41 protein-coding genes (1 of these 41 running past the window's edge) are annotated in these 57,671 nt (G+C 67.4%); 22 read left to right on the top strand and 19 right to left on the bottom strand.

From position 1 onward, the window contains the following. From xylB to LQ564_RS22125, 8 genes are all read left to right on the top strand, one after another. Positions 1-1,125, top strand: the 3' portion of a protein-coding gene (gene xylB / locus LQ564_RS22160; RefSeq protein ID WP_231060285.1) for a xylulokinase. It extends 372 nt beyond the left edge of the window; only the last 1,125 of its 1,497 coding nucleotides appear in the window; its start codon lies off the left edge, out of view; it ends in the stop codon at positions 1,123-1,125. Between the two features lie 35 nt (positions 1,126-1,160). Then, positions 1,161-2,483: a xylose isomerase gene (gene xylA / locus LQ564_RS22155; RefSeq protein ID WP_231060284.1), complete on the top strand. Its 1,323-nt coding sequence runs from the start codon at positions 1,161-1,163 to the stop codon at positions 2,481-2,483. Positions 2,484-2,558: 75 nt separating this feature from the next. Then, a complete protein-coding gene (locus LQ564_RS22150; RefSeq protein ID WP_231060283.1) occupies positions 2,559-3,305 on the top strand; it encodes a FadR/GntR family transcriptional regulator in 747 nt (248 codons plus the stop codon). 66 nt (positions 3,306-3,371) lie between these two features. Continuing rightward, on the top strand, positions 3,372-5,735 hold the full coding sequence (locus LQ564_RS22145; protein WP_231060282.1) for a pectinesterase family protein: 2,364 nt from the start codon (positions 3,372-3,374) through the stop codon (positions 5,733-5,735). 29 nt (positions 5,736-5,764) lie between these two features. Continuing rightward, positions 5,765-7,390 carry a glycoside hydrolase family 43 protein gene (locus tag LQ564_RS22140; protein ID WP_231060281.1) on the top strand — a complete coding sequence of 542 codons (1,626 nt, stop codon included), beginning with the start codon at positions 5,765-5,767 and terminating at the stop codon, positions 7,388-7,390. Between the two features lie 12 nt (positions 7,391-7,402). Further along, positions 7,403-8,782, top strand: coding sequence for a glycoside hydrolase family 88/105 protein (locus LQ564_RS22135; protein ID WP_231060280.1), 1,380 nt, complete (start codon positions 7,403-7,405; stop codon positions 8,780-8,782). Further along, positions 8,779-10,584 carry a glycoside hydrolase family 28 protein gene (locus tag LQ564_RS22130; protein WP_231060279.1) on the top strand — a complete coding sequence of 602 codons (1,806 nt, stop codon included), beginning with the start codon at positions 8,779-8,781 and terminating at the stop codon, positions 10,582-10,584. The genes LQ564_RS22135 and LQ564_RS22130 overlap by 4 nt, the downstream gene beginning before the upstream one ends. 273 nt (positions 10,585-10,857) lie before the next feature. Further along, positions 10,858-14,655, top strand: a complete 3,798-nt coding sequence (locus tag LQ564_RS22125; protein WP_231060278.1) for a TonB-dependent receptor — start codon at positions 10,858-10,860, stop codon at positions 14,653-14,655. Between the two features lie 441 nt (positions 14,656-15,096). On the opposite strand, the gene LQ564_RS22120 is transcribed toward LQ564_RS22125, so the two are convergent. Continuing rightward, a complete protein-coding gene (locus LQ564_RS22120; RefSeq protein ID WP_231060277.1) occupies positions 15,097-16,053 on the bottom strand; it encodes an IS1595 family transposase in 957 nt (318 codons plus the stop codon). Positions 16,054-16,136: 83 nt separating this feature from the next. Beyond that, complete coding sequence (locus LQ564_RS25870; RefSeq protein ID WP_269143646.1) at positions 16,137-18,758, bottom strand: glycoside hydrolase family 3 C-terminal domain-containing protein; 2,622 nt, start codon at positions 18,756-18,758, stop codon at positions 16,137-16,139. Positions 18,759-19,022: 264 nt separating this feature from the next. Here LQ564_RS25870 and LQ564_RS22105 point away from each other — a divergent pair, with 264 nt between their 5' ends. Beyond that, positions 19,023-20,273 carry a DUF4382 domain-containing protein gene (locus tag LQ564_RS22105; protein ID WP_231060276.1) on the top strand — a complete coding sequence of 417 codons (1,251 nt, stop codon included), beginning with the start codon at positions 19,023-19,025 and terminating at the stop codon, positions 20,271-20,273. Continuing rightward, positions 20,273-20,524 carry a hypothetical protein gene (locus tag LQ564_RS22100; RefSeq protein WP_231060275.1) on the top strand — a complete coding sequence of 84 codons (252 nt, stop codon included), beginning with the start codon at positions 20,273-20,275 and terminating at the stop codon, positions 20,522-20,524. The genes LQ564_RS22105 and LQ564_RS22100 overlap by 1 nt, the downstream gene beginning before the upstream one ends. Before the next feature lie 197 nt (positions 20,525-20,721). On the opposite strand, the gene pelA is transcribed toward LQ564_RS22100, so the two are convergent. After that, on the bottom strand, positions 20,722-21,900 hold the full coding sequence (gene pelA, locus LQ564_RS22095) for a pectate lyase (protein ID WP_231060274.1): 1,179 nt from the start codon (positions 21,898-21,900) through the stop codon (positions 20,722-20,724). 191 nt (positions 21,901-22,091) lie between these two features. On the opposite strand from pelA, the gene LQ564_RS22090 reads away from it, so the two are divergent. Then, positions 22,092-23,117, top strand: coding sequence for a hypothetical protein (locus LQ564_RS22090; RefSeq protein ID WP_231060273.1), 1,026 nt, complete (start codon positions 22,092-22,094; stop codon positions 23,115-23,117). Here LQ564_RS22090 and LQ564_RS22085 read toward each other — a convergent pair. After that, positions 23,107-25,302, bottom strand: coding sequence for an OsmC domain/YcaO domain-containing protein (locus LQ564_RS22085; RefSeq protein ID WP_231060272.1), 2,196 nt, complete (start codon positions 25,300-25,302; stop codon positions 23,107-23,109). The two genes, LQ564_RS22090 and LQ564_RS22085, sit on opposite strands and share 11 nt — an antisense overlap. A gap of 268 nt (positions 25,303-25,570) precedes the next feature. Here LQ564_RS22085 and LQ564_RS22080 point away from each other — a divergent pair, with 268 nt between their 5' ends. Together LQ564_RS22080 and LQ564_RS22075 are read left to right on the top strand one after the other, a co-directional pair. Next, the gene (locus LQ564_RS22080) at positions 25,571-27,784 is read left to right on the top strand and encodes a serine/threonine-protein kinase (protein ID WP_231060271.1); all 2,214 of its coding nucleotides are present in this window, start codon (positions 25,571-25,573) and stop codon (positions 27,782-27,784) included. A 13-nt stretch (positions 27,785-27,797) separates the two neighbouring features. Next, positions 27,798-28,166, top strand: coding sequence for a hypothetical protein (locus LQ564_RS22075; protein ID WP_231060270.1), 369 nt, complete (start codon positions 27,798-27,800; stop codon positions 28,164-28,166). A 9-nt stretch (positions 28,167-28,175) separates the two neighbouring features. On the opposite strand, the gene LQ564_RS22070 is transcribed toward LQ564_RS22075, so the two are convergent. Continuing rightward, a complete protein-coding gene (locus LQ564_RS22070) occupies positions 28,176-29,675 on the bottom strand; it encodes a sigma-54-dependent transcriptional regulator (protein ID WP_231060269.1) in 1,500 nt (499 codons plus the stop codon). A 114-nt stretch (positions 29,676-29,789) separates the two neighbouring features. Further along, a complete protein-coding gene (locus LQ564_RS22065) occupies positions 29,790-30,581 on the bottom strand; it encodes a hypothetical protein (RefSeq protein ID WP_231060268.1) in 792 nt (263 codons plus the stop codon). A 506-nt stretch (positions 30,582-31,087) separates the two neighbouring features. Between LQ564_RS22065 and LQ564_RS22060 the strand changes: the two genes are divergently transcribed. Both LQ564_RS22060 and LQ564_RS22055 read left to right on the top strand, forming a co-directional pair. Then, positions 31,088-31,603: a hypothetical protein gene (locus LQ564_RS22060; RefSeq protein ID WP_231060267.1), complete on the top strand. Its 516-nt coding sequence runs from the start codon at positions 31,088-31,090 to the stop codon at positions 31,601-31,603. After that, positions 31,600-32,949, top strand: coding sequence for a hypothetical protein (locus tag LQ564_RS22055; protein WP_231060266.1), 1,350 nt, complete (start codon positions 31,600-31,602; stop codon positions 32,947-32,949). Before LQ564_RS22060 ends, LQ564_RS22055 begins: the two co-directional genes overlap by 4 nt. Before the next feature lie 4 nt (positions 32,950-32,953). Here the strand turns inward: LQ564_RS22055 and LQ564_RS22050 are convergent, their stop codons facing one another. Continuing rightward, positions 32,954-35,509, bottom strand: coding sequence for a family 20 glycosylhydrolase (locus tag LQ564_RS22050; RefSeq protein ID WP_231060265.1), 2,556 nt, complete (start codon positions 35,507-35,509; stop codon positions 32,954-32,956). A gap of 16 nt (positions 35,510-35,525) precedes the next feature. Next, a complete protein-coding gene (locus tag LQ564_RS22045; RefSeq protein ID WP_231060264.1) occupies positions 35,526-37,388 on the bottom strand; it encodes an MFS transporter in 1,863 nt (620 codons plus the stop codon). A 401-nt stretch (positions 37,389-37,789) separates the two neighbouring features. On the opposite strand from LQ564_RS22045, the gene LQ564_RS22040 reads away from it, so the two are divergent. Continuing rightward, positions 37,790-38,995 (top strand): sterol desaturase family protein, encoded by a 1,206-nt coding sequence (locus tag LQ564_RS22040; RefSeq protein ID WP_231060263.1) that lies wholly within the window; start codon positions 37,790-37,792, stop codon positions 38,993-38,995. A 175-nt stretch (positions 38,996-39,170) separates the two neighbouring features. On the opposite strand, the gene LQ564_RS22035 is transcribed toward LQ564_RS22040, so the two are convergent. Next, positions 39,171-40,499 (bottom strand): VWA domain-containing protein, encoded by a 1,329-nt coding sequence (locus LQ564_RS22035; protein ID WP_231060262.1) that lies wholly within the window; start codon positions 40,497-40,499, stop codon positions 39,171-39,173. A 283-nt stretch (positions 40,500-40,782) separates the two neighbouring features. On the opposite strand from LQ564_RS22035, the gene LQ564_RS22030 reads away from it, so the two are divergent. From LQ564_RS22030 to LQ564_RS22020, 3 genes are all read left to right on the top strand, one after another. After that, positions 40,783-41,718: a hypothetical protein gene (locus LQ564_RS22030; protein ID WP_231060261.1), complete on the top strand. Its 936-nt coding sequence runs from the start codon at positions 40,783-40,785 to the stop codon at positions 41,716-41,718. Positions 41,719-41,821: 103 nt separating this feature from the next. Further along, complete coding sequence (locus LQ564_RS22025; protein WP_231060260.1) at positions 41,822-43,399, top strand: carboxylesterase/lipase family protein; 1,578 nt, start codon at positions 41,822-41,824, stop codon at positions 43,397-43,399. Between the two features lie 45 nt (positions 43,400-43,444). Further along, positions 43,445-44,779, top strand: coding sequence for a pectate lyase family protein (locus LQ564_RS22020; RefSeq protein ID WP_231060259.1), 1,335 nt, complete (start codon positions 43,445-43,447; stop codon positions 44,777-44,779). A 16-nt stretch (positions 44,780-44,795) separates the two neighbouring features. Here the strand turns inward: LQ564_RS22020 and LQ564_RS22015 are convergent, their stop codons facing one another. Next, on the bottom strand, positions 44,796-45,662 hold the full coding sequence (locus LQ564_RS22015) for an ADP-polyphosphate phosphotransferase (RefSeq protein WP_231060258.1): 867 nt from the start codon (positions 45,660-45,662) through the stop codon (positions 44,796-44,798). Between the two features lie 202 nt (positions 45,663-45,864). Between LQ564_RS22015 and LQ564_RS22010 the strand changes: the two genes are divergently transcribed. Next, positions 45,865-47,292 carry an MFS transporter gene (locus LQ564_RS22010; protein WP_231060257.1) on the top strand — a complete coding sequence of 476 codons (1,428 nt, stop codon included), beginning with the start codon at positions 45,865-45,867 and terminating at the stop codon, positions 47,290-47,292. A gap of 52 nt (positions 47,293-47,344) precedes the next feature. Here LQ564_RS22010 and LQ564_RS22005 read toward each other — a convergent pair whose 3' ends face one another. The 3 genes from LQ564_RS22005 to guaB all read right to left on the bottom strand — a co-directional run bounded on the left by LQ564_RS22005 (position 47,345) and on the right by guaB (position 51,236). Next, the gene (locus LQ564_RS22005; protein ID WP_231060256.1) at positions 47,345-47,842 is read right to left on the bottom strand and encodes a hypothetical protein; all 498 of its coding nucleotides are present in this window, start codon (positions 47,840-47,842) and stop codon (positions 47,345-47,347) included. Positions 47,843-48,088: 246 nt separating this feature from the next. Next, positions 48,089-49,699 carry a glutamine-hydrolyzing GMP synthase gene (gene guaA / locus LQ564_RS22000; RefSeq protein WP_231060255.1) on the bottom strand — a complete coding sequence of 537 codons (1,611 nt, stop codon included), beginning with the start codon at positions 49,697-49,699 and terminating at the stop codon, positions 48,089-48,091. A 76-nt stretch (positions 49,700-49,775) separates the two neighbouring features. Further along, positions 49,776-51,236, bottom strand: a complete 1,461-nt coding sequence (gene guaB / locus LQ564_RS21995; RefSeq protein ID WP_231060254.1) for an IMP dehydrogenase — start codon at positions 51,234-51,236, stop codon at positions 49,776-49,778. Between the two features lie 148 nt (positions 51,237-51,384). Here guaB and LQ564_RS21990 point away from each other — a divergent pair, with 148 nt between their 5' ends. Beyond that, on the top strand, positions 51,385-51,879 hold the full coding sequence (locus tag LQ564_RS21990; RefSeq protein ID WP_231060253.1) for a DUF4124 domain-containing protein: 495 nt from the start codon (positions 51,385-51,387) through the stop codon (positions 51,877-51,879). Between the two features lie 12 nt (positions 51,880-51,891). Here the strand turns inward: LQ564_RS21990 and LQ564_RS21985 are convergent, their stop codons facing one another. The 3 genes from LQ564_RS21985 to LQ564_RS21975 form a co-directional block, all read right to left on the bottom strand. Beyond that, positions 51,892-53,013: a GGDEF domain-containing protein gene (locus LQ564_RS21985; RefSeq protein ID WP_231060252.1), complete on the bottom strand. Its 1,122-nt coding sequence runs from the start codon at positions 53,011-53,013 to the stop codon at positions 51,892-51,894. Between the two features lie 247 nt (positions 53,014-53,260). After that, a complete protein-coding gene (locus LQ564_RS21980; protein ID WP_231060251.1) occupies positions 53,261-53,566 on the bottom strand; it encodes an RnfH family protein in 306 nt (101 codons plus the stop codon). Next, the gene (locus tag LQ564_RS21975) at positions 53,559-53,990 is read right to left on the bottom strand and encodes a type II toxin-antitoxin system RatA family toxin (RefSeq protein WP_231060250.1); all 432 of its coding nucleotides are present in this window, start codon (positions 53,988-53,990) and stop codon (positions 53,559-53,561) included. Before LQ564_RS21975 ends, LQ564_RS21980 begins: the two co-directional genes overlap by 8 nt. A gap of 118 nt (positions 53,991-54,108) precedes the next feature. Between LQ564_RS21975 and smpB the strand changes: the two genes are divergently transcribed. Further along, on the top strand, positions 54,109-54,558 hold the full coding sequence (gene smpB, locus LQ564_RS21970) for an SsrA-binding protein SmpB (RefSeq protein ID WP_231060249.1): 450 nt from the start codon (positions 54,109-54,111) through the stop codon (positions 54,556-54,558). Here smpB and LQ564_RS21965 read toward each other — a convergent pair. From LQ564_RS21965 to LQ564_RS21955, 3 genes are read right to left on the bottom strand one after another with little or no spacing between them, the layout of a single operon-like run. Continuing rightward, positions 54,555-55,169 (bottom strand): ABC transporter ATP-binding protein, encoded by a 615-nt coding sequence (locus LQ564_RS21965; RefSeq protein WP_231060248.1) that lies wholly within the window; start codon positions 55,167-55,169, stop codon positions 54,555-54,557. The two genes, smpB and LQ564_RS21965, sit on opposite strands and share 4 nt — an antisense overlap. 15 nt (positions 55,170-55,184) lie before the next feature. Further along, the gene (locus LQ564_RS21960) at positions 55,185-56,246 is read right to left on the bottom strand and encodes a hypothetical protein (protein WP_231060247.1); all 1,062 of its coding nucleotides are present in this window, start codon (positions 56,244-56,246) and stop codon (positions 55,185-55,187) included. A 12-nt stretch (positions 56,247-56,258) separates the two neighbouring features. Further along, positions 56,259-57,440 carry a multidrug effflux MFS transporter gene (locus tag LQ564_RS21955; protein ID WP_231060246.1) on the bottom strand — a complete coding sequence of 394 codons (1,182 nt, stop codon included), beginning with the start codon at positions 57,438-57,440 and terminating at the stop codon, positions 56,259-56,261. Positions 57,441-57,671 lie beyond the last annotated feature (231 nt).

Raw genomic sequence — 57,671 nt, 5'->3', positions numbered from 1 at the left:
GCCATGCCGGGATTCACGGCGCCCAAGCTGGCGTGGGTGCGCAAGCACGAACCCGAGATCTTTGCGCGGACCGCGAGCGTGCTGCTGCCCAAGGATTACCTGCGCTTCAAGCTCACCGGCGAAAAAGTGTCCGAGATGTCGGACGCCGCCGGCACCCTGTGGCTGGACGTCGGGCAGCGCGACTGGTCGGACGCCATGCTGGAAGCGACCGGCTTGAGCCGCGCGCACATGCCGCGCCTGGTCGAGGGCAGCGCATCGTCCGGCCTGCTGCGCAGCGAGATCGCCCAGGAATGGGGAATGCGTGAAGACGTGATCGTGGCCGGCGGCGGCGGCGACAATGCCGCCAGCGCGGTCGGCATCGGCGCCACCCGCCCCGGCGACGGCTTCCTCTCGCTCGGCACCTCGGGCGTGCTGTTCGTCGTCACCGACCGGCTGCGCGCCAATCCGGAATCGGCGGTGCACGCCTTCTGCCACGCCCTGCCGGGACGCTGGCACCAGATGTCGGTGATGCTGTCGGCGGCCAGCTGCCTGGCCTGGGTTACCCGCGCCACCGGCGCCGTCAGCGAAGCGGCGCTGCTGCCCGAGGTCGAGAGCCTGCCGGCGGAAGCGCTGGACGCCGCGCCGCTGTTCCTGCCCTACCTGTCGGGCGAACGCACGCCGCACAACGACCCGCATGCGCAAGGCGTGTTCTTCGGCCTCGGCCACGATACGAGCCGCGCCGCGCTGACCTACGCTGTGCTGGAAGGCGTCGCCTTCGGCCTGCTCGACGGCCTGGACGCGCTGCGCGCCGCCGGCACCGACGTGACGACGCTGTCGCTGGTCGGTGGCGGCGCCAGGAGTACCTACTGGTCGCAGCTGCTGGCCGACGTGCTGGACGTCGCCATCGTCACCCACCACGAGAGCAGCGCCGGCGCGGCGCTCGGCGCGGCGCGCCTGGCGGCGCTGGCCGACGGCCGGATCGAAGAACAGGTGTGCCCGCGCCTGGCCGTCGCCCATCGCCTCGGACCGAATCGCGAGCGGCATGCCGCCCTGAAGACCCGGCACGCACGCTTCCAGGCCCTTTATCGCCACTTGCGGCCGGTCTTCGGACACGGCGCACAGGGCGCCAACGAACAACGGGGCTGATCGCCCCGGCACCACACATCGACACAGGAGACATCATGCAGCAACAAGCCACCATTTTCGACGACATCGCCCCGGTACGCTTCGAAGGCGTCGACAGCGACAACGCCCTCGCCTTCCGCTTCTATGAAAAGGACCGCATGGTCCTCGGCAAGCGCATGGAAGACCAGTTGCGCATCGCCGCCTGCTACTGGCACAACTTCTGCTGGACCGGCCTCGACCCCTTCGGCGGCCAGACCTTCATGCGGCCCTGGTTCGAAGGCGGCGCCCCGCTCGCGCTGGCCGAGCAGAAGGCGGTGCAGGCCTTCGAATTCCTGAAGCGCATCGACGTGCCCTACTACTGCTTTCACGACCGCGACGTCGCACCGGAAGGCGCGACACCACGCGAGAGCCGCGAGAACTTCCTGCACATGGTCGAGCAGCTGGCCGGCCACCAGGAACGCACCGGCATCAAGCTGCTGTGGGGCACCGCCAACCTGTTCAGCCACCGCCGCTACATGTCGGGCGCCGGCAGCAATCCGGATCCGGAAATCTTCGCGCTCGGCGCGCTGCAGGTGCGCGACGCCATGAACGCGACCAAGCAGCTGGGCGGCGAGAACTACGTGCTGTGGGGCGGCCGCGAAGGCTACGAGACCCTGCTCAACACGAACATGGGCCAGGAACTGGACCAGCTGGGCCGCTTCCTCAACCTGGCGGTCGAGCACAAGCACAAGATCGGCTTCAAGGGCGCGATCCTGATCGAGCCGAAGCCGCGCGAGCCGAGCAAGCACCAGTACGACTTCGACACCGCCACCGTGTACGGCTTCCTGAAGCGCTACGGCCTGGAGAATGAAGTCAAGGTCAACATCGAAGCCAACCACGCGACCCTGTCCGGCCACAGTTTCGAGCACGAAATCGCGACCGCCTCCGCGCTCGGCATCTTCGGCAGCCTGGATATCAACCGCGGCGACGCCCAGCTGGGCTGGGACACCGACCAGTTCCCGAACAACGTGCCGGAAACCGCGCTCGCGCTGTACTACGTGATGCAGGCCGGCGGCTTCACCACCGGCGGCTGCAACTTCGACGCCAAGGTGCGGCGCCAGTCGATCGACCCGGTCGACCTGATCCTGGGCCACGTCGGCGCCATGGACGTGCTGGCGCGCGGCCTGCTCGAAGCCGAGAAGCTGATCAACGACGGCCGCCTGGCCGGCGAACTGGAACGCCGCTACAAGGGCTGGCAGGCGCCGCTGGGCCAGGACATCATGAAAGGAAGCATCGACCTGGACGGCCTGGCCGAACACGTCCTGAACCGCAACCAGGACGTGCAGCCGGTGTCGGGGCGCCAGGAATACCTGGAGAATCTGGTCAACCGCATCCTCTGACGCAGGACCGGCATTGGGACGGCAGGCGCCGATCCCGATGCTTCATCATAAAAGCAAGCCACCACAGACAGGGGCATGATGGAGACAAACAGCATTCCCGCCGCCGGCCGCCTGCACCCGCACGCGATCCACGCGGCAGCGGGCCAGCCGGCGCGCCACGATCCGCGCCGCTACCGCCAGGTGGCCGAGCGCATCTGCGCGCTGGCCACCGAATCCGGCATCAGGCCGGGCCAGCGCCTGCCGTCCGAGCGCGAACTGGCGGCCGCCCTCGCGGTGAGCCGCGCCACCCTGCGCCAGGCCCTGACTTCGCTCGAACTGGGCGGCATCGTCGAAGTGCGGTCCTGTTCCGGCGTCTACCTGCGCGCCACCCTGCAGGCCGCCCAGGCGCCCGGCCCCGGCCCCTTCGAGCTGCTGTCGGCGCGGCGCATGATCGAACCGGAACTGGCGGCGATGGCCGCGCGGGTCGCGACCGACGCCAATATCGACGCCCTGCTGGCCGCCGCCGAGGCGATGGAACGGGTCCGGCGCGAGGAGCCGTTCGACGCCGCCGCCTGCGAGCTGGCCGACCGCCATTTCCACCTGACGCTCGCAGGCGCCACCGGCAACGGGGCGCTGGCAAGCGTGCTGGAACACCTGTGGAGCCAGCGCGGCGGCCTGTGGCAGACGCTCGCGCAGCTGTTCGAGACCGAGCTGCTGCGCGACGAAACGATCGCCGACTACCGCCGCATCGTCCAGGCGATCGCCGCGCGCGACCCCAGCGGCGCGCGCCATGCCATGCGCACGCACCTGGAACGCTATGCTCGCGCCCTGTCGCGCGGCTGAACAACCATATGAGGACGCCGGGGCCGTCATCCGCCCACGCGATCTGAAACAACGGAGACAAGGAACATGAGTTCGCAAACGCGTGGCAAGCGCGCGGCGAGGACCGCCTCGATCGCCGCCCTGCTGATTGCCGCCACCTGCGCCCCGGCGCTGGCCTGCCCGACGGCCAGCGCCTGGTGCGACGATTTCGAAGCCGCAGCCACAACCTGGCGCCTGGATGGCGGCGGCGCGGTGCGGCTGCACGCCGAGACCGGCGCCGGCAACCGCGTCTTGCTGCTGGCGCCGGGCGCCGCCGCGCGGCCCGCCGATCCGGCCGCGCACAAGGCCGCTACCGGCGAAACCTTCGTCGAAGCGCGCCTGCGGCCGGCCAGCCTGGGCGAGGCGCCGCGCCGCGCCGTCGTGCTGGTGCGCTATGCCGACCCGCGCAACTGGGTCGGCGCCGCCGTCAACATCATCCCGGGTCGCCCCAAGATGGCGGTGGAACTGGTCCAGATGCGCGACGGCGGATTGACGCGGCTGCGCCAGATGGGACACGACACCGCGCCGCCAGGTGGCTACCAGACCCTGCGCGTCGAGTTGGCGCGCAACGAACTGGCCGCCTGGCTGGATGGCGAACGCGTGTCCGTCGCCCTTCCGTCCCCCGCGCCCGCGGGCGGCCCCGCGCTGCTGGCGCAGGAGGGCGACTTCGCATTCGACGACCTGCGCATCGGCCCCGCCGGTGAGAAGCCGGGCCGCATCGCGCTGGCCCAGCGCAGCGCCGGCATCGGCCTGCACGCCGGGGAAACGGTGCGCTATCCGCTCAGCGCCCTGGCCGGCGACGGCGCGACGCCGCTGCCGCTCGCCGCCGCCATCGACGACCCGGCGCTGGCGCAGGTCGCTGTCGATGGCAACACCCTGGTGGTCACGGGCCGCCGTGCCGGCAACGCCGTCGTCACGGTATCCGACGCGCGCGACCGCAACGTCGCTACCGCGATCGGCCTGAAGGTCGGCCCGGCCTTCGCCGCCGCCGGCGACGCCGCGGCCTTGCGCGGCCGGCTGGCGCCCGCCGGCGCCGACGTCCAGCCCGACACCCTGCTGCGCATCCGCTTCGACGCCGCGCCGGCCCTGGGCTCGAGCGGCTCGGTACGCGTCTACCGCGCCGCGGATCGCTCGCTGGTCGACGTCATCCGCCTCGGCGAGGAAGCCGACGCCATCGGGCCGCGCGAGGCCGCCTTCAAGCGGGTCGTGCGCGGCAGTCCGATCCGCGTCGACGGCCTGGACGCCGTGATCCGGCTGCACAGCGACCGCCTGGACTACGGCACCGAATACCTGGTCGAGGTCGACGCCGGCCTCGTGCCTGACGGCCGTATCGGCGGCCAGGCGTTCGCGGGCATCGGCCAGGCCGCCGGCTGGCGCTTCCGCACCCGCGCCCAGGCGCCGGTCGGACGCGAGTTCACCGTCGACGACGACGGCCCGGCCGACTTCCGCACCGTGCAGGGCGCCCTGAACCACGTGATGCGCGCGGTGCCACGTGCCGAACCGGTCACCATCCGCATCGCCAACGGCCGCTACGAGGAACTGCTTTACCTGCGCGTCAAGGACAACGTACGCCTGCACGGCGAAAGCCGCGACGGCGTCGTCATCGGCGCGGTCAACAACGACGGCGTCAACCCTGGCGCGGGCAGCGGCCAGCCGGCGTCGTCGCCGGCGGCGAGCGGCGGACGCTCGGTGTTCCTGGCCGAGGATGCCGACCTGCTGGCGCTGGACCGGCTCACCGTCATCAACCGCACCGTGCGTGTAAAAAGCTTCGGCGGCCAGGCCGAGGCCCTGCACTACAGCAGCGACCGCGGCCGCCTGAGGGTGGTCGATGCCGCCTTCTGGAGCGAGCAGGACACGATCCTGGTGCGCGGCTATGCCTGGTTCTACCGCAGCCTCATCGCCGGGAACGTCGACTTCATCTGGGGCACCAACCGCGCCGCCCTGTTCGAGGAAAGCGAGATCCGCACCGTGGGCGACAGCGCCCAGCCCAAGGGCGGCGGCTACATCGTGCAGGCGCGTACGGTCGACCCGAATGAGGCCGGCTTCGTGTTCCTGAACAGCCGCCTGACCCACGGCCCCGGCCCGGCCGGCAACGACGTGCCGATTGGCGCTGCCTGGCTGGCGCGTCCCGGCCCCAGCGGCCAGGGCGACAAGGTCGTGTTCATCCATACCCGGATGGACAAGCACATCGCCCCGGCCGGCTGGTCGCTGCCGAAGGTCATCGCTCCCGGAGCCCAGCCTGGCGCCGGCTGGGCCGAATTCGGCAGCATGGACCTCGACGGCAAGCCGCTCGACCTGAGCCAACGTACTACGGGCCGCATCCTGACACCCGAACATGCCGCGCGCTACACCAGCCGCGCCCGCGTCTTCGCCGGCTACGGCGACGGCAAGGGCTGGAACCCGGCCCCCTGAACCCTTTCGACCATCCTGACAAGCACTCCATGACGACCATGACGCCACGCACCTCCACCCTCTTCCTGTCGCTCCTCCTGGCCGGCGCCGTCCATGCCGCCCCGGCCAATGTCCCCTGGGTCGCGGACCTCGGCAACGGCAAGTACCAGAACCCGATCCTGAACGCCGACTACTCGGACCCGGACGCGGTGCGCGTCGGCGACACCTATTACATGACCGCCTCGAGCTTCAACAGCGCGCCCGGCCTGCCGCTCCTGACCTCGAAGGACCTGGTCAACTGGACCCTGGTCGGCCACGCCCTGCCGAAGCAGGCGCCGGTCGAGCACTTCTCGGTGCCGCGCACCGGCGCCGGCGTATGGGCGCCGTCATTGCGCCACCACGACGGCAAGTTCTGGATCTTCTACCCGGACCCGGACCACGGCATCTACGTGACCACCGCCACCAGCTTCACCGGTCCGTGGAGCGAGCCGCACCTGCTACTGCCCGGCAAGGGCATCATCGACCCGGCCCCGCTGTGGGACGAGGACGGCAAGGCCTGGCTGGTGCACGCCTGGGCCAAGAGCCGCGCCGGCAAGAACAACATCATCACCCTGCGCAGCATGTCCCCGGACGGCAAGCGCCTGCTCGACAGCGAAGGCAAGGTCATCGTCGACGGCAACAAGCTGCCCGGCTACCGCACCCTGGAAGGGCCGAAGCTGTACAAGCATGAAGGCTGGTACTACGTGTTCGCGCCGGCCGGCGGCGTCGAGGAAGGCTGGCAATCGGTGTTCCGTTCGCGCCGCATCGACGGCCCGTACGAAGACCGCATCGTGATGGAACAGGGACCGACCCACATCAACGGCCCGCACCAGGGCGCCTGGATGCGCGCCCAGGACGGCAAGGACTGGTTCGTGCACTTCCAGGACCGCAAGGCCTACGGCCGCGTGACCCACCTGCAGCCGATGACGTGGAAGGACGGTTGGCCGATCATCGGCCAGGAAGGGCCGAAAGCAGGCGTCGGCAACCCGGTGACGGAATGGGTGAAACCGGTCGCCGGCCAGCCAGTTGCGGTGCCGCCCACCACCGACGAATTCGCCGGCAAGACGCTCGGCCTGCAGTGGCAGTGGAACGCCAATCCGCAAGCCGGCTGGCATTCGCTCACGGCCCGCCCCGGCTTCCTGCGCCTGCCCGTCGCCGCCTTCCCGGAAACCAGGGGCTATGTGCGCGCCGCGCCGAACATCCTGACCCAGAAGCTGCCCGCCACCGCCTTCACGGTCGATACCCGCATCGAGCTGCAAAAGGCGGCGGACGGCGACCGCGCGGGCCTGATCCTGAACGGCCAGACCTATGCCGCCATCGGCCTGCGCCGGCAGAACGGCGCGCTGCAGCTGGTCTACACCGTGTGCGAGCCGGTCAAGCCGCGCTGCCAGGAAACCGAAACCGTCCTGCTGGCGAAGGCGCCGAACACCGTCAACCTGCGCATGACGATGGCGGAAGGCGCCCAGGCGCGCTTCTTCTACAGCGTGGACGGCAAGGACTTCACGCCGGCCGGCGCATCCTTCGCCGCGACCAAGGGCCACTGGGTCGGCGCCCAGATGGGCCTGTACAGCGCCAGCGATGCCGCCAGGGCCTCCGGCGCCCACATGGATGTCGACTACTTCCGCGTGAGCCGGTAAGTAGAGCAGACGATGAAGAAGACCATTCCCTTGCTGCTGGCCGTGCTGTTCGCGGCCGGCGCGCTTGATACGGCCAATGCGTCCGGGCCTTACCGCAACCCGGACAACAAGAACCTGAAGGACCCGCTGGAAGGGACCTATCCGGTGCCCTACAAGCTGCCGGTGGTTGCCGAGATCACCGCCCAGCTCGAGCGGGTGCGCGACTTCGTCGACCGCGCCACGCCGAGCCGCATCGTGGACAAGCAGACCGGCGACCAGGTCACCGACTTCACCCAGCCGATCGCCGGCGCTATCGTCGCGCCTTCGCCCAACGATTTCGGCATCATGAACTACGAGATGGGCGTGGTGCACGCGGGCCTGATGAACATGCGCGCGCTCACGGGCGACGCGCGCTGGACCGCGCTGACCGAGCGCCACCTGGCCTTCTTCGCGGAGCGCACGCCCTACTTCCGCGCCCAGGAGGCGCAGTTCAAGCTGGGCCGCGCCAACAGCTTCGCGCGCTTCATCAAGCCGCATGCGCTGGACGATGCCGGCTCGATGACCGCCGCCATGATCCGCGCCCGCCTGGCCGGCATCGGGCCCGACCTGTCGGCGCAGATCGCCTTCAGCGGCGACTGGGTGCACAGGCAGCAGGTGCGCCTGAAGGACGGCACCCTGGCGCGCAACCGCCCGCAGGCGTGGTCGGTGTGGGCCGACGACATGTACATGAGCATCCCGGCGCTGGCGGAACTGGGCCGCATGACGGGGCAGCGGCGCTATTACGACGACGCGGTGAAGAATGCGCTGCAGCTGTCCGGCTACCTGTTCAACCGCCAGGCCGGCCTGTACACCCACGGCATCCACCTGCACGAGCAGGACCTGCCGCAGTTCTACTGGGGCCGCGCCAACGGCTGGGCGGTGCTGGCGCTGTCCGACCTGCTCGACGTGCTGCCGAAGAACCACCCCGGCTACCAGAAGGTGCTGGCGCAGCATCGGCGCGCGCTGCGCGGCATCGCCCAGCAGCAGTCGGGCGAAGGCCTGTGGCACCAGATGCTGGACCGCCACGATTCCTTCCTCGAGACCTCCGGCAGCGCCATGTTCGTGTATGCGATCGCCCACGCCATCAACCAGGGCTGGATCAGCCCCACGACCTACGGCAGCATCGCCCAGGCCGGATGGGGCGGCGTGTCCTCGCGCATCAACCCGCACGGCGGCATCGAGGACGGCGTGGTCGCCACCACGCTGGCCGGCGACAACGTCTACTACTACAACCGCCCGGTGAGCGTGAACGCCATGGCCGGCTACGGCCCGGTGCTGCTGGCCGGCGCCGAGATCATCAAGCTGCTGAACAACCCGCGGGTCGAGATCACCGACAAGGTCAAGACCTACCACTACCGTACCAAGGCACCATGACCATGCACCCATCGAACCCGCAGCGGCGCACGCTGCTCAAAGGCGCCGGCGCCGCCTCGCTGCTTTCCCCTGGCTTCGTCATGGCCCAGGACGATCCCTGGGCGCGCGCCGACCGCATCCGCGCCCGCTTCACCAGGCCGCTCTCCTTCCCGCAGCGCGACTTCCCGATCACCGCGCACGGCGCCAAACCCTGCCGCATGGTGACCGTGCAAGCCTGGCTGGACAGCGACAGCGGCGCGAAGGCCGAGGTGCAGACGCCGGCGCCAGGCTCGCCAGATGCCTGGCCCGGCATCGATGCCGCCATCAAGGCGGCGAGCAAGGCGGGCGGCGGGCGCGTGCTGATCCCGGCCGGCCACTGGCACTGCAAGGGCCCGATCGTGCTGCTCTCGAACGTGCACGTCCACCTGGCCAAGGGCGCGCAGGTGCACTTCAGCGCCAACCCGGCCGACTACGCGAAACACGGCGAATACGACTGCGGCCCGAATGGCAAGCTGTCGCTGTCGCGCTGGCAGGGCAACGACTGCCTGAACTACACGCCGATGGTCTATGCGCGCAATCAGAAGAACATCGCGATCACGGGCGAGGACTGGACCAGCATCCTGAACGGCCAGGGTGGCGTGACTTTTGAGGACGGCAGCGGCGAGCACTGGTGGGCCTGGAGCGGCAAGACCGCCGTCAACGCGCATGCGCGCCAGGGCGTGGTCAACCCGCGCAACCCGGAATCGCTGGCCGGCCTGGCGCCCGGCTTGTCTGTGGAAGAACGCGCGCGCATCGAGACCGGCGCCAACTGGCGCAGCGACGAGAAGTTCCTGCCCGCGCTGTCCGAGGCCGGCGTGCCGGTCGAGAAGCGCGTGTTCGGCAAGGGCCACTACCTGCGTCCCTGCATGATCGAGTTCGTCGGCTGCACCGACGTGCTGATGCAGGGTTACCAGGTGACGGCCACGCCGTTCTGGATCCACCACCCGGTGGCCTGCCGCAACGTGCACATCGCCAAGGTGCGGATGGAGAGCATGGGCCCGAACTCGGACGGGTTCGACCCGGAATCCTGCGACACCGTGCTGCTGGACGACTGCCTGTTCAACACCGGCGACGACTGCATCGCGATCAAGGCCGGCAAGGGCCGCGACACGGGGTACGGCCCGACCCGCGACGTGGTAATCCAGAACAGCGTGATGAACTCGGGCCACGGCGCCGTGACCCTGGGCAGCGAGATGGGCGGCGGCATCGAGCACGTCTATGCGGAAAAGCTCGAGGTGCGCAATATGCACTGGAAGACCGACCCGCTCGGCTCGGCGGTGCGGCTGAAGACGAACATGGCGCGCGGCGGCTTCCTGCGCCACTTCCACGTGCGCGACCTGGTGCTGCCGAACGGCGTCAAGATCAAGCCCGCCTTCTACAAGCCGCTGCCGGGCAGCCCGATTCCGGCGCAGCTGGCGTCCGCCGGCGGCGGCACGGTGATCACCTTCGATTCCGACTACGCGCCGGCTTTTGATGCCATCCGCACCCGGCCCCCGCAGATTTCGGACGTCCATGTCTCGCGCATCCGCGTATCGAATGTGGCCACGCCGGAAGGGTCGTTCTCGTGCTACCAGGCCTTCGTGGTGATGGGTCCTGTCGCGCACAGCTACAACGGCAGCGAGAACAAGCCGGTGCTCCCGGTGACCAATATCAGCATCAGCGACTGCGACTTCGGCACGCCCGTCGCGGGCGACAAGCCCTGGTACGCCTACAACGTGCGCGGCTTCAAGCTGCGCAACGTCACCATCGCCGGCAAGCGCTACGACACCGACATCAGCGCCTGACTTGTTCACCTCTAGTACTTGGCGTCCACCTCGCAAGAGGAGGACGCGTCGCGTCCGTATTCATGGTCTCGTTCTGTGATTACAAAATCCGCCAACCCGCATGTCGATTCTTTCTAAAACCTTGCATGCCCATCGCTTCCAGAAAATCCTTCTGCTAGCATTTTTTACACAACGATAAATGGCCCTGCAAAGCGTCGGAAATGCACGCGACGGCAGACCAACAATCAATTCGAAAAGACGGGCGCGCTTGCCCGTATTACTGGAGACACGCTCATGACCCACGCCGCAAGGCAGGCGCCGCAAGGCCCTGTCCAGTTCACGCCATCCACACGCTGCGCGCCGACCTTGTACACGCAACCCAAGCACCTGAGCCTCGCGGTCTCGCTGGCGCTGGCCGCGCTCGTCGCGCATAACGCCGCCCACGCCCAGGCCCAGGAGACCACGCCGCAGACGCCGGCGGAGGAACTGGCCGCGGCCGATGCCAAGGTCACCCAGGTCAAGGTGGTCGCCACCCGCGCCTCGCAGCAGTCGAGCATCGAGCGCAAGAAGAACGCCGCCACCGCCATCGATTCGATCGTCGCGGAGGACGTCGGTTCGCTCCCGGACCGCAACGTCGGCGAAGCGATCTCGCGCATGTCCGGCATCGCGCTCGACCGCGGCGACTTCGGTGAAGGCGTCAGCGTCGCCGTGCGCGGCAATGGCCCCGACCTGACCCGCGTCGAACTCGACGGCCAGGGCGTGCAGTCGGCCGGCGGCACCGACCAGGCGGGCGGCGGATCGGGCCGCGGCACCGAGTTCCGCCAGCTGTCGGCGGACCTGATCAAGAGCGTGGACGTGGTCAAGGGTTCGACCGCCGACATGACCGAAGGCTCGCTGGGCGGCGGCATCCGCATCCAGACCCGCAGCGGCCTCGATTTCAAGAAGCCCTTCGCCTCGCTGCGCCTGGGCGCCTCGCAAAGCTCGCTCAACAAGAAGTGGGAGCCGGACGCCAACCTGATCCTGTCCGACAAATTCATGAACGGGCGCCTGGGCCTGCTGGCGAACGCCTCCTCGACCACGCTCGCCAACGAGGCGCACTCGGTGCAGCCGTCCAACGCCGGCCGCGCCGGCTACTACCGCCTGGCCGACTTCGACAACTCGCCGGAAAAGACCTTCACCTTCAACCCCTCCACGGTGAACCAGGCCGATTCCAATACCCGCCAGCCGATGCTGGCGTCGCCCCTGGCGGCCGGCGGCGTTTTCAACTCGAACACCCCGCTCGACATCATCACCCGCTCGGCCGCCGCCAAGACCAAAGCCGACTGCTACGCCGCCTTCCCGGTGCTCACGGCCGCCGAGACCGCGCCGATCGCATCAAGCAGCCGCGGCGCAGCCCAGGCCCAGCGCATCAACGAGCTGACCACCTGCCTGAACCAGTGGAACGACTACACGCCGTCGAACATCCGCTCCTTCGTGAAGCGCGAGGAAGACAAGCGCCAGAACCTGGACCTGCGCGCCGACTTCAAGGTCACCGACAACTTCATCGTCTACGCCAAGGGCAGCTACAACCGCCGCTACAACGACATGCACCAGCTGACCTACACGCTGGGCAACGTGAAGGTGAACCCGACCGGCGCCAACGCCGTGTACAGCCCGACCTACAACGGCCCCGCCTTTGTCGACAACCTCACCGCCGGCACCCGCGTCCCCGCCCCTGGCTCGGGCTACTACCTGTACAACTCGCCGTCAATGGCCAGCAACACCTACCTGAACGGCGCGGTGGCCAACATCGTCCCGGGTTCGATCGTCAGCGACGCCAGCCACCACCTGACCAGCTTCACGATTTCCGACGCCGGCGCGGTCACCGACCAGACCCGCGAGTATGCGAAGACGATCTCGAAGTACCTGCAGCTGGGCGGCAGCTACAAGAACGGGGGTTTGAGCGCCGAGTTCTTCGCCGGCCTGGCCAAGTCGGACTTCGAGCGCGAACAGAAGCGCATGTCGTTCACCAACTACTACGGCCCGGTCACCATGAGCGTGCTGCCGAACGGCCTGTGGGGCTACGAGGCGCCGTCCGGCAGCAACTTCGACCAGTCGAACCCGAACCAGTACACGCAAGCCTATCCGGGCGCCGCCACCGGCGCGGTCCGCACCAGCGCCACCAACACCCGCCCGGCGCCGGCCTACACCGCGGCCCAGCAGCCGCTGCTGACCCAGCAATCGAGCACCTACTACAACCCGCGCCTGATGGACAGCGAGGAGCGCACCGCCAAGCTGGACCTGACTTATCGTACGCCAGACCTTGTTCCCTTCTTCACCCGCATCAAGTCGGGCGCCAACCTGCGCGACAACATCCGCCACAGCTGGGACCCGAACTCGGGCAACAGCGGCGGCTTCACCGTCAAGGACGCGATCGGCGCCTTCGGCACGCCGGGCTATGTGCCGGCGGTCGTGCTGCCGACCCCGATCATCCGCAGCACCTTCAACGGCTGCCAGGACACCCCGGGTTCGCTCGGCGTCGGCGGCAACGCCTGCCAGTTCGGCTTCCTGCCGGGCGCCGACCCGCGCCATGGCCTGAACGGCAACACCACCTTGACGCTGGCGCAGTACCAGGCCCTGCTCAACCAGGTCCTGACCGGCCAGGCCACCAGGACCGGCTTCTTCTCGGGCGCCAAGGATCGCCCGGATGCGCTGCTGCAGAACTGGACGGAACTGGACGTCAACAAGATCTTCGAGATCGTCGGCACGCCGAACACCAACTTTAACTGCGTCAAGGAGTGCGTGGCCAGCGACGGCAAGGTCTACCAGCAGCCTTACCAGTACCTGAAGGAGCGCACCACCGCCTTCTACCTGATGGGCGACTTCAAGCTCGACCATGTTCCGTTCACCGACCGCTCCCTGCCCTTCGGCTGGGAACTCGAGGGTAACGTCGGCTATCGCTACGTGCGCAACAAGGTCAGCGGGACCGGCATGATGACCTTGTCCTCGGTCGCCATCATCCCGGGCGTCTACGATCCGCTGCGTCCGAGCGCGCCGGGCGGCGTGATCGAAAGCGCGGTCTCGATGCCGGTCGCGATCAACGAGACCAGCACCGACCACCTGCCCAGCCTGAACCTGGCGCTGTGGATGGTGCCCGACCAGTTCGTGACCCGCTACAGCGGCGCCAAGACCGTGGCGCGCCCGCCGATCAACTACCTGCTCCCGAGCGGCAACTGCAAGTACGACGAGACCCTGGCCGACCGCGACCCGAACGCCACCCAGCGCTGCAGCGGCACCATCGGCAACCCGGCCCTGCAGGCCCAGACCAACTTCAACCAGAACCTGAGCTTCGAGTGGTATCCGAACAAGGACACCATGTTCTCGATCGCCGCCTTCAAGCAGGACGGCAAGATCGGGCCGGCCATCAGCCAGGGCGTGACCAGCCTGCCGCTGGCCGGCGGCGGCAGCCTGGTGGATCCGGTCACCGGCGTGGCGCTGGGCGACATCGATTTCGATTACTCGGTATGGCAGAACGGCGCCGCCACCAAGCGCAAGGGCCTCGAATTCGGCACCAAGACGGCCTTCACCTTCCTGCCCTGGTTCCTGCGCTACACCGGCTTCGACGCCAACTACACCAAGCTGCGCTCGGCCACTTCGTCGGAGAACGTAGTCGACCTGCTCACCGGCACCCCGCTGCCGGTGGCGCGCGAATCCGCCTACTCGTACAACGCCGCGCTGTGGTACGACGACGGACGCCTGAGCGCGCGCGTGGCGCTGCAGGCGGTGGCGTCCTACTTCAACTGCCTGGCCGGCTGCGGCTCGCAGGACGCCAACAACTACCCCGCGGCCGGCGTCACCAGCGGCATGGTGCGCTTCCCGTACAACCCGGGCTCGCCGAACTTCAAGGACGCGACCCGCTTCATCGACGCCAAGATTTCGTACCGCTGGAAACCGAACATCGAATTCTTCCTGGAAGGCCGCAACCTGGGCAACGCGACCACCTCGAGCAGCCAGCAGAACTACGCGGCGTTCAGCGACGGCACGCCGAACCTGCTGGACTATGCGTATTCGGGCCGCCGGATCATGGTGGGGGTGAACTTCAGGACCTTGTAAACGCCGTATAGTCGTTGTTTAGAAAGGGGGGAAGATGCTTGCGCACCTTCGCCCCTTTTTTATTACCGGCCCAAAGCGTCCCGTAGAGGGTGTGAAAAAACCGCCAGGGCAAGGCGCGCCGTCGAAGACAGTACACTTGTACGGCGAGACGGCGCAACGCAGCCATGGCGGAATTTTTCACACCCTCGTAGGGTGGGCGGCTCCACTCCGATAGGTGATCCGCTCGCGGGCAATGCGCCGCCCACGCGGTCAACCGGCGCATGAATGGACGCATCGTCTGCTCGGATGGGAGTTGACCGCGTGGGCGGCGTTCACGCAGTGGGTTTGCACATCGCAGGGTGGAGCCGCCCACCCTACGAACCCCAGGCATGGTGCGTGGAGACGACATCGATACGCAAAAAAAAGGCTGTGTTCGCATTAATTATGGATTCGCAGCCTCCTTCACTGAACTTGTCGTACCGCAGCACATAGCCACTGCGCTGGTGTACGCAACGCTTGCGCATCCAGTAATCGCTGCCACCCGGAATAGTTCGCCAGGTAGCGGCTGGCCACGCCCTTGAAGCGCACCAGCCAGTTCTTGAAGCGGCTGTGCCAGCCATTCACGTTCTGGATGTGGATCGCGCCGCGTGCGCGCCGGCCCGCCCGCACGTTGACGGATTCGTGCATGATTCCGGCGTCGAGGGCAAACCGGACGTAAGCCGCAGCGCCATCGCTGATGAGCAGCCCGTCGCCGGGCAGCACCGGTTGCAGGCAGGTGCGCAGTTGCGCAGCGGTCACGAGACCACGTCCGGTATGAAAGTCCAGCGTCGTGCCGATGCGGTCACGCGCCACCAGCAGGCAATCGTGCTCGCGGTTGATGCCGCGCCGCCGGGCGGCGCCACCACGCTTGCGCGGCGGGCGCGACAAGGTGCGCGAACCCTTCTGCGATTCCAGTCTGTAGGTTTCGTCGGCCTCTATGATTCCCGTCAATGCTGCGGGCCGGTGCCGGGCGGCGCCCGGCGCGAATCGGTGGCGCCAGCGAAAACTCGTCGTGCGATGCACGCCGGTCGCGAGCGCCGCGTCGCGCACGGTGCGCGATTCTAGCAAACACTTGATATATGGCAGCCAGCACTCGCGCTTGCGCAGCCGGGCCAGCGGCGTGCCGGTCAGCGCATTGAAGGAGCGACGACAACCCAGGCAGCGATAGCGCTGCAGGCCGCTGGCGAAGCCGGAGCGGTGCAAGCGCGCGCAAGCACAATGCGGACACGGCCGGCCTGCCGCGGCCGCTTCAATGAGCGCCAGGCACTCGGCCGGGTCGCGGATGCTGTCGAGCCAGTCGCGCAGCCGGGCAAGATCGGTGCTGGACAATGGCGCGGCGGTCAGAAAAGCGAACAATTCGTCGAAGCGCGGGCTTTGCATCGTCACTCCAGATGAGTTAACTCGACGATGCGTAAGACTTCGGCAACGCGATTTGGTTCACCCAACGATCGCGAACACAGCCTTTAGTAAGGCTTCAGGACCTTCTGGCCACTGACCTTGACCGTCGCAGCGACACCGGCCGCCGGCTTGACGCCGCCCGGCTGCCCGCCACCGATCCAGATCTGCGCAGTACCCGCCGGCACAAGGCGCGTGCCCTTGGCGTTGACGATGCTCAGCGCCTGCGGATCGAGCCTGAAACTCACCTTCTTCGTCTCGCCGGCCTTCAGATGCACCCGCTGGAAGCCCTTGAGCGAGCGGATCGGGGCGCCGTCGGCCTGGCGCGACACGTAGAGCTGCACCACCTCGTCGCCGTCGCGGCTGCCGCTATTGCGCACGTCGACGCTCAGCTCGAGCGGCTCGCCGGCCTTCAGCGCGGTTTTCGACAGCGCCGGCTTGCCATAGGCGAAGGTGGTGTAGCTCAAGCCGTAGCCGAAGGGGTATAGCGGCGCTCCCCTGAGGTAGCGGTAGGTGCGGCCCTTCATGCCGTAGTCGGCGAACGGCGGCAGCTGGTCGGCGGACTTGTAGAAGGTCACCGGCAGGCGGCCCGCCGGGCTGAAGTCGCCGGCCAGCAGTTCGGCCACGGCCTGGCCGCCCTCGCCGCCCGGATACCAGGCCTCGACGATGGCCGGGACCTTGGCGTCGGCCCAGTTGACGCTCATCGCGCTGCCGTTCATCAGGACCAGCACCACCGGCTTGCCGGCCGAATGCAGGCGCTCCAGCAGCTTCTGCTGCGGCGCCGGCAGGTCCAGCGTGGTGCGATCGCCGCCGCTGAAGCCGGGCGCCTTGACGCTCATCGCCTCGCCTTCGAAGCGCGCGGTCAGGCCGGCGACGAAGACGACGACGTCGGCGCCTTGCGCGGCCTTGAGCGCGAGGCTGTCGCTCGAACCCGGCTGGCTCCACTGCAGGCGATGGTCGCCGCGGGTGCCCTTCTGCATCGCCTCGACCCGGATCTTGTAGGCCTGGCCGGCCTTCAGTTCGATGTCGGTGTCCGAGGTCGGCCAGGCAATGTCCCAGACATCGGCGACCAGCTTGTCGTCGACCCAGATGCGGTAGCCGCTCTCCCCCGAGTAGCGGAAGTTGAAGGCGCCGGTTTCGCTGGCGCGGATGTAGCCGGTCCAGCGCATCGCGCCGGCGCGCTCGACGCGGGTCGGCGTGCCCCATGCGACACGGGCATTGGTCTCCACGCGAGAGGCAACGGGATTGCCCGTCACCTTGGTGCCCTTGAACTCCTCCGCCTGCAAGCCGGGTTTGGTGCAGGCCGCGTCGACGCACAGTGCGGCGTCGGGCACGTCTTCCAGGGGCGGGCCGACCCAGCCGGTGCCCTCGACGAAGCTGACCTGGGACGTGGCGAAACGCGCCTTGACGCCGGCGTAGACCGTGATCGGCTGCGAGGGCGTGCCGTTGTAGTTGCCGACCAGGGCGTCGACGCTGTTGGCGTTCGGGCCGATGACGACGATGCTGCCGGGGTCCTTCTTGAACGGCAGCAGGCCATCGTTCTTCAAGAGGACCATCGATTCGCGCGCGGCGCGGGTCGACAGCGCGCGGTGGGCCGGGGTGTCGAAATCCTTGGCGGTGATGGCGGCGTACGGGCCCTGGCCGGGCGCGTCCAGCAGGCCGAGGCGCACGCGCGCCACCATCAGGCGGCGCACCGCCTGGTCCAGTTCCGCCTCGGTCACCAGGCCCTGCCTCACCGCATTGACCGTGATCGCGGGGTCGGCCGTGTCCTTGTTCCCCGCAGAGCAGAACAGGTCGGTGCCGGCGCGGATCGAGATCGCCGCCGCCTCTTCCGGCGTCTTGACGTAGCCATGCTTGTTGGTCATGTGGATGTCGGCGATCGCCGCGCAGTCCGACACCACGTGGCCGTCGAACTTCCAGTCGCGGCGCAGAAGGTCCTTCAGGTAGGCTTCGTTGGCACAGGCCGGGATGCCGTCGACCCGGTTGTAAGCGCACATCACCGACTGCGCTTTCGCGTCCACCACCGCGGTGTGGAAGGCCGGCAGGTAGGTGTCGACCACGTCATGCGCCGAAGGGTGGACGTCGAAGCTGTGGCGGTCCGGTTCGGGGCCGCTGTGCACCGCGTAGTGCTTGACGGCAGCCACGGTCTTCGGATGTTCGGGATCCTTGCCCTGCAGCCCGCGGATGAAGGCGGCGCCCAGCTGCGCGGTGAGCACCGGGTCTTCGCCCCAGGTCTCCTGGCCGCGGCCCCAGCGCGGGTCGCGGAAGATGTTCACGTTGGGCGACCACACCGTCAGGCCGGGGCCGCCGGCGATGCTGCCGTCGGGACGGCGCCTGGACAGGTACTTGGCGCGGAACTCGGTGGCGGTGGTGTCGGCGATTTCCTCGACCAGGCGCACGTTCCAGGTCGCGGCCATGCCGATCGCCTGCGGGAACACGGTGGCTTCGCCCTGGCGCGCGACGCCGTGCAGGCCCTCGTTCCAGTAGTTGTAGCCGGGGATGCCCAGGCGCAGGATGGCGGGCGCCCGATGCTGGATCTGGGCCGCTTTCTCTTCCAGCGTCATCTGCGATACCAGCTGCGCGGCGCGCGCCTCCGCTGGCGATTGCGCCTGCGCCTGGCTCGACGCGGCCAGCGTGGCGAGGCCGTAGGCAAGGATACGGCGCGTCGCGCCGCCGGGGTGAACCCTCATCGTTTTGTCTCCTGTTGTTTGCAGTGTTGAATCCCGCGAGATGCTAGCAGAGCCCCTCGCGGCAGAAGACGAGGGTCGCGCCATTTGCTCGAAATTGATATGGGCCTTGGTGGATTTGGTGTTACGAAAACCGCCAAGGGCTTGAGAATTTTTTGCAAGCGCGGAAAAACCGGTATGGACAGTCCCATAATGCGCTGGCCGGGACATACCGGACGGACGATCGCCGCAGGCGACGCCGAACAAAACCATCTGGAGACCAACAGCATGCACCCTCATACCGCCCGCTACCGGGGCCTCGTCGCGTCCGCGACGGCCGCCACCCTCTTGCTCGCTGCCTGCGGCGGCGGCAGCGACGACGACGACGGCGATATCGCACCCGCTCCCACCACCCGCAGCACCCTGGCCGTGAGCCTGGCGTCGAATGCGCCGGCCTGCGGCTTCGATGCGGTCAACGTCACCATCAGCAAGCTGCGCTTCCGCCAGGACTTCAACACCGACCCCAATGCCGCCGGCTGGACGGAACTGAGTTTCACGCCGGCGAAGAAGCTCAACCTCCTGCATCCCGCCACCACGCTGGCCGGCGCCAGCACGGCGCTGGGCGAAGTGCAGCTGCCGACCGGCGCCTGGACGCAGATGCAAGTGGTGTTCGACGCCGCCGGCGGCAGCGTGCGGCCGGCCGGCGCGGCCGCCGACGTCGCGCTGGAGACCGCCGCCGCGACCGCCGCCGGCGTGCGCGTGCCGGTCGACCTCAAGGTCGAAGACGGCAAGAAGATCGAGTTGCTGTTCGAGATGAACGCCTGCGAGTCGATCCAGACCCGCGGCGCGGCCTACGTGTTCAGGCCGCGCCCGCGCCTGCCGAGCCTCGCCACCAGCGGCATCGGCGGCTTCGTCGCCCCGGCGGCGCTGGCCGGCAAGCCCGTGATCACCGCGCAGAAAGGCGGCACCATCCTGGCCACCACCGTGCCGCACCCGACGACCGGCGAGTTCGCGCTGCCGCGCCTCCCGGCCGACACCTACGACGTGGTGTTCCAGGCCAATGGCCGCGCCACCGCCGTGATCGGCTCGGTGCCGGTCACCGCCGGCGCCACGACCCGCGTCGGCACTGCCGGCGCGCCGATCCCGCTCGCCACCAGCGCGGTCGCCACCATCTCAGGCCAGGTCAGCCATGTGGCGCCGAACGTGGCGCCGCCGGACGGCACCTGGATCATGGCCTCGCAGGCGATCACCGCCGACCCGGCCGTCGGCAATGCCGCGACCACGGTCACCAACCGCCTGCAGCCGGTGGACCTCGCGACCGGCAACTACACGCTGCCCAACCTGGCGCGGGCTTCGATCCAGTACGCCCTGTACAAGCCGAACACGGTCCTGACGCCGCTGAACGCCGCCACCAGCGGCGGCAACGGCCGCTACCGGATCGAAGCGCTGGCGACCGGCTACATCAACAAGACCGGCGCCTCGGCCAACATCAACATCAGCAGCGGGGATGCGCCCGGTGTGAACATCTCGATGCCTTGATGATGTCGACGTCCATCGCGCAGCGCCTGTTCGTGCTCATCCTGGCCGCGGTGGCGCTGCCCGCCGCATCCGCTCCTCCAACCGGCGGACGCCGGTTCGGCCCCACCGCGGCGCTGTTCGTGGCCGACCTCGGCCAGCGCAGCGAGGCCGACCGCCAGAGCGGGCGCGCGGTGGGTTCGAAGTCGATATCGCGCGGAAGGATGGCAAAATGGTTTCAAGCCGCGTGCGCTCGCTGCGTGGGGAGCCGCTAAACCTGCGTCATGGCGGCGTGAGCCAGACCGTGCAGCTCTCGGCGGGTCAAAGCGTCGTGTGGGACGCGAACGCCAGGCGCTGGACCCAGTAGGGTGGGCGGTCCGCCGCCCACGCGTTCAACTCACGGATGCACTGTAGTGACGCCTCCTTTAGTTGAGCGAGTGGGCAGAAACCTGCCCACCCTACGAAACCCGCTTCAATAACCGACTCTCGCCGCATAAGCCAGCAAAGCGGTACCATAGCTGCCACCCCACTGATACGTATACCGGCTCTCGGCGCCGACCCTCATGATGTCGTACTGCTGGCCGACCCCGGGCGGTTTGTCGGTCGGCAGGCGGCCGCTGAAGAACGGCGTGTCGGTAGCGAGGTCGTAGAAGCGGTACCACATCGTATTGCCCGGGCTGTGCACGAACGGCGAGACGCCGAGGGCACGGGTACCGCGCGGATCGAAGGCGGTATCCTTCGCCTGCACCGCGTCGCGCCGGTACCAGGCCAGGGCCGCCTTGACCGCCGCCGCCACCTGCGGCGTCTGCGGCCGGGTCATCAGGAACTCCGTGATCAGGGCCGATTCTGCCCCGCTCTTCGAGGGCAGCTCGAAGGACCGACCCGTCACCGGCGCGTAGCTCAACGGATCGTGCTGGGCGCACCAGACGGTCTTGACGCCATCCTGCACGATCTGCGCGCGCAGGATGAAGTCGACCGCCTGCTCGAGCGCCGGCTGGAAGCGTGCGTGCTGTCCGGGCGTGAACAGCTCGCCCGCCAGCGGCGCTTCGCGGCGCGCGGCGCGGTCCAGCAGCAGCAACACGCGCACCATCGCGTTATCGTTGAAGGTGACGTGGTTCGAATAGCTGTTGGCGCCGCGCGAGGGATAGACCTGGGGGAAGCCGCCCGACGGGTACTGCATCGCGAGCAGGAAGTCCATCGCGCGGCGCGCGCTGTCGCGGTAGGCGGCATTGCCGGTGCGGGCGTAGACGTCGGCCAGCACCAGGATCTCGTCGACCGTGGCGTCGTTGTCGATGGTGCCGAGTTCGACGCCGTTGCCGAGCCAGCCGGATCGCGCGGCCTTGCCGTCCCAGCGCGCCGCATACTTCGCCGGCAGCTTGTAGAAGCCGCCGTGCGGCATCTGCCACGACACGATGTTGTCGGCGAGGGAAGTATCGACGGCCAGCGCCGCGGCGCGGTCACCGTCCTTGCTCAGCCAGCGCTTGTAGCCGTCCAGCTCCGGATTGATCGGGTTACCGGCCTGGGGCAGGCGCGGCGCAGCCGCGCGCAGCCCGGCCGTCTCGGCGCTTGTCGCGCCAGCGGGCGCCTGCGCCGACGCTGCGGCGCTCGCCAGGCCAGCCAGCAGGGTTGCCAGCAGGGTTGTTCTGAACATGGTCGCTCCTGTTTTGTTTGCGGCCATGCTAAACGGCTGCGCCGGCAGCGGCAAAGGCAATGCGCGGGCTTGCGCAATTTCATACAGCCTGCTGGCGGATCTCGCACCGGCGCCGATTCACCAGTTGGGGGATAGCCAGCCACACGATCCGCCCTTATCATCGGCGCTTCGTCCCCCTACACGCCAAGCCCATGAACTTCGCTTCCCGCCTCGCCCTCGCCGGCCTCTGTCTCTTGCTCGGTGGCTGCGCTTCCAACGTTCCGTTTTCCGACGTGGGAGGACTCGATGACTATCCTTCAGGGAGACAGACAATGCGCAACGCTGACGAAATAGACAAGAATTGGGGGGCGCTCGCGCCTTTGCCGGGGCGGCCCGACTGGACATTCGGCACTTCCTATATTTCGATTTCGCCCCTTGGCTACCGCTCCTATTCCTGGGTGACGCCCGGCCTGACCATGCGCGTTGACTACATCGACAAGAACAGTTTTCCCCAGTACGTCGTTTTCCAACTGAAGGAGCCCGGCAAATTCGATGCTTTCGTCAACGTCCCGGTCGACGGCTGGGAGCGCGCGGGACAGCTGCTACATGAGGGGAACAATCGCTACGTCTACCGTGACGCGCGGGGCGCGGTTGTCTTCTCGGACGACGTTGCGTCACCGCGGATCAACAGCGTGACCAACGGAACCAGCCATGCGTTTATTCGGGAAAAAGAGTGGGGTGACGGGAGCAAGGTTTTCCACTATTTTCAACAGAACAAGGATGCCGCGCGCATCGCCGCGCGCGAAGCCCCGGCCTGGCTGAAAGGGCTGAACGCCGGCCTGCAGGAAGTCGCTCGCGAGATGGAAAGGAACCAGCAGGCGGCGCGCGGCCGTGACGAAGGCTACCTGCGCGCATCGCAGCGCTTGCGCGAAGATGGCTTCTTCGAGCGCAATGCCGCGGGGGGTGCGGTTGCCTCCCAATCGGTGTCAGGTTCGAACGAGTCCGGTGACGAATCGGACCGGACACCAACGCCGGAAGGCGTGTTGCAGGTCTACGATACCGATCCCGATCGCGCAAAGCGCGAAGCCCGCGCAAAGGAGATCGAAGCCCAGGCGGCGCGCGAGGCGGCCGAAGGCCGAGCCCGCGTCTCTGCTATGAAGGCGCGCTCGAAGGCCGAGCATGAAGCCGCCCAGAAACGGGCACGGGAACGGTGGGAAAAGTACGGCATCATGCAGTAGCAGCGGCGCGCGCGGCGTGCAGCTTGCGGTAGCTGTCGATCAGGCGATGGTGACGATCGAGACCTTCGAGCGCCATGCTGGTCGGTTCGAGGCCGTGGAAACGCACGCTGCCCTCGACCGAACCGATCACCGCATCCATGCGCGCGTCGCCATACATGCGGCGGAAGTTGACCTCGAAGTCTTCCAGCGCCAGCTCCTCGTCCAGCACCACGTGCAGCACCGCCTCCATCGCGCGGTAGAACAGCTTGCGCTCGACGGTGTTGTCGTTGTACTGCAGGAAGGCGCCGACCAGCTCCTGGGCGTCGTCGAGCGCGCCCAGCGCCAGGTTGATCAGGAGGCGCAGTTCGAGCACGGTGAGCTGGCCCCAGTCGGTGTTCTCGTCGAACTCGATGCCGATCAGGCTCGCGATGTCGCCGTACTCGTCGAGCTCGTTGTTTTCCAGCCGGTCGAGCAGGTCGTTGAGCGCGTCGTCGTCGAGGCGGTGCAGGTTCAGGATGTCTTCACGGAACAGCAGCGATTTATTGGTGTTGTCCCACACCAGGTCTTCCACCGGATAGACTTCCGAATAGCCCGGCACCAGGATGCGGCAGGCGGTGGCGCCCAGTTCGTCGTAGACGGCCATGTACACTTCCTTGCCCATCTCCGCCAGGATGCCGAGCAGGGTCGCGGCTTCGTCGGCGTTCGCATTCTCGCCTTGCGCGGTGAAATCCCATTCGACGAAGTCGAGGTTGGTCCTGGCGCTGAAGAAGCGCCACGACACCACGCCGCTCGAATCGATGAAGTGCTCGACGAAGTTGTAGGGCTCCGTCACCGCTTCGCTGGCGAAGGTCGGCGGCGGCAGGTCGTTCAGGCCCTCGAAGCTGCGGCCCTGCAGCAGTTCGGTGAGGCTGCGCTCGAGCGCCACCTCGAAGCTCGGGTGGGCGCCGAAGGAGGCGAACACGCCGCCGGTGCGCGGGTTCATCAGGGTCACGCACATCACCGGATAGAGCCCGCCCAGTGACGCGTCCTTGACCAGCACCGGGAAGCCCTGCTCTTCCAGGCCGCGGATGCCCTCGACGATGCGCGGGTACTTCGCCAGCACCTCGGCCGGCACGTCCGGCAGCGCCATCTCGCTTTCCAGGATCTCGCGCTTGACCGCGCGCTCGAAGATCTCGGACAGGCACTGCACCTGGGCCTCGGCCAGCGTGTTCCCGGCGCTCATGCCGTTGCTGGCGTAGAGGTTCTCGACCAGGTTCGAGGGGAAGTACACGGTCTCGCCATCGGACAGGCGCTTGAACGGCAGCGACACGATGCCGCGCTTGGCGTTGCCGGAATTGGTGTCGACCAGGTGCGAGCCGCGCAGCTCGCCGTCCGGGTCGTAGACTTCGCGGCTGTAGTCGTCGAGGATCTCCTTCGGCAGCTTGTCGCCGCGCCCCGGCTTGAACCAGCGCTCGCTCGGGTAGTGCACGAAGGGCGCGTTGGCGATCTCCTCGCCCCAGTAGGCGCCGGCGTAGAAGTGGTTGTTGTTCAGGCGTTCGATGTATTCGCCCAGGGCCGAGGCCAGCGCGCTTTCCTTGGTCGCGCCCTTGCCGTTGGTGAAGCACATCGGCGAATGCGCGTCGCGGATGTGCAGCGACCACACGTTCGGCACGATGTTGCGCCAGGACGCGATCTCGATCTTGATGCCCCAGCTGGCCAGCATGCCGGACATATTGGCGATGGTCTGCTCGAGCGGCAGGTCCTTGCCCGGGATCCAGGTGGCGGATGTCGCGTCGGGCTGCAGGGTCAGCAGCGCCTGCGCGTCGGCGTCCAGGTTGGCGACTTCCTCGATCACGAACTCGGGGCCGGTCTGCACCACCTTCTTGACGGTGCAGCGCTCGATCGAACGCAGGATGCCCTGGCGGTCCTTGTCCGAGATGTCGGCCGGGAGTTCGACCTGAATCTTGAAGATCTGCTTGTAGCGGTTTTCCGGGTCGACGATATTGTTCTGCGAGAGGCGGATGTTGTCGGTCGGGATGTCGCGGGTATTGCAGTACAACTTGACGAAATAGGCCGCGCACAGGGCCGACGAGGCCAGGAAGTAGTCGAAGGGGCCCGGCGCCGAGCCGTCGCCCTTGTAGCGGATCGGCTGGTCGGCGATCACCGTGAAGTCGTCGAACTTGGCTTCGAGACGCAGCTTGTCCAGGAAGTTGACCTTGATTTCCATATGAATTCCTCAAATGCGCCGGCTACGCCCGCATGCGTGCGTCAGGGTGCGAAAAACCGAGCATTTTACGCGATTACCCGGCACCCGCGCGATCCACGGCCGGCGTGGGTGAGGCTGGTGCGGAATCCGAAACAACTTTTCCACTTAACCAATATTCGGCGGCATTTTTGAGACATCGACCGCAAGAGTTGGCGCCGGAAACCAAGTCACATTGCGCTGCCGCAACGAATCCTGTAATGTATCTTTGATCAGTATCAAGCTGCGGACGATGACTGCCTCTACACCGATTTTCGAACCCTCCACGCTGGCCGCGTCCGGGGCAACCGTGCCCGGCCTGCCGGGCCATTACCAGGTGCGTGGCGCGCTCGGCGAAGGCGGCTTTGGCCAGGTCTACGAGGCCTGGGACGACAAGCTGCGCCGGCCGGTCGCCATCAAGTGCATCAAGCATGGTGGCGGCGCCGGCGCCGACCTGACGCGCGAGGCGCGCGCCGGCGCGTCGCTTCGCCACGCCGCCTTCGTGAAGGTGCACGCAATCGAGGACGACGGCGACACCCAGTCGATCGTGATGGAGCTGGTGCCTGGCCGCACCCTGAAGCAGGTGATCGCCGCCGGCCCGGTGGCGCGCGCCGATGCGCTCGACTGGACCCGGCAGATCGCCGAAGCCATGCGCGACGCCCACGCGTCCGGCCTGGTGCACGGCGACCTGAAACCCTCGAACCTGATGCTGGAGCCGGGCGGCGCGATCCGCGTGCTCGACTTCGGCCTGGCCCACAGCGTCGACGTGCTGGCCACCGCCACGGTGTCCTCTTCCGCGCTGCAGGGCACCATCGCCTACATGGCGCCGGAACGCATGATGGGGGCGCCGCTGGCGGCGCAGGCCGACGTCTATGCCCTCGGCCTGATCCTGTACGAACTGGTCACCGGCGCCCGCCCCTTCGCCGCGCTCGACGGCCTGGCGCTGGCCGCGGCCCAGATGCAGGCCTCGTCCGACGGCTGGCACTATCCGCTCGACGCCAGTCCGCGCCTGGTGGCCCTGATCCGCGCCATGACGGCGCGCCAGCCGGCCCAGCGCCTGGCTAGCATGGACGAGGTGCTGGCCCAGCTGGCGCAGCTGGACGCGCCGGCGGAATCTGTCCCACCGCAGGCGCCCGCGCCACGCACCCCGCTGCCGGCGCGCAGCCGCAAGCTGCTGGCCGGCGCGCTCGCCGTCGCCGTGCTGGGCGCCGGCGGCTGGATCGCGGCGCCGCACCTGGCCGCGCTCGACCGCTACGTGGCGCCGTTTTCCGAATCGGCCGAACTGCGGCAGGGCCTGGAGGCGGTCAAGCTGTTCGACCGGCCGGGCAGCCTGGACAAGGCGGAACGGCACTTCCGCCGCATCCTGGAACGCGCCCCTGACAGCGCCTCGGCGGCGGCCGGGATGGCGATGATGTACGCCATGCGCTACCAGACCGACAAGAGCGACGAGACCTGGCTCAAGCGCGCCGACGCCAGCGCCCAGCGCGCCGGCCAGCTCAACGAGCAGCTCGCGCTGAGCCACGTGGCGCGCGCCATGGTGCTCGACATGCAGGGCAAGCGCGACGATGCGCTGCTCGCCCATGCCGAGGCCCTGCGCCTCGATCCCGGCAACTTCTTCGCCTGGTACGGCCAGGGCGCGACCCTGCGCCGCATGCACCGCTACCAGGAGGCGCGCACCCACCTCACCGCGGCGATTGCGCGCTTCCCGCAGGAGCGCGTGTTCACCGACGAGCTGGGGAGCGTCGAATACGAGCAGGCCAACTACGCCGAAGCCGAACGCCTGTTCCGGCGCAGCATCGCGCTGCAGCCGGATGCGGTGATCGCCTACGCCAACCTGAATGCGGCGCTGCTGCGCCAGAACCGCGACGACGAGGCGCTGCGGGTGCTGCAGCAGGGCCTGCAGATCCGTCCCAGCGCCAAGCTGTACACGAACCTGGGCAATGCGCTGTTCCTGCGCCAGGACTACGTCGGCGCCGCCGCCGCATTCGAGAACGCGGTGTCCCCGACCCGCGGCGCGCCCGCCGAATACCAGCTGTGGGCGAATCTGGCCGACACCCTGAACTGGATTCCGGGACGCGAGGCGCAGGCGCGCGCCGCCTACCAAAAGGCGCGCGAGCTGCTGGCGCCGCGTCTGGCGCGCGCGCCCGACGACGTGCTGCTGGTCTCGCGCATGGGCCTGTACGCGGCCCGCACCGGTGACGCCACCGATGCCGCCGTCCTGCTGCCGCGCGCGCTCGCGCTGGCGCCCGGCAGCGCCGACGTGCAGTTCCGCACCGGCCTCGCCCACGAATTGCTCGGCCAGCGCGACGCTGCTGTCGCCGCCATCAATAACGCCCGCCGCCTGGGCTACCCCGTCAAGTTCATCGACGCCGAACCCGACCTGGTGGCCCTGCGGCGTGACGAGCGTTATGTCCGGGCCAGTGCGGCCGGAACTCCCCGTGCCGCACCGGCGCGTTCAACGAAGTGATCTGAAAGAGACCATGGCAAACGACTACAACATCGCTATCCAATTCAATCCGGGCAATCCGATGGCCACCTGGAGCATCGACGGCAAGATCGAAGCCCTGATCAAGGCGCAGCCCGACGACACCCTCACCTTCGACTTCCGCCTGCCGGACTCGCCTTCCGTCACGCTGGCCAGCGCCATGCTGTTCGCCGGCCCGCGCAAGCCCGCGGAAGCGCCCTCGCCCTTCAACGCCACCCAGATCCCGCTGGTGCAGGGCTCGAAGGTCAAGGTCCAGAACGACGGCTTCTGGGGCTTTTCGATCGCCTTCACCACCACCAACCAGGACGGCACCACCGGCTTCTACTTCCTGCCGGATCCGGAGCTGGAAGTCGGTTCGACCTGAGCTTGAACTTTACTCCGAACGGAGCAAGCGCCAGCGGCGCCGCAAGGCTTCCGCCGGCGTCTTGAGCAGCGCCGCACAGCGTTCCACATCGCCCGCGCAATCGACCATTGCGCGGGCGATGTCGCTTTCGGGGATGGTCTCGGCGCGCCGGATGTCGGGATGGTCTTCCAGCAGCTTGTACAGGCTGGGGCGCGAGATGCCCAGGGCCTGGGCCGCGGCCTGGATGTTCCAGTCGTTGCCGGCCATCGCCGCCAGCACGTCGGCGTCCGACAGCGCGGACGGCCGCCGGCGCGGGCCGGATGCCTCGGGCTTCATCGCCGGCGCCGGCGCCGGCGCCTCCTCCAGCGGCGCACGGGCGCCGCGCACCAGCTGCGCCAGCGTCGGCAGCGTGCCCTCTTTCAGCACCAGCGCCGCGCGCTGCAGCACATGCGCCAGCTGGCGCACATTGCCCGGCCAGTCGTGCGCCGCCAGTTCCGCCACCAGGCCGGCCGGCAGCTCGGCGTCGATATCCTGCCGGCGCAGCAGGTCGAGGATCAGGACGCCGATGTCCTCGCGCCGGGTGCGCAACGGCGGCATCCGGATCACGAAGCCTTCCAGGCGATGCAGCAAGGCCCGGTTGAAGGTGGCCGCGTCCAGGTCCTGGTCGGAAGCGGCCACCAGGCGCGCCGACGAACGCCGGTCCTGGGCCGCGCCGACCGGCCGGTAGGCGCCGCCCTCGATCACGCGCAGCAGCATCGGCTGCACCGCCGCCGGCGCGTTGCCGATCTCGTCGAGGAACAGGGTGCCGCCGTCGGCCTGCGCGAACAGGCCCTCGCGCGCATCGACCACGCCGGGCAAGGCGCCCGCCGCCGCGCCGAACAGTTCGGCCGCCGCCGTCGCTTCGCCCAGGGCCGCCATGTTGACTGCGACCAGCGGCGCGTCAACGCGTCCGCCCAGCGCGTGGATGGCGCGCGCCGCTATTTCCTTGCCGGTGCCGGTCTCGCCCAGCAGCAGCACCGGCAGGCTGGCGCGCGCCACCATGTGGATCTGCTCGCGCACGCCGATGCTGGCGCTGCCGACGCCGGCCAGGCCCGGCACCGCATTCGGCATCGGCAGGCGGTGCATCCAGTGCAGGCACAGCACGACGGCGCGGCCCAGGGTCAGGATCTGGCCGGCGCCGATCTGCTCGGCGCTGAAGCGGATGCCCTCCTTCACCACCTGGCCGTTGACCTCGACCACCATCGGGCTGGCCGGCAGGGTCATGGCGACGCCGTCGTCGGCGCCGCGCACCAGGCGCAGGGGCTGGCGCGAAATGCCGCCGTGGCCGAGCGCCAGGCCGGCGCCGCCGGGGCGCATGAACAGGGGAACGAAGCGGTTCAGTTCGATGGCGTCGCCGCCAAGGCCGCCGACGAACTGCTCGCCGATGCGGGCACGGTCGGGGTGCCAGACGATGGTCACCGTGAGCAGGGGCGCGCTGGTGTGTTCCAGGTCGCTCAGCGGCGAAGTCAGCGTGAAATCGGAGTAAGTCATGGAGCGTGACAATCGGTATCGCGTCGCGAGACGCGCAAATTGCCATTTTAACTCCACTTTCTTCCGGCGGTTCCGGGAAGCAGAGGGGCTTTTCCGTTCCTGCTCGTAGGCCGCCTAGCCCACGCCGGCGGCCGCCATCCGGTTCGCGGGCGCCTTGAGCGCCTCGTGCGGCGCCGGGCGCAACCGCAGGCGCGGCGGCGACACTTCGCGCATCTGGATCGCGCCCTTGGCCAGGAACAGGTGGGCGCGGCGGCGGTCGGCGATGTTGACGCCGGCGAAGTGGCGGAAGGTGATGTCGCGCGCCGGATCGTCGTCCGGCCGCGCGTCGCCGCTGCCCTGCTTGCCGTCGTTCCAGTGGCCGCTGGCGGCGTCGAAGCGGATGTGGAAGTGGCGCTGGCGCGCATCGACCACGTCCAGCAGCGCGGCCGAAAGGTCGACCTGGATCACCATGGCCGGCGTCGGCGCCAGCACGCGCTCGCCGAGGATGGGAGTCAGGCGGGCGTGGTCGCGCTCGAGGAAGGCGGACGCCTCCACGAAAGGCGTGGCATGCACGATGCGGCGGCCGCTGTCGTCGGTCACCGAATCGGCGGTGTCGAGGAACAGCAGCTTGCCGCTCGGCCAGCTGGGCGCCGTGTACTCGAAGAAGTGGGGGTCGGTGAAAAAGACCTGGAAGGCCATGCCGAGCGAGCGGCCGGCCGCGCCGATGTGCAGGCGCAGGCGCGCGATGGCCTTTTCGTCGCCGTAGACGGCAATGCCATCCTCCTGCGCGCGCAATTCCAGCCCTGCCCGGCGCAGCTTGTCGAAACAGACCGGGACCGGCACCATGCGCAGGTCGCGCAGGATGCCATCGGCAAAGAATGCATGTCCGAAGGAGATCCGGAAAATCAATTTGTACGACGCTGGCATATCACACACCTTTCGCATGATGGGCCACCATGGTTGGTTTTGAAATAATGTGCAGATTGTCGGCGATGCTGCCGGCATCGCTTCGCGGCATCCAAATGCCATTGAAACGCGCAGGCATGCTCCAGCCGTTTATCTCATTTCCCGCCAATGGTCCGATCCCGTCCGGCAGGTATTTTATTATTTGAATGCAAGGTACCGACCACCCGGCGAAAAGCCTGCCGAGCCGCCTCTCTCAGACCCCTGAATCCTTACTCGTTTTTTATATACTGCTGCGTGCTGTGAAACCATATTATTGAATATGGATCAGTGTCGTCAACATAATAATTGAACTATTTTTTTACATGTAAAGTGACGTGTAAAATTCATGATTCTTTACATGCCGCATTTCCGGAAATATTAATCCCGATCGATAATTTGGGTTATATTCTCCATTAAGGATGAGATAATGAAAAAGAACAGTCTCTTTGTATCTCCAATCGAATATCCGGAACGACGCCAATAAAGCAATGAGGAAAAACCAAGCGCATACTGGGAAGGACGACGCGGTGCTGGATCAAGCCACCAGAAGCCTGCGGCTGCGCATCGCCCAGGAACTCGGTGCGAGCGCGGCCTACCTGCCGGCCGGGGGCAGCGCCGCCTACCGCAACGCCGGCCGCGGCAGGCCCGCGCCGCTCACCTTCACCCTGCCTTCGGTCCACGTGCCCGGGTTCTGCGCCGCCGCGCCGGGCGCCATCCCGGGTGGCGGCCTGCGCTACCAGGGCGACGTCCGCCTGGTCCTGAAACCCGGCCAGCCGCAGGCGCCCGGCGTGGCATTCGGCGCCGCGGACCTGCAGGAGGGCCGCCTGTCGGCCCTCGACGCCGCCGCGGATGCCCTGTGCGCGGCGCGCATGAGCGGCCGTGGCCCGCAGCCGCGCCTGGAATCGCTGCTGGCGGCCCGGCGCAGGGCCCGCGCCGAAGCGGCCTTGCGCGCCCTCGGGGTGCCGGTGCGCATCGCCGACGACCACGACGGGAGCGCGTCTTGACGCCGGCGCCGGAGTACGGCGACCCGCAGTGGCGTTTCGATGCGGTCGACCTGCGCGCGGGATTGGGCATCGCGCTGTGGCGCGCCCCACGCGGCGCCGCGCACGAAGCCCCTGGCGACCATGCGCCCGCCCTGTTTTTCAGCCCGCCGCATTTCCAGCCCGAGCCGCTCGTGAACGCCGCCGTGGCACTGGCGGCCTGCCGTGGCGCTTTCGCACCCGGCCTGCGCCTCGATGACGGCGACACCGAGGCGGCGTTTGCGACGCAGGAGGAAGCGGGCGAATTCCTGCGCCGCGCCTACGTCGGCGCCGCCGCCGGCGACGGCGGCGACGGCGGCGGCCCGGGTCCCGTGCCGGCGCCCGCCGCGGGCGCCGGCGGCCCGTTTGAGCCCGTGCACCTGCCCGACAGTCCGATCGTGGCGACGCTGGCGCAGCACGCCGAGGTGTTCCGCTCCGCCGCTGGACGTACGCTGCAGCGCGAATCCTTCCTGTTTTCCTGGGGCGACCACACCCTGGAACACGACGAACGCTGGATCGGCAAGCCGGCCGCCCAGCCGGGCGACGTCGCGGCGCTGTGCGCTGCCGCCCTGGCCATCATCGAGGAAATGCTGCGCCGGATGCCGCCGCTGCACGACGCCGGGGCCTGGCTGACCTGGTACGAGGACTGGCGCGAGCTGGCCACGATGCTGGTCGGGGTCGGTGTGGCCGAGCAGCTGCTGGCCGAGCCGCAGCGCGACCGGCTGGAGAAGGTGCTGCTGCGCAGTCCCCTGATGCGGGGCGACGATGGGCGCGATGCCTGGCGCGTGCGCCTCGGCCAGCTGTTCCTGTTCGGGCCAGCCATCCCGCAACCGGCGACCAGCGAGGAGTTATGGTCGGCGCTGACGGACCTGGACTGGATCGTGCACCGCTGGTCGGACGCCTGGCTGTTCCCGCTCGCGGTGCGCCTCGACGATCCGCTCGACACCCTGTCGCGCCTGCCGTTGCCGCCGCGGCTGCAGGCGCTGCTGCCGCAGGATGTCGGCAGCCAGGCCTCCCTCTATCACCTGCTGAACCTGATGGTGGCGGAGCCGCAGGCGGCATGCAGCCAGGCCGAGGACCTGCCCTTCGCCTGCTGCTTGCTGCTGTTCGCCGCCGCCTGCGTCGCGACCGCGCCGACCAGCCCGCAGAACGTCCCGATGTTACGCCTGCAGGCCCACGGCAGGAGCGCGGAGCGGGCGCGCCGCGCCGCCGAACAGGGCCATGCCTGGCTGATCGAACACCTGCCGCAACGCGTCTTTGCCACCGGCCACGAGGCGCTGATCGCGACCGCCAAGTCGCTGCGCTACCGCGCCCCGGCGCCGGACGCCTGAGGCGTCAGCGCGACTCGATGGCGGCGACCGCGCCGCGCCGGCCGTTGCGATCGAAGGCGGCGACGCGGATCGTGCCGCGCTCCAGGATCGGCCCGGTGACGAGGCGGCTGGACGCGCTCGGCTCGCTGCCGTCGCTGGTATAGCGCAGCTGCATCCCCGGCAGCACGTGGTTGGCCAGCACCCGGCCATCCTCGGTCACCAGTCCCGGCGGGGCGATCCGGTAGGCCAGCCGCGTGCCGTCCAGGTCGAGGCGCGGCAGCACGCGCTGGCCCAGCGCATTGACGAAGCCCGACCACGCGCCGCGGTGCAGGACCTCGGCCTTGACCGGGTCTTGGGTGGTGGCCCAGCCCGGATCGGCGGCCCAGGCGCGTTCGGCCAGGGCCACCATGCGCGGCATCACGAGGTAATCGATGCGCGCCGGGTCGCGCGCGGTTTCCGCGAACAGGTTGGCCTGGATGCCGCGCACGCGGCGCTTGCCGTAGTCGGTCAGGCGGTCCTTGCCCATGCGCGCCGCTTCCGGCGCATCCTTCATGATGTCGAAGGGGATGAAGTCGTAGACGGTCTGCAGTTCGACGTAGGCGCCCCAGTTGACGCCGTGTTCTTCCGGATTGGCGTTGTGGGCCATGTCGAAGTACATGCGCGTGACCGGCGTGAGCACGATGTCGTAGCCGCCGTTGGCCAGGCGGTAGGCCAGGTCTTCCAGCCCCACCGTGTTGTTCCAGACGTAGGCGGTGAAGCCGCTGCGGGTGAAGCGCGGGTTCGGGATCAGCTTCGAGCCGCCGTCCAGCACCGTCTTGCGCGCGGCCAGCTCTTCCCAGCCGGAGGTCGTCATGCCGTGCTTGCGCACGATGGCGTCGACCCGCTCGTAGAAATAATCCCACAGGTCGGCGCTGCTCTCCAGGCCATGCTTGCGCTTCCACGCGTCGCTCGCCGGCGACTTTTCCCAGGCCCCGTTGGCCAGCTCGTCGCCGCCCATGTGGATCGTCTTCAAGGGCGCGCCGGCCTCGCGGTGCAGCGCCGCGACTTCCTTCACCACGTGGTCGATGAAGGTGTAGCTCGACTCCAGGCCCGGGTTGATCACATTGTCGTTGAAGTACTGGGCCGACGAGTATTCGGAGCGGTCGTCAAGGTCGCTCAGCAGGTAGCGCGCGGCGTCGCGGCCGCCGGCGTTCTTCAGGCGATGGTAGCGCGCCTCCATCGCCTGCACCGCGGCGCGGGCGTGGCCCGGCATCTCGATCTCGGGGATCACCTCGATGTGGCGCGCCTGGGCGTAGCGTAGGATTTCCTTGTAGTCCTCGCGCGTGTAATGGCCGCTTCCGCGCGGGTCGCGCGGGTCGGGGCCGGAGCCGTAGGCCGGCTGCAGGCGCACGCCGGGCCTGGCGCTGTGGCCGCGCACGGCACCGATCGTGGTCAGTTCCGGCAGGCCGGCGATCTCGATGCGCCAGCCCTCGTCGTCGGTCAGGTGGAAGTGGAATTTGTTCAGCTTGAAGCGCGCCATCAGGTCGAGCCACTTGAACACGGTCTCCTTGCCGTGGAAGTTGCGCGCCACGTCCAGCATGAAGCCGCGGTAGCCGAAGCGCGGCGCGTCGATGATGCTCATCTCGGGCAGGTCCATGACCGCGCTGCCCGGCAGCGGCAGCAGCTCGCGCAGGGTCTGCACGCCGTAGGCGACGCCGGCGGCGCTGTTGCCGACGATGTCGATGCCGCCGGCGGCGGTGATGCGCAGGCGGTAGGCTTCGGGCGAATCCTGCCCTTCGACCTTGCCCACACTCAGGTGCAGCGCCGGGCCGCCGCTTGCCGGAAGGCTGGACGCGAACAGGGAGCGCGCCAGCGCCGCCTCGTTGGCCAGCGCGGCGGAGGCGGTGACGGCGGGCCGGCCAGCCAGCGCCAGGCGGCCGGCGCCGGGCTCCAGGCGCAGCGGCGTCGGCAGGACCGGCGGCACTTGCGCGGCCGGCAGCAATCCGGCACGCGCATTGCGCCAGTAGGTGTCTTCCGGCGTGACGAAGGAGTGCGGGCTGCCGACCTTGCCGCGCTGGGCCGGCTCGAGCACCGGCGTCAAGGTGTACTGCAGCGGCACGCCGACGTCGGGCGCGGCGTCGTACACCAGGTAGGGCGCAGTCGGCGAGCGCGAGGGCATGAACACCGAATCGTTGTGGCGGTAGTCGAAGGCCAGCGTCTGGCCCGGGCCGAGACCCTTGAAGTCGGGGCCGGGCCGCAGGCGGAACAGGCCGCCGGCCACGTGCTCGAGCACCAGGCCACTCGACTGGGCGCCGGACGGCATGCGGTCGATGCCGGTGAAGTACAGCGACCAGCCGGAGGGCGGCAAGGGCTGGCTGTCCGCGTTGATGAGCGTGAAGCGTGCCGGCGAACCGCCCTGGGGCAACTGGAGGCCGGCCGGCTTGCGCTGCAGCTCCCAGCGCAGCTGCAGGCGCGCGCCGTCGGCCTGGGAGACGGCTTGCGGAGCCGCTTCGGCGAATGCGCCGGGCGCCGCCAGCGTCATCATTGCACACAGCACGGCCGCCGCCAGCGCGGCGCCGGCCCTGTTCATCTTCTTATTCAAGGTCTCGTCTCCATTTTCACTTCGCCCCGCCCAGCTGCGCAAACAGCCGCTCGATCTCTTCCAGCGACTTGCCCCGGGTCTCGGGCAGGAAGAAGGCGGCCGTGATGAAATACACCGCGGTGCAGGCGGCCCAGAACAGGAACATCATGTGGAAGCCGTAGTTGCCCACGATCGGCAGGAAGGCGCCGGCGATCAGGGTGCCGGTGCCCTGGTTGATGAGCAGGGCCACGCCCATGCCCACCGAACGGATCCGGGTCGGCATCAGTTCCGACAGCGCCAGCCAGACGCACACGCCGGGGCCGATCGAGAAGGCGGCGATGAAGCCGGCGATGCACAGCGCGGCCAGCAGGCCGCTGTCCTTGTCCGGGATCGGGCCGACACTGGCGCGCACGATCTCGAGCGGCGCGCCGTTCGCATCGGCCGGCTTGATGTCGATCTGCTGCGACTGGCGCACCCGGCGCGCCGCCTCCAGCACGGCGCGCTGCTCCGGCGCCAGGCCCGCGATCATCTGCTGCGCAGCCTCCGTGGCGCCAGGCCGGGCCAGCAGCGCGCGCTGTTCCTCGGGCAGCGTGCGCACCAGCGCGGCTTCGCGCGCCAGCACCGCCTGCGCGTCAGGCGTCGGCGTGTAGGCTTCGGCGACCTGCTGCTTGTCGCCGTACTGGTACAGGATGGTGAGCTGCACCGGCCCGCCGGCGCCCTGCACGAAGCGCGCGGCAGGCAGGTCCAGCGCCAGCGCGTTGCCGCTGGCCAGGGCCGCGACTTCGGCGCGCACGTCGGCACGCTGCGATTCGAAGCGGTGGAACAGCAGCGCCAGCAGGCAGAGCGAGACCATGATGCCGGCGGTGCCGATCTTCAGCAGGAACACCCTGCCCTTGCGCTCGACCAGCATGATGGCGAACACCGTCATCACCATGTTCAGGATCTTGATCGCGGTGCCATAGCTCGACGCGTTCACCGGGTCGAGCCCGGCGTGCTGCAGGATGGTCGACATGAACTGCAGGATCGAATTGATGCCGGTGGCCTGGTTGCAGCCCAGGATCACGCAGGCCAGCACGAAGGGCACCACGTAGCGGCGCTCGGTCAGCATCTCGGCCAGCGCGGCGCCGCGGCCCAGTTTCGGGCGCGCCTGTTCCGCGGCGAGGGCGGCGCCGATCTCGGCGACTTCGGCCTCGCACTGCGCCGCCGGACGCAAACGCGCCAGCACCGCCGCGGCCTGCTGCGGGCGGCCGCGCAGCATCAGCCAGCGCGGCGACTCGCTGACGAACAGGCAGCCGATCAGGAACAGGCTGCCGGGAACCAGCACCGCCAGGAACATGCTGCGCCAGGCGTGGTCGGCGGCTGCCGCCACCGCCGCGCTATCGCTGCCGGCGGCCTGGATCGCCAGTTCGGCATTGCCCAGATAATGGCTGCCGATGAAGGCGGCCAGCACAATGCCGGCGTTGAGCGCGAACTGGAACAGGGCCAGCCCGCGTCCGCGCCGGTCGGCCGGCAGGCACTCGGCCAGGTAGAGCGGCACCACCACCGCGATCACCCCGCCGCTCAGGCCCTGCAGCAGGCGGCCCAGCAGCAACGGCACGAAGGATTGCGACAGGTAGATCAGGGCGACGCTGCCGACGAACAGCAGCGCGCTGACCACCATCATCGGCCGCCGTCCGAGCCAGTCGGCCAGCATCCCGGCCACCACCGAGCCCAGGATCGAGCCGGCCATCACGGCGGCCACGACCAGCGACAGCTGGCCCTCGGTGAGGCTGGTGGCGCGGTGCAGGTAGGGCAAGGCGGGGTCGATGATGCCGATGTCGATGCCGTAGAGAAGTCCGCCCAGGCCGCAGATGGCGGTCAGGAACAGCAGGTGCAGGCGTTGCTGGTTGTTGGTCGACATGGAGGGCTCGCTCAGGATATTGCCACGTATCATAATCGCAATACCTGGCGGCTGAGCGGCTTCCTGCTTTGGATTCCTCCAATTTCGTGCGCCACGCGCAAACGGCTTACTTAACGAGCATGCTTATTGTGGAACGGCATTGCTGCCATCTTCCCCTTTCCTTGGTTGCTTTGATAATTCAGTGTTGTCGTTTCCGTAGTCATAGTCGTTCAAGAAGAAAGTTTGTGTCTTTTCATACGTTGGTTAGTTACCTTTTTAAACGTAAGCAGCATGGATTAGCTGCCGAAAATCCCTTAGGCTTACCGTGAATCAGCTTGGACCAGTGGAATATCCAACGCGCATAGGTATTTCCAAGGAACTGTTATAGCCTTGCCGGGATCGCATTTACTCCGCCTACACCCATGTCAAATTTCCTCCCTGACCCATCGCAGGGTCCTTCCAATACCCCCGCCACCCTGCTGCCCAGCGTCGGCGAGATCGTCGACGACGCTACCGACCTGCTGCGTGCCGATGGCGAACTCAAGCCGGGCCAAGGTACGATCACGACGGCCATTGCCCTGAGTCTCGGGGTTATGAGTTTCCTGGGCGTGCTGGCCTTCCTGTTCCCTCAGTACCTGACCACACCGGAACTGCGCAAGGCCTACAACGTCGACTGGTGCCGCGCGCTGCTCTTCTCCGGGCTGCTGGTATCCGGCACGCTCTCGCTCTTCAATATCGTGTTCAACCGGCGCCGCACGGTGAACATCGTCGCCTTCGCCTTCGTGCTGGTGACGATCCTGTTGGGCGGCTCGACCGTTCCCGTGGGCGATTTCCCGGATCACACGCCGTATCTCGGCATGGATTGGCTGGTGCTCGACCTGCTCGGCTCGACGACCGTCTTCGTCATCCTCGAAAAGATGTTCCCGCTGTACAAGAACCAGCCGATTTTCCGCAAGGAGTGGCAGACCGACCTGATTCACTTCGGCGTCAACCACCTGCTGGTCGGCCTGATGCTGCTGATCGTGAACTTCGTCATCCACCGGGCCCAGGTGATCGTGGTCGGGGAGGAAGGCGTCCAGCAATTCATCAGTACGATCCCCTTCCTGCCGCAGCTGCTGCTGTGCCTGCTGGTGGCCGACCTGGCCGAGTATGCGGTGCACCGGGCCTATCACGAGGTGCCCTGGCTGTGGCGCATCCATTCCGTGCACCACAGCGTGGAGACGCTGGACTGGCTGGCCGGCTCGCGCCTGCACATGGCCGAGATCCTGGTGACCCGCATCGCCGTGCTCACGCCGCTGTTCCTGCTCGGTTTCGACAAGAGCGTGGTCGACATGTATATCGTGATCGTCGGATTCCAGGCCGTGTTCAACCATGCGAACGTGCACCTGCCATGGGGACCGCTGAAATACCTGATCGTGACGCCGGACTTCCACCACTGGCACCACAGCAGCGAAAAGGTCGCCATCGACAAGAACTACGCGGCGCACTTTTCCTTCATCGACTACGTCTTCGGCACGGCGGTGAAGACGGATCGCCAGTTCCCGGAGAAATATGGTGTGGTGGGCAGCAGGATTCCGGGCGGGTATCTGCAGCAGCAGGCCTACCCGTTCAAGAAGTCGCAAGGTTAGGAGCGGCTGCGCCAGGAACCGACCCACGTTGCTGGCGCAGCCCTGCCTGGCCGGACTCGCGCAGCATGTTCCGAAGTCCGTAGCCTGCCCGCTCGCAGGTAGGGGCCAGGTCACGGTTGGTTAGTTACGTTTTATGGTGACGATGATGCGGCGTCGCTCACCGCATCCTGCAGGCCTAGCGTATCAGCCCATGCTCGCGCGCCTGCCTGACCCAGCCCGGATATTCCGTCATCAACAGGTCGTACAGCGCCGCATCGCTGTGCTCGTCGGGACTCGCCACCGAGAAGAAGTCGGCATTGTCGATCAGGCGTCCGCTCAGGTCGTCGAGCTTTTCCAGGAAGGGGAAATCGGAATCGGCGAAATCGAGCAGGCGCTTGGACTTCGACTTCTTCCCCTTGCCGATGCCCATGAATTGCCAGAAAATCGGTTCCCGGCTCGACCAGCGCAGCTGCTTTTCGGTCATCGGCTGGTCGGAAGTCGTGCCGTCGGTGACGAACATGACGTAGACCGGCAGCTGCGCGGCGTGCGCCGTCTTGCGTTCGCTGCCGCCGGCATCGGGGAAGTAGTAGCGGCGCACGGCGGCCATGGCGGCGCCGTAGCGGGTGTCGCCTTCGAGCGGATGCTTGTCGATCGCCCTTTCGATGTAGCCGGTCCAGTTGGACAATCCCATCGGCTCGGGCTGGTGCACGTTGCGGCCGAACAGGAAGACGTCGACGTCGCCATCGTCGTCGAAGCGGCAGCCGAGCGCGAGGATACGTTCGGCGAAACGCTGCACCAGTCCCTTGCGATACAGGGCGCTCATCGAGCCCGAGATGTCGAGCACCAGGCAGACCCGGGCGCGATGCGCCTCCAGGCCGACCTTGGCCAGCGACACTCCCGCCGATTTCACCAGGCTGACGAGTTGCGGCGCCTTGGCCTCGACCCTCTTTTCCAGGCTGATGCTGGGCGCGGCGGGCGCAGGCGGCGGCGGCTGCGACGCGGCGTCCTGCGCGACGTCGGCGCCGAAATGCCGCACCAGCGCTGACAGTCCGCCGTTGAAGCCCTGCCCGACCGCCATGAAGCGCCAGCCGCCATCGCGGCGATAGAACTCGCCGAGCATGACCGCCTGCTCCTGCGCGAAGTCCTGGCCGGTGAATGCGAACCGCGCCGATAAACCATCCTCACCATTCAGGCCCAGACTACCGTGCGCCAGCTGCGCCATCACACCGCCGCCGTCGATGCTGGCGGTGACGACGACCCGCTCCACCGTTGCGGGCAAGGCGGAGAGGCGCAAGCGGAAACCGTCGACCGCATTTCCCTGGCGTGTCACGGTAACGCCCCCGCACGGCGTCGCGGGCTGGTTGAAGAAGGTCATGTAGCGATCGTCGACCAGCTTGCCGGCGGCATCGATGCCGAAGCAGGCGACATCCAGCGCCAGTCCCTGCGCCGCCAGCCTGACCTGCAGCTCGCTGCTCCATGCTTCCTGGGCCAGGGGCAGCCGGGCGCCTTTCGAAAGTTCCTGCATCTGTCGTTTCTCCTGTCCGTCTGATGATGTGTGCCCTGGCCTTGCATGCGGAGCACCGCGGTTTGCCGCGCTCGTGCATGCGCACCGTCCAGCTTTACCTGCCGATGATAACCGGACAGTTCGACAAAGGCTGCATCCAGAGGGGAAAGCAAGCATATGCCACGCCGGACTCCTCCAAAGGAAGGGGTTACAGGAAACAAGCACACTCAGCGCGCGAGTCTTGCAATATAGTCAAGGCTCATCCTGTTTTCCACCGCAGCGGACGGAAGCCCCCGAGGTGAATGTGAACGGTTTCGACAAGATTGCGCCGTACCTCAGCGACCCGCTGGTGCTGTCCGGGTTCGCGATCTTCCTGTTTTTCTCTTTTTGTCGCGCCCTGCTCAAACGGGGGATCATCCCCCAGCTGACGCGCACCCATGGGTATAACGTCGTCAAGGCAATTCTGCTGTATGGCTTCCTGATAGGGCTCGCCGTCCTGCTTCTCGGCTTCGCGCTCAAGTACCGGGAACTCTCGCACGCGGAACAGTCGAAGGCCGTGTCGATGCTGCGGAGCGAATACCGGGTGAACCGCCAGGTCTTGTCCGACCTGACGAGGAATCTCGAAAGCATGATCAATGCCTTCGATGGTGTCGCCAGATCGCTGCGTACGCAGAAGATTCCCGTACTTGCGACGCTCTTCCCGGAGGCGAATCTCAGGAAAGACCTGGACCAGCCACCGCCACGGCTGCTCGCGATCGCGGCCATTCAGGAGATCGCGGCGCACAGGCTGCATCAGGACCAACTTGAACTCGACAAAGCCAACCGGGCTGGAAAAGCGATCGTCGGAACCATTGATCGCACCAGAGTGACGATATCCTCCTTGGCGGACGCCGACCATCGGCGTTATGTGTTCCGCGACGAAGTATATCGATCCCAGCTCCCGATCCTGCGGCGGGTGGATCTGGTCGATCTCACGACGATCGAGCAGGACTATGCAGAATTGACGCGCATTCGAAACAGCTATGATGCCGTCGTACGCCACCTGCTCGAATACTTCTCGGTTGTCGAGCGGATGTTCGCACCTGACGACATCGAAGTCGACGAGGCGTCGCTGACCAGGATACTAACGGCAGAACGCATGGCAATCAGCACCTTGATGACGTTCACTCCGGACCTCGTGGATTCCGCGAAGCGTGTCGAAGCGAGTGGCGCCCGGCTTGGCGCCACGGACCAACGCTGAGCACTCGGGAGCATCGTTCCATCGACATGCAACGGGCTGCGTCCTGCGATGGCGGCGAGTGGGCTACCATACGGAAATCCTGCCCAATATCGTCACGCCCTCCATGACCGAACCGCGACGCCGCACCTTCCTCCAGCAATCCATCTTCCTCGCTTCCACCCTGCTGGGCGCCGGCGCCCACGCCGCGCAAGGCGAGTCGCCGCTGGCGACGACCCGGCACGGACGGATCCGCGGCTACCGCGACAACGGCATCAACGTGTTCAAGGGTGTGCGCTACGGCGCCTCTACCTGCGTGCGGCGTTTCATGGCGCCGCTGCCGCCGCAAGCCTGGGACGGCGTCGTGGACGCGCTGGGATACGGCCCGTCCTGCCCGCAGATCAGCCGCGAGGACGCGGTCAGTGAAGACTGCCTGTTCCTGAACGTCTGGTCCCCTGCCCTGCGCGACCGCGGCAAGCGCCCGGTCATGGTCTACATTCACGGCGGCGCCTACAACAACGGCTCCGGCTCGAGCCCGCTGTACGACGGCGTGCGCCTGTGCCGCCGCGGCGACGTCGTCGTGGTGACGGTGAACCATCGCCTCAACGCCTTCGGCTACCTGTACCTGGCGCGCTTCGGCGACGGCATGTTCGCCGATTCCGGCAACGCCGGCCAGCTCGACCTGATCCTGGCGCTGCGCTGGGTGCGCGACAACATCGCGGAATTCGGCGGCGACCCAGGCAACGTGACCGTGTTCGGCCAGTCCGGCGGCGGCGCCAAGATCGCGACCCTGATGGCGATGCCGGCGGCCGCCGGCCTGTTTCATCGCGCCGCCACCATGAGCGGCCAGCAGGTCACGGCCAGCGGACCGCTGAACGCCACCCTGCGCGCCCAGGCCCTGCTCGACGCGCTGAAGCTGCCGGCCGCCAGGGCCGGCGAGATCCGGTCCCTCCCTTTCCAGAGGATCGTCGAAGTACTCGGCACGCGCGACCCGGTGCTGCCCTTCGGCGGCGTCTCGTTCGCGCCGGTGCTCGACGAGCGCAACCTGCCGCGCCATCCCTTCTATCCGGACGCCCCGGGCCAGTCGGCCGGCATCCCCATGATGATCGGGAATACGCACGACGAGACGCGCGCCTTCCTGGGCGGCGATCCGGCCAATTTCGCCCTCACCTGGGAGCAGCTGCCCGCCAGGCTGGCGCCCAATATGCGCGTCGATGTCCAGCCCGAGGCGGTGATCGCGGCGTATCGCAAGCTGTATCCGGCGCTGTCGCCGAGCGACCTGTTCTTCAAGATCACGACCGCGTCACGCTCGTGGCGCGGCGCGATCATCGAAGCCGAGGAGCGCGCGCGCAGCGGCAGCCCGGCCTTCGTCTACCAGCTGGACTGGGCGACGCCGAAAGACGGCGGCAGGTTCGGCGCGCCGCATGCGTCCGATATCCAGCTGGTGTTCGACAACATCGCCAAGCCCGGCGCCACCGCCATCGGGCCGCAGGCGCAGGCCATGGCCGACATGATGAGCGATGCCTTCATCGCCTTCGCCAGGACCGGCGTGCCGTCAGCCAGCGCGCTGCCGCGCTGGGAACCCTACGACCTGGCGCGCCGCCAGACCATGGTCTTCGACGTCCCGCCGCGCATGGAGGACGACCCGCGCGGCGCCGAGCGGCGGCTGTTCGCCAAGGTGCCCTACGTCCAGCCGGGAACCTAGGCTGTGCCATCATTTTTGCATTACAAGACAAGACGGGAGACGAGGATGCGGGGTTCGACGCCGGGCTGGATGCGGGTGGCTGTGCTGACGATGCTGTGCTGGAGCGCGGGCGCCCTCGCCGCCGACGCGCCGGCCGGCATGTCCGGGATGTCGCGCGGCGGCATCGATGTCAGGGGCTGGGCCGACACGCGCGGCGGCGCGGGCGGCAGGATCGTGCGGGTGACCAACCTGAACGCGTCCGGCGCAGGTTCGTTCGCGGAAGCGGTCGCTGCAAGCGGCCCGCGCATCGTGGTGTTCGAGGTCGGCGGCGTGATCGACCTGCAGGGCGCCAGCATCCGCATCCGGGAGCCCTACCTCACGATCGCGGGACAGACCGCGCCCGGTCCCGGCATCACCTTCATCCGCGGCGAATTCTCGGTCGCCACCCACGACGTAATCGTGCAGCATATCGCGGTGCGGCCGGGCGAGGCCGGACGCGCGAAGAAGAGCGGCTGGGAAGCCGACGGCCTGTCCACCAGCGCGGCGGACAACGTCATCATCGACCATTGCAGCTTCAGCTGGGCCACCGACGAAAACCTGTCCGCCTCCGGCCCGCGCTTCAAGGGCGCGAACCCCGAGGAATGGCGCCAGGGGACCTCGCGCCGCGTCACCTTCAGCCACAACATCGTGGCCGAAGGACTGCGCGACTCGACCCACAAGAAGGGCGAGCATTCGAAGGGCACGCTGGTGCACGACAATGCCAGCCAGGTGCTCATCTACGGCAACCTGTACAACGCCAACCACGAACGCAATCCCCTGATCAAGGGCGGCGCGAAGGTAGCGGTGGTGAACAACCTGGTGCACGACTTCGGCGCCAGGGCGATGCACTACAACCTGATCGCGCACGAGTGGGGCGATCATGCGCCGCAGGTCGGCGTCGTGACGCTGGTCGGGAACGTGGTGCGCGGCGGTGACGATTCGCGGCCGGGCGTGCCGCTGTTCAGCCTGGGCGGCGCCGGCGACGTCAGCCTCTACCTGCGCGACAACCTGGCGCTCGATGCGAACGGCAAGCCGATGCCGCAGACCGGCAGCTATACGGCGTCCGGGGCGCGCATCCTCGAGGCCGGGGAGCCCTACCTTCCGCCCGGCCTCCAGGCCCTGCCGGCGGCGCGGCTGGAAAACGCGATGTACGCGAGCGCCGGCATGCGGCCGTGGGCGCGCGACCCGGTCGACTTCAAGATCATTTCCGACGTCGCCGAAGGACGCGGCCACATCGTCGATTCGGAAGCGCAATCGAGCGGCTATCCGGCCTACGCCCCGGCACGGCGCCCGTTCGACCCGGCCGAGTGGAACCTGGCCGACATGTCGCCCCGCGCCGGATGGGAAGCCCTGTTCCGCTGACCAGCCCGCGCCCGGGCTAGCCGAGCAGGCGTTCGCGGATCGCCTGCAGCTCCTTGCGCCGTTCGGGGCTCGCCAGGGGGTAGGCGAGATCGAGTTCCTGCAGTGACTCGAGCAGGATCCGCGACACGATCAGCCGCGCATTCTTCTTGTCGTCGGCCGGCACCACGTACCAGGGCGCGGCGCGCGTGCTGGTGCTGCCGATGCACTCCTCGTAGGCCTGCCGGTAGTCGTCCCAGAATGCGCGTTCCCGCAGGTCGGCCAGGTCGAATTTCCAGTTCTTCTCCGGATCCTCGATCCGGCGAAGCAGGCGCTTCTTCTGCTCTTCCGGCGAGATGTGGAGGAAGAACTTGATGATCCGGGTGCCATTCGCGACCAGGTGCCGCTCCAGGTTGCGGATCGAGCGGAAGCGTTCGCGCCAGATCGTCTTGTCGGGAGCGGCGCACGGCAAACCCTCGGCGCGCAGGATCTCCGGATGCACGCGCGCGATCAGCACCTCTTCGTAGTAGGAGCGGTTGAAGATGCCGATGTGGCCGCGCGCGGGAAGGTGTAGATTGCTGCGCCAGAGGAAATCGTGCTCGAGTTCCGCGGGCGACGGGTGCTTGAAGCTGTGGACCTGGCAGCCTTGCGGGTTCACGCCCGACATCACGTGCTTGATGGCGCCATCCTTGCCCGCCGCGTCCATCGCCTGGAAGATCAGCAGGATCGCGTGGCTGTTCGATGCGAACAGCATTTCCTGCTGCGCGCTCAGGCGGGCGACGCGTTTTTCGAGGATGGCGCGGTAGTGCTTCTTCGACCGGTACACCCGATCCACCTCGGTGGGCATGGCGCGCAGGTCCGGTTTGCGTCCCTCGGGCACGCGGAAATGCCTTGCATCGAGCTTCATTCCATCCCTCGTCGTGGCTGGCGGGCCGGCTTCGATAGCAAGCCCATGTTCATAGGCATTATCGCGGCTCCGGCAGCAGGCGGTCGCACGGCTAGTCCGCCGTGGATCTGAACGACGGATGTGTGCGCATGCGAACAGACGCCCGCACAGCGGTTCAGCAAGATGCCGGCATGCTGCCATCGAATCCCCCAGAGACCCGCGCGTGAGCACCCTACCCAGTGACTGCGACCGCGCGCTTGCCGCCGGCCCCGCGCCGGCCCAGGCCGAGGCGCCGGCTCATCCGACCCTGGTGCTGTGCACCTCGATCCTGGCAAGCAGCCTGGCGTTCATCGACGGTTCGGTGGTCAACGTCGGCCTGTCGGCGATCGGACAGGACCTGGCGGGCCGGGGCGCCGACCTGTCCTGGGTGATCAACGGCTACCTGCTTCCGCTCAGTTCACTGCTGTTGCTGGGCGGTGCGCTGGGCGACCACTACGGGCGCAAGCGCATGCTCCTGGCCGGCATCGCCGTGTTCGCGCTGGCCGCGCTGCTGTGCGCGTGGGCGCCACAACTATCGCTGCTGGTCGCCGGGAGGGTGCTGCAAGGCATGGGCGCCGCGCTGGTGCTGCCGAACAGCCTGGCCATCCTCAGCGCCACCTTCGAAGGCAAAAAGCGTGGCCGGGCCGTCGGCATCTGGGCCGCAGCCGGCGCCGCGGCCGGGGCCATCGGACCCTTGCTGGGCGGCTGGCTGATCGATGCCGTGGGCTGGCGCGCGATCTTCACCATCAATCTGCCGATCGCAGCGCTGGCCATGTTCATGGCATGGCGCTTCGTGACGCTGAAGAAGGGAAGCAAGCCGACTCCGCTCGATCCACTCGGCGCCGTGCTCGCCAGCCTGGGGCTTGCCTGCCTGACCTGGGGCCTGGCCGAGGCATCGGCCGAAAAACAGCTGACCACGTGGGCGGGAATCGCGCTGGCGGCCGGCGTCGCGATCCTGGCCGCCTTCCTGTGGATCGAGCGGCGCGCCGGCGAGCGCGCCATGCTGCCCATGAAGCTGTTCGCCGCGAGCGGGTTTTCCGGGCTAAACCTGATGACTTTCCTGCTGTACGGCGCGCTCGGCGCCCTGATGCTGCTGGTGCCCTTCGTGCTGATCCAGGCGCTGGACTACTCGGCCAAGGAGGCCGGAGCGGCGCTGCTGCCCTTCCCGATCGTGCTTGCATTTGCATCGCCACTCATGGGCCGCGTGGCCGCCAGCCACGGCTCGCGCCTGCCGCTCTCCATCGGTTCGCTGATCGTGGCTGGCGGCTTCCTGCTGGCGCTGCGCATCGGGACTGGCAGCTATATGACGACGGTGCTGCCGGCGATGCTGACGATCGCGCTCGGCATGGCTTGCGTGGCCGCGCCGTTGACCACGGCGGTGCTGTCGTCGGTCGACGAGCGCCATACCGGGATCGCTTCCGGTTTCAACAGCGCGGTTGCACGTGGGGGCGGCTTGATTGCGACGGCCTTGCTGGGCGTGGTGCTCACTGCGCAGGGGCGCGCTTTGCTGGGGCCGTTCCATGCGGCGCTGGTGGTGTGTGCTGCGAGTGCCGCTGCTGCGGCGGTCTGCGCCTTCGTCTGGGTGCGTACCAGTAATATGCCTGCGAAATAGATGGTATGCGTTCGTTTCTCCTGGAGGACGGATCCATGCATCGAGCCTCCCACTAGGCGGCGTCACCGAATTCCTGCTTCGCAGCCAGCACGCGCCCGAGCGCCGTCTCGGGGTCGAGTCCCGCCATCATCTGGTTGATGATCTCTTGCTTGTCCTCCGCGGTGAGCTTCTCGCAGGCTGCCCGGTGCGAACAGAAATAGGCATACCACGCCACGTCCGCGGGCCGCTCCTTGCGCGGCTTGAAACGGGGCGGGACCTTGGCGCGCATTGCTTCCAGGTACGTCGCCAGCTGCGCATCGGTTACCGACCAGTCGACATCGGCGACGGCGCGCCTGTCGGCTTCCCAGTCGCCCTGGTAACCCGACGCCGGCCGCATGGTTTCCCTGCTCACCGCCAGGCATGCCAGATTGGGATAGCCGTGCATGGCGCAAAAGCTTTCCACGAACTGGAGCTTGGGACCGATGCCTATCGGTACTGCACGTCCAAGCACGTCGTCCTTTGGATGCAGGGAACGCGCCAGCGTGAGCAGATCGACATAGGTAATGGTCATGCCAGGCAGTGAGGTCGCCTGACGCGTTAAAGCCTCGACCAGGCGTGCGCCTGTATCGATATCGTTAAAAGTGAATTGGACCATGACGGTACACAGCGAGTGATGAGTGTTGAAGGCAAAGCGCGTGCCTGAACGGATTGGCGATTGTGATCGAGCTTCGATGAAAAAAAGCCATTGACCACTCAAGAGGAAGAGTCAATGGCTTACCTGATTTCTATTTCGAATCAGCGAGCTATCTTATTGCGCTTATTCCCACTCGATCGTCGCTGGCGGCTTACCCGAAATGTCATACACCACCCGGTTCAGACCGCGGACTTCGTTAATGATGCGATTGGACACCTTGCCCAGCAGCGAATGCGGCAAATGCGCCCACTGCGCCGTCATGAAGTCCAGCGTCTGCACCGCGCGCAGCGCAACCACGTATTCATAGGTACGGCCATCGCCCATCACCCCCACCGACTTCACCGGCAGGAACACGGCAAACGCCTGGCTGGTCGCCTCATACCAGTTCACCGGCGCCTTGCCCGGATCGATCCCGGCAACGGCCGGCAAGTCGAACGGCGTATTACGCAGCTCTTCGATGAAGATCGCATCCGCTTCGCGCAGCAGATCCGCATACTCCTTCTTCACCTCACCCAGGATACGCACGCCCAGCCCCGGACCCGGGAACGGATGACGATACACCATGTCATGCGGCAGGCCGAGCGCGACGCCCAGCTTGCGCACCTCATCCTTGAACAGCTCGCGCAGCGGCTCCAGCAGCTTGAGGTTCAGTGTCTCCGGCAGCCCGCCCACATTGTGGTGGCTCTTGATCGTCTGCCCCTTCTTGCCCTTGCCGGCCGACTCGATCACGTCCGGATAAATGGTGCCCTGCGCCAGCCACTTCGCATTGGTCAGCTTGCCCGCCTCGACCTGGAACACCTCGACAAACTCGCGGCCAATGATCTTGCGCTTCTGCTCCGGATCGGTCACGCCGGCAAGATGCCCCATGAACTGGGCTTCGGCGTCGATGCGCAGCACCTTCACGCCGAGGTTTTTCGAGAACATGTCCATCACCATCTTGCCCTCGTCCTTGCGCAGCAGGCCATGGTCGACGAACACGCAGGTCAGCTGGTCGCCGATGGCGCGGTGGATCAAGGCCGCGGCCACGCTCGAATCGACGCCGCCCGACAGGCCGAGGATGACTTCATCGGTGCCCACCTGTTCGCGGATCTTCTGCACCGCTTCGCCGATATAGTCCGGCATGTTCCAGTCCGACTTGCAGCCGCAGATCTCGTGCACGAAGCGGCCGATGATGGCTTCGCCCTGGGTCGTGTGGGTCACTTCCGGGTGGAACTGCAGCGCGTAGAAGCGGCGCTCTTCGTCGGCCATGGCGGCGATCGGGCAGCTGTCGGTCGAGCCCATCAGCTTGAAGCCCGGCGGCATGTCCAGCACCTTGTCGCCGTGGCTCATCCAGACGCGCAGCATGCCGTGGCCTTCGTCGGTCACGAAGTCGTTGATGCCGTTGAACAGCGCCGTATGGCCGCGCGCGCGCACCTCGGCGTAGCCGAACTCGCGCACCTTGCCGTTCTCGACCTTGCCGCCGAGCTGGGCGGCCATGGTCTGCATGCCGTAGCAGATGCCCAGCACCGGCACGCCGGCTTCGAATGCGGCTTGCGGGGCGCGCGGCGAGTCGCCTTCGAGGGTCGAGTTGTGGCTGCCCGAGAGGATGATGCCGGAGGCGCCGTAGTTGCGGACGAATTCGTCGCTGACGTCGTAGGGGTAGACCTCGGAGAACACGCCGGCGTCGCGCACGCGGCGGGCGATCAGCTGGGTAACCTGGGAACCGAAGTCGAGAATGAGGATTTTGGAATGCATGTGGAGGGCAACGATAGGAAATGAATCGGGGTCATGCAAAAACGCGGCCACTGCCGGCCGCGTTTCGTGGACTGTCTTACTCGGAGCGGTAGTTCGGCGCTTCCTTGGTGATCTGCACGTCGTGCACGTGGGATTCGCGCATGCCGGCCGAGGTGATCTCGACGAATTCCGCCTTCTCGCGCAATTCCTCGATGGTGGCGCAGCCGCAGTAACCCATCGACTGGCGCACGCCGCCGACCAGCTGGAAGATGATCGCCAGCACGCTGCCCTTGTAGGCGACGCGGCCTTCGATGCCTTCCGGGACAAACTTGTCGGCCTTGGCGGATGCTTCCTGGAAGTAGCGGTCGGCCGAGCCTTCGGCCATCGCGCCCAGGCTGCCCATGCCGCGGTAGGATTTATAGCTGCGGCCCTGGTACAGGATGGTCTCGCCCGGCGCCTCGTCGGTGCCGGCGAACATGCTGCCCATCATGACGGTGTGGGCGCCGGCAGCGAGGGCCTTCGAGATGTCGCCCGAGAAGCGGATGCCGCCGTCGGCGATGCAGGGCACGCCGGTGCCTTCCAGCGCCTTGGCCACATTCGAGATCGCGGTGATCTGCGGCACGCCGACGCCGGCGACGATGCGGGTGGTGCAGATCGAACCCGGGCCGATGCCGACTTTCACCGCATCCGCGCCGCTCTCGACCAGCGCCTTCGCGGCCGCCGCGGTGGCGATGTTGCCTCCGATGACGTCGACGTGCGGGTAACGGTCCTTGATCCATTTCACGCGGTCCAGGATGCCCTGCGAGTGGCCGTGGGCGGTGTCGACCACCAGCACGTCCACGCCCGCCGCGACCAGCAGCTCGATGCGCTCTTCGTCACGGGCGCCGACGCCGACGGCGGCGCCGACCAGCAGCTTGCCCTGCGAATCCTTGGAGGCCAGCGGGTGCTCGTGCGACTTCTGGATGTCCTTGACGGTGATCAGGCCGCGCAATTCGAATTCGTCGTTGACGACCAGCACGCGCTCGAGGCGGTGCTTGTTCATCAGGCGCTTGGCTTCGGACAGGTCGGCGTCTTCCTTGACGGTCACCAGGTCCGCGCGCGGGGTCATCTTGGCGCGCGCCTCGGCGTCCAGGTCTTCCTCGAAACGCAGGTCGCGGTTGGTGATGATGCCGACCACCTGCTTGCCCTCGACCACCGGGAAGCCGCTGATGCCGTGCTGTTGCGACAGCGCCAGCACTTCGCGGATCTTCATGGTCGGAGGAATGGTGATCGGGTCGCGCAGCACGCCCGATTCGTAGCGCTTGACGCGCGCCACTTCGCGCGCCTGGTCGGCCGGGCGAAGGTTCTTGTGGATGATGCCGATGCCCCCCTCCTGCGCCATCGCGATCGCGAGGCGTGCTTCGGTCACGGTATCCATCGCAGCCGACAGCAGCGGGATATTCAGCGTGATATTCCGGGTCAGTTTGGTGCGAAGGGAAGTTTCGGCCGGAAGAACATTGGAGTAGGCCGGGACGAGCAGCACGTCATCGAACGTGAGTGCTTTTTGGAGGAGACGCATAGTACTTTCCTATAGGCGCAAAAGTGAATTATACAGAAAGTACAAAAAACTGTCGCAGCCATGCCTAAAAATGGCCTGGGGAGCTCATCCACAATTGACAGCGCAACGCTGCCGTGGCGAAATCCGTTCGTTACCTGAGGAAAACTTTATGCCGCATCCGACCGCCCTGCTCCGCCTCTTTGCCGCCTCTGCCCTGCTCCTGGGCAGCAGCCTGGCCCAGGCCCAATATTCCTGGATTGGCGAGAACGGCGTGCGCCAGTTCTCCGACCGCCCGCCGCCGCCATCGACTCCGCCGAGCAAGATCCTGAAAGCGCCAGGCCGCGCCTACGCCGCTCCCGCCGCGGAACCTCCCGCCGCTGCGCCCGCTGAAACCAAGCCAGCGCCGGGCTGGGCGGCGCGCGAAGCCGACTACCGCAAGCGGATGAAGGAACGCGAGGAACAGGACAAGAAGAATGCACAACAGGCGGATCGCCAGCGCGACGTCGAACAGCGCTGCGAATGGGCCCGCACCGCCCGCGCCCAGGTCGAGTCCGGCATCCGCATCGGCAATGTCGACCCGCAGGGCGAGCGCCGCTTCGCCAGCGACGAGGAACGCGCCGCGCAACTGGCGCGCGCCAACAAGATCCTGTCCGAATGCCGCTGACGGCGTTGCCGCTCAGCCCTTGTCGCCACCGGCCAGCCCGACTGCGCTGACCACCCGGTTGCGCCCGCCCGCCTTGGCCGCATACAAGGCCTTGTCGGCGCGCTGCATCAGGCTCGCGAAACTCTCGTCAGGCTCCAGCATGGCCAGGCCGATGCTCACGGTGTAGGCCGGCCCGCCGGACGGATTCGTGGCGGGCGCCGACCGGTCGAGCGCCCTGCGCAGGCGTTCGGCCACCATGCTTGCCGTCTCGGGGCTGGCATCGGGCAGCAGCACCGCGAACTCTTCCCCGCCGAGCCTGGCGCAATAGTCGATCTTGCGGATCACCTCCTGCGTGCGCCGCACCAGGTCGCGCAGCACCTGGTCGCCGACGCCATGTCCGAAGGTATCGTTGATGCGCTTGAAATGGTCGGCGTCGACCAGCAGCAAGCCGAGGCCGCTTCCCTTGCGTTGGGCCCGCGCCAGCTCGCGCTCGGCGACGTCGAAGAAAGCGCGTCGCGAGGGCGCGCCGGTCAGGTGGTCGTGGTCGGCCGCATAGGCGGCGTCCGACAGCGCGCGGCCGTTCGCCATCATCACCGCGCCCAGCGTCAGCGCCGGCATCGCCAGCGTGCCGAGGGCGACGAAGACCAGGTTGATGGTGTCGGGCGCCACCAGCAGCACCGGCTCCCAGGCGTCCAGCGCATAAAAGGCGCCGCGGAAGGCATGGCCGCAAGCAAGCACCAGCGCGGTGATCCGGGTGAACGCGAAGGGATAGCGCAGGCGCCGGTCGCGCGCGACGGGAACGCTGCGGTAGATGGCGAAGCACACGGACGCATGGTAGACCGAGACCGAGGTGATGCGCAGCGAGAGGGACTCGTGCACGTGATGAAAATACACCAGTCCGCAAAAGGCGGCGACGGCGCCGGCGACCAGCCTGCGCAGCGGCACGGGCCGGCCCAGGTGATGGCAGAAACCCGCATGCATCAGGGCGATCGTCGCCAGCAGCAGCGCATTGGCGAGCTCCAGGCTCAGAACATCGGGAAAGATGCCGCGCGAGGCGAACAGCAACAGGGAAATGACAGCCAGGCCGTTGGCCTGCCCCCATGCGCGGATGCCGGCCACCTTGGTGCCGGCCAGGGACGACAGCACGAGCAACATGACCACCGACAAGGCGGTGGTGACCAAAAACAGACTTACGGTACTCAGCATGCGGGAAGGGAAAGGCGGACGGCAGGATGGCTCCGGCGCAGTCCGCATCCGGCCGGGCCGGTTGCTGCGCGCTAGCGAGCCGCGGCGCCGGGCCGTCCGTTGCGGTTCGCGAGCTCAGCCGTATGATACCGCGAAAATGCCGCTTTATTTTCCCGAGTCGCAATTTCTCTGGATTCTGGGAAATCCAGTCATGCGATCACGCCGCGGGCGCCGCCCCGCCTTCGCGTTTTGCCGCGCGCTTGCGCCGCGAATCCTTCGGATCGGCCACCAGCGGACGGTAGATTTCAATGCGGTCGCGTGCGCGCAGCACTGTGTCCAGGGTCTTCTTCCTTGCGTAAATACCAACCGGCTGGGTGCTGAGGTTGATTTCCGGATGCGCCTGCAGCACGCCGCTCATCTCGATGGCCTCGCCGATGGTCGTGCCCTCGCGCACCTGCATCGGGTGCAGGTATTCGAACTTGTCGCTCGCATAGCAGACCGTGACCGCCAGCATCTCAGCCATAGACGGCCTCGGCGCGCTTGCAGAAGGAATCGACCATGCTGTTGGCGATCATGCCGAACACCGGGCCGATGATCTGTTCCAGGATGATGCTCGAGAATTCATACTGCAAATCGAAATCGATCTTGCAGGCGTCTTCGCGCAGGGCCTTGAAGCTCCAGGTCCCTTCCATCATCTTGAAGGGACCGTCGACCAGGTGCATCTTCATCTGGGTCGGACGCTGGTTGTGGTTGGAGGTGGTGAAGCTTTGTTTTACGCCGTGGAAATTGATTTGCAGGCAGGCGACCAGCTTGTCCTGGCTGCGTTCCAGGACTTTCACGCCGCCGCACCAGGGGAGGAATTTCGGATAATCTTCGACCTTGGCGACGAGGTCGAACATCTGCTCCGTGCTATAGCCGAGAAAAACTGATTTGTGCACTACTGCCATTGGTCAACCGTTTGTTATGATGTTGGACGAGTTGTATTTTGCGCCATGCACTGACGGTGTCATGTTTGCATCGGCGCCACTGCATTAGTTTAACCGAGACGCGGATTTTCGCTATTTCATGAGTATCGCTGACAATAAAAAAGCATTTTTCGACTACTTCATCGAGGACCGGTACGAGGCCGGCATCGTGCTGGAGGGGTGGGAAGTCAAGGCCATCCGCGAAGGCAAGGTCCAGATCAAGGAAGCCTACGTCGTCGTGCGCAACAACGAACTGTTCCTGTTCGGCGCCCACGTCAGCGCCCTGACCACCGCCTCCGCCTTCAGCCATCCGGAAGCGCTGCGCACCCGCAAGCTGCTCCTGCACCGCGCCGAGCTGGACAAGCTGGTCGGCAAGGTCGAGCGTGCCGGCTATACCCTGGTTCCCCTCAACCTGCACTTCAAGGGCGGTCGCGTGAAATGCGAGATCGGCCTGGCCAAGGGCAAGAAGCAGCACGACAAGCGCGCCACCGAGAAGGACCGCGACGCCAAGCGCGAAGTCGCCTCGGCGATGAAGCAGCACCGCCGCTAATCCGCCAGGCGCAGCACCGTGGCGCCGCAGCGCGCGACGGTGTCCTCGTCATGCGTGGAAAACAGGAACAGCCGGGTGGCGCTGCCGTGCCGGATCGTTTCCACCAGATGCGCCTTTGCTTCGGCGTCGATGCCGTTGGTCGGCTCGTCCATCAACACCACCGGCGCGCTGCTTGCCAGGCCGCTGACGAGCATGAACTTCTTGCGGGTCCCGAGCGACATCTGGCCGAAGCGCTTGCCGCGGTGCGGCGCGATCCCGAAGCCCTCGATCAGCGCCGCCAGCGCCGGCGCCTCGCTCTTGCCGCGCAGCGCGAACACCATGCGCAGGAACTCGTCGCCTGTCATGAATTCGTAGGCCACCGATTCGTCCGGGACCCAGGCCAGTGCCCGCCGCGCGGCCACCGGCGCCGCCGCCAGGTCGTGCCCGCCCACCGCTACTCTTCCCTCCTGCAGCGGCTGCACGCCCGCGAGCAGGGTCAAGAGGGTCGACTTCCCCGCGCCGTTCTCGCCCATCAGGGCGATCGCGCCGGGCCCGAAGGAAAACGACAGGCCGCGAAACAGCGCCAGTCCGGAAAACGTCACGCCGAGCTTGTCGGCTTCGAGCAGTTTCATGGTCGACTCATCGTTTCATAGCAGAAGGAAGCTCGCGACCAGGATCGCGACCTTGACCAGCATGCCATCCTGGTGGCGCTGGATGAGGGGAAGGCCGAGCACGGGCAGCACGGCCAGGCCGGCCGCGCCATGCCGCAGCAGCTGCGCGGCCACCGGGCTGCCCACCGCGCCCTGCAGCAGGCAGGCGGCCCAGGCGCCGGCGAACAGCAGGCCGGTTGCGCCCAGCACCAGCAGTTGCTCGCTCAGCGCCATGCGCAGCGTCCCGCGCGGCAGGCTGGCGAGAAACGGCGCGAGCGGCTGGCGCGTGCTCCAGAACAGGTAATGAAAGCCCGACATCACGGCGACCGCGAGCCAGCAGCCGACCTTCACGAAGCTGGAGGATTCGGCCAGCTTGCCGGCGCCGAACACCAGCCACAGGGTGGTGGCCATGATGGCGCCGGCTAGCGCCAGGCGCGGCAAGGCCGCATGCGGATGGCGGCGCGCCAGCACGATGCACTGCAGCTTCACAAGGCAGAAGAAGCCCGCGCCGCCCGGACCGGCGGCAGCCGCCGGCGTCCACGCCCGCCGCCCTGCCCCACGCAGCGCCAGGCGCGCCACCACGAGCGTCAGCACGGCCAGCGCCGCCGCGTACGCGGCAAAGGCAGCGCCGGCGCCGCCGCCGCCGCCGCGCGCGATCGTCCATGCGGCCAGCCCGATCGGCACCAGGAAAATCTGCAGGCTGACCAGCAGCATCGCCCCATCCAACAGCGGCGCGGCGCGGACGGTCTCCGGCAATGAGCGGACATAGGTGGCCAGCGCGCCACCCGCGATGAAGGGCCGGTGCACGCGCACCCACGCGAACACGCAGCCGAGCCAGGCGCAGGCCCAGGCCGCATTGCCCAGCAAGTCGCCCGGATGGCGCCACGCATGCAGGATCGGCTCGGCCAGCACCTCGGGCCGCTCGATCAGCGCGGGGGCGGTCAAAGCCAGCAGTACCGCGAGCACGTGGCCATAGCGCAGGTAGAGCGCGAACGACTGCCGGCGGTACCAGGCGCGCCGGCTGCGCAGCAGCAGGAAGAACGGGGACTCAGGCGCCAAGCGCGCCTCCACTCAGGCGCCTGGTGCGGCGAAGCGCCGGCTCAGGCGCCACATCATGAAGCTGAGCAGCACGCCGATCGCCGCGCCGCAGGCCAATTTGAAGGCGCTGCCGAACAGCAGCGGCGCCACCAGGCCCGAGACCAGCGCGAACGACATCATCTGGATGAAGCCGACCATCGAGGCGGCGAGACCCCGGTTGTGCGGGAACAGGCCCATGGCGGCGAGCTGGATGCCCGGCATCGCGACCGCGAGACCGAAAGTGAACACGCCCAGCGGCAGCACCGCCCACGGCACGCTGGCCGCGAACAGTGCGTTGTAGCCGACGTTGATGACCGAGCCCACCGCCATCACGCCGTAGCCGATCCACAGCAGGCGTCCCGGCGGCGCCTTGGCCGCGCGCTTGCCGCCCCAGCCGGAACCGATCACCATGCCGCCGATCAGCGGGATGAACATCCAGGCGAAGGCGGTCTCCGGCAGGCCAAGGATCTCCATCACGAAGTTGGCGGCCGAGCCGATGTAGAGCGACAGGCCGCCGAACACCAGGCCGAGCGCCAGCGCCAGCATCACGAACTGCGGATCCCTCAATACCATCGCGTAGTTGCGCGCGATCGTCACCGGGTGGAACACCTGGCGCTTCTCGCGCGGCAGGCTTTCCGGCAGCAGGCGCGTCACCAGGATGATCATCGCGACGCCGAACAGCGCCAGGAACAGGAAGGTCGAGCGCCAGCCGAAGGTCACGTGCAGCCAGCCGCCCAGCACCGGGGCGATGGCGGGCGCCAGGCCGAACACCATGATGATGTGCGACATGATCTTCTGCGCTTCCGCGCCGTTGAAGCGGTCCTGCACGATGGCCTGGCCGATCACCGAGCCGGCGCCCGCCGACAGGCCCTGGATGGCGCGGAACACCAGCAGCCAGCCCAGGGTCGGCGCCCAGGCCGCGCCCAGCGAAGACAAGGTGTACAGCGCCAGCGCGCCCAGGATCACCGGACGGCGGCCGAAGGAATCGGACAGCGTCCCGTAGAACAGCATCATCAGGGCGAAGGTGAACAGGAAGATGCTGAGGGTCTGCTGCACCGCCACCGGGCCCACCCCGAATTCCCCGCCGATGGCCGGCATGGAGGGCAGATAGGCGTCGATGGCGAGGGCCCCGGTCATGCCGAGGCAAGCCAGGATGGTGGTAAGAAGTCGTTGCATGACAGTGCCTTGAGAGGTAGACCGGCACTGCAAGACGCAAGCATCCGGGGGACGGGATTGTACTGGATTTCATGACACTCTCGCCGAGCCCCCTCCAAACGGCGGGGTTTTAACAGTTAGTTTGGAACTTATTCATTTTTGAGTAGTCATACTCATATGAACAAGTTTTTGTCCATCACCGCTGCCGCGCAAGCGCTTGGCGTTTCGGCCAGCACGCTGAGACGCTGGGAG

It is taken from the genome of Massilia phyllostachyos (assembly GCF_021044825.1).
Lineage (GTDB): Bacteria > Pseudomonadota > Gammaproteobacteria > Burkholderiales > Burkholderiaceae_D > Telluria > Telluria phyllostachyos.
The sequence above is the reverse complement of the archived record's forward strand: the minus strand, read 5'-3'. Positions and strand labels throughout refer to the sequence as shown.

Bases quoted from the DNA above. Each gene is read 5' to 3' on its own strand.
- LQ564_RS22125 (WP_231060278.1), top strand. From the start codon at position 10,858: ATGACCCACGCCGCAAGGCAGGCGCCGCAAGGCCCTGTCCAGTTCACG.
- LQ564_RS22145 (WP_231060282.1), top strand. From the start codon at position 3,372: ATGAGTTCGCAAACGCGTGGCAAGCGCGCGGCGAGGACCGCCTCGATC.
- LQ564_RS22065 (WP_231060268.1), bottom strand. From the start codon at position 30,581: ATGCCAGCGTCGTACAAATTGATTTTCCGGATCTCCTTCGGACATGCA.
- LQ564_RS22100 (WP_231060275.1), top strand. From the start codon at position 20,273: ATGATGTCGACGTCCATCGCGCAGCGCCTGTTCGTGCTCATCCTGGCC.
- smpB (WP_231060249.1), top strand. From the start codon at position 54,109: ATGAGTATCGCTGACAATAAAAAAGCATTTTTCGACTACTTCATCGAG.
- LQ564_RS22020 (WP_231060259.1), top strand. From the start codon at position 43,445: ATGCGGGGTTCGACGCCGGGCTGGATGCGGGTGGCTGTGCTGACGATG.
- LQ564_RS22105 (WP_231060276.1), top strand. From the start codon at position 19,023: ATGCACCCTCATACCGCCCGCTACCGGGGCCTCGTCGCGTCCGCGACG.
- xylA (WP_231060284.1), top strand. From the start codon at position 1,161: ATGCAGCAACAAGCCACCATTTTCGACGACATCGCCCCGGTACGCTTC.
- LQ564_RS22075 (WP_231060270.1), top strand. From the start codon at position 27,798: ATGGCAAACGACTACAACATCGCTATCCAATTCAATCCGGGCAATCCG.
- LQ564_RS22025 (WP_231060260.1), top strand. From the start codon at position 41,822: ATGACCGAACCGCGACGCCGCACCTTCCTCCAGCAATCCATCTTCCTC.
- guaB (WP_231060254.1), bottom strand. From the start codon at position 51,236: ATGCGTCTCCTCCAAAAAGCACTCACGTTCGATGACGTGCTGCTCGTC.
- guaA (WP_231060255.1), bottom strand. From the start codon at position 49,699: ATGCATTCCAAAATCCTCATTCTCGACTTCGGTTCCCAGGTTACCCAG.
- pelA (WP_231060274.1), bottom strand. From the start codon at position 21,900: ATGTTCAGAACAACCCTGCTGGCAACCCTGCTGGCTGGCCTGGCGAGC.
- LQ564_RS22005 (WP_231060256.1), bottom strand. From the start codon at position 47,842: ATGACCATTACCTATGTCGATCTGCTCACGCTGGCGCGTTCCCTGCAT.
- LQ564_RS22040 (WP_231060263.1), top strand. From the start codon at position 37,790: ATGTCAAATTTCCTCCCTGACCCATCGCAGGGTCCTTCCAATACCCCC.
- LQ564_RS22090 (WP_231060273.1), top strand. From the start codon at position 22,092: ATGAACTTCGCTTCCCGCCTCGCCCTCGCCGGCCTCTGTCTCTTGCTC.
- LQ564_RS22120 (WP_231060277.1), bottom strand. From the start codon at position 16,053: ATGCAAAGCCCGCGCTTCGACGAATTGTTCGCTTTTCTGACCGCCGCG.
- LQ564_RS22080 (WP_231060271.1), top strand. From the start codon at position 25,571: ATGACTGCCTCTACACCGATTTTCGAACCCTCCACGCTGGCCGCGTCC.
- LQ564_RS21980 (WP_231060251.1), bottom strand. From the start codon at position 53,566: ATGGCTGAGATGCTGGCGGTCACGGTCTGCTATGCGAGCGACAAGTTC.
- LQ564_RS21975 (WP_231060250.1), bottom strand. From the start codon at position 53,990: ATGGCAGTAGTGCACAAATCAGTTTTTCTCGGCTATAGCACGGAGCAG.
- LQ564_RS25870 (WP_269143646.1), bottom strand. From the start codon at position 18,758: ATGAGGGTTCACCCCGGCGGCGCGACGCGCCGTATCCTTGCCTACGGC.
- LQ564_RS22085 (WP_231060272.1), bottom strand. From the start codon at position 25,302: ATGGAAATCAAGGTCAACTTCCTGGACAAGCTGCGTCTCGAAGCCAAG.
- LQ564_RS22045 (WP_231060264.1), bottom strand. From the start codon at position 37,388: ATGTCGACCAACAACCAGCAACGCCTGCACCTGCTGTTCCTGACCGCC.
- LQ564_RS22070 (WP_231060269.1), bottom strand. From the start codon at position 29,675: ATGACTTACTCCGATTTCACGCTGACTTCGCCGCTGAGCGACCTGGAA.
- LQ564_RS22060 (WP_231060267.1), top strand. From the start codon at position 31,088: ATGAGGAAAAACCAAGCGCATACTGGGAAGGACGACGCGGTGCTGGAT.
- LQ564_RS21985 (WP_231060252.1), bottom strand. From the start codon at position 53,013: ATGTTGCTCGTGCTGTCGTCCCTGGCCGGCACCAAGGTGGCCGGCATC.
- LQ564_RS21955 (WP_231060246.1), bottom strand. From the start codon at position 57,440: ATGCAACGACTTCTTACCACCATCCTGGCTTGCCTCGGCATGACCGGG.
- LQ564_RS22130 (WP_231060279.1), top strand. From the start codon at position 8,779: ATGACCATGCACCCATCGAACCCGCAGCGGCGCACGCTGCTCAAAGGC.
- LQ564_RS21965 (WP_231060248.1), bottom strand. From the start codon at position 55,169: ATGAAACTGCTCGAAGCCGACAAGCTCGGCGTGACGTTTTCCGGACTG.
- LQ564_RS22035 (WP_231060262.1), bottom strand. From the start codon at position 40,499: ATGCAGGAACTTTCGAAAGGCGCCCGGCTGCCCCTGGCCCAGGAAGCA.
- LQ564_RS22135 (WP_231060280.1), top strand. From the start codon at position 7,403: ATGAAGAAGACCATTCCCTTGCTGCTGGCCGTGCTGTTCGCGGCCGGC.
- LQ564_RS21990 (WP_231060253.1), top strand. From the start codon at position 51,385: ATGCCGCATCCGACCGCCCTGCTCCGCCTCTTTGCCGCCTCTGCCCTG.
- LQ564_RS22140 (WP_231060281.1), top strand. From the start codon at position 5,765: ATGACGACCATGACGCCACGCACCTCCACCCTCTTCCTGTCGCTCCTC.
- LQ564_RS22150 (WP_231060283.1), top strand. From the start codon at position 2,559: ATGATGGAGACAAACAGCATTCCCGCCGCCGGCCGCCTGCACCCGCAC.
- LQ564_RS22015 (WP_231060258.1), bottom strand. From the start codon at position 45,662: ATGAAGCTCGATGCAAGGCATTTCCGCGTGCCCGAGGGACGCAAACCG.